Source organism: Gemella sp. 20925_1_85 (assembly GCF_041433735.1).
GTDB lineage: Bacteria > Bacillota > Bacilli > Staphylococcales > Gemellaceae > Gemella.
Genome location: NZ_JAPWCC010000011.1, coordinates 1 through 57091 on the forward strand (window position 1 = coordinate 1; position 57091 = coordinate 57091).

General features: G+C 30.4%; 53 protein-coding genes and 1 other RNA gene. 46 read left to right on the plus strand and 8 right to left on the minus strand.

Annotated features, from left to right (window positions below; all coding sequences use genetic code 11):
• Window positions 1-134: 134 nt before the first annotated feature.
• From O3884_RS04665 to typA, 10 genes are all read left to right on the plus strand, one after another.
• Window positions 135-1400 (plus strand): nucleobase:cation symporter-2 family protein, encoded by a 1266-nt coding sequence (locus tag O3884_RS04665; RefSeq protein WP_371452044.1) that lies wholly within the window; start codon window positions 135-137, stop codon window positions 1398-1400.
• Between the two features lie 211 nt (window positions 1401-1611).
• The gene (locus O3884_RS04670) at window positions 1612-2133 is read left to right on the plus strand and encodes a CtsR family transcriptional regulator (protein ID WP_371452046.1); all 522 of its coding nucleotides are present in this window, start codon (window positions 1612-1614) and stop codon (window positions 2131-2133) included.
• Window positions 2134-2137: 4 nt separating this feature from the next.
• Entirely contained in the window at window positions 2138-4612 is a 2475-nt protein-coding gene (locus O3884_RS04675) for an ATP-dependent Clp protease ATP-binding subunit (protein ID WP_371452048.1), read from the plus strand.
• 2 nt (window positions 4613-4614) lie between these two features.
• Window positions 4615-5997, plus strand: a complete 1383-nt coding sequence (gene radA, locus O3884_RS04680) for a DNA repair protein RadA (protein ID WP_371452050.1) — start codon at window positions 4615-4617, stop codon at window positions 5995-5997.
• Window positions 5998-6242: 245 nt separating this feature from the next.
• On the plus strand, window positions 6243-7322 hold the full coding sequence (locus O3884_RS04685) for a PIN/TRAM domain-containing protein (protein WP_371452051.1): 1080 nt from the start codon (window positions 6243-6245) through the stop codon (window positions 7320-7322).
• A gap of 76 nt (window positions 7323-7398) precedes the next feature.
• Window positions 7399-7629, plus strand: coding sequence for a preprotein translocase subunit SecG (gene secG / locus O3884_RS04690; RefSeq protein ID WP_003144724.1), 231 nt, complete (start codon window positions 7399-7401; stop codon window positions 7627-7629).
• A gap of 93 nt (window positions 7630-7722) precedes the next feature.
• Window positions 7723-9849 (plus strand): ribonuclease R, encoded by a 2127-nt coding sequence (gene rnr, locus O3884_RS04695; protein ID WP_371452054.1) that lies wholly within the window; start codon window positions 7723-7725, stop codon window positions 9847-9849.
• An 11-nt stretch (window positions 9850-9860) separates the two neighbouring features.
• Window positions 9861-10325 (plus strand): SsrA-binding protein SmpB, encoded by a 465-nt coding sequence (gene smpB / locus O3884_RS04700; protein WP_371452055.1) that lies wholly within the window; start codon window positions 9861-9863, stop codon window positions 10323-10325.
• Window positions 10326-10849: 524 nt separating this feature from the next.
• Window positions 10850-12502, plus strand: a complete 1653-nt coding sequence (locus tag O3884_RS04705; RefSeq protein WP_371452057.1) for an L-lactate permease — start codon at window positions 10850-10852, stop codon at window positions 12500-12502.
• Between the two features lie 213 nt (window positions 12503-12715).
• Window positions 12716-14560 (plus strand): translational GTPase TypA, encoded by a 1845-nt coding sequence (gene typA / locus O3884_RS04710; protein WP_271965699.1) that lies wholly within the window; start codon window positions 12716-12718, stop codon window positions 14558-14560.
• Window positions 14561-14808: 248 nt separating this feature from the next.
• Here typA and O3884_RS04715 read toward each other — a convergent pair whose 3' ends face one another.
• The 3 genes from O3884_RS04715 to O3884_RS04725 are packed head-to-tail and all read right to left on the minus strand — an operon-like array spanning window position 14809 to window position 15864.
• Complete coding sequence (locus O3884_RS04715) at window positions 14809-15426, minus strand: DUF7489 domain-containing protein (RefSeq protein ID WP_294681466.1); 618 nt, start codon at window positions 15424-15426, stop codon at window positions 14809-14811.
• A gap of 20 nt (window positions 15427-15446) precedes the next feature.
• Window positions 15447-15659: a hypothetical protein gene (locus O3884_RS04720; protein ID WP_294681464.1), complete on the minus strand. Its 213-nt coding sequence runs from the start codon at window positions 15657-15659 to the stop codon at window positions 15447-15449.
• Between the two features lies 1 nt (window position 15660).
• Window positions 15661-15864, minus strand: coding sequence for a hypothetical protein (locus tag O3884_RS04725; RefSeq protein ID WP_048802686.1), 204 nt, complete (start codon window positions 15862-15864; stop codon window positions 15661-15663).
• Window positions 15865-16051: 187 nt separating this feature from the next.
• On the opposite strand from O3884_RS04725, the gene O3884_RS04730 reads away from it, so the two are divergent.
• The 4 genes from O3884_RS04730 (at window position 16052) to mtrB (ending at window position 18368) form a co-directional block, all read left to right on the plus strand.
• A complete protein-coding gene (locus O3884_RS04730; RefSeq protein ID WP_294681461.1) occupies window positions 16052-17062 on the plus strand; it encodes an NAD(P)H-dependent glycerol-3-phosphate dehydrogenase in 1011 nt (336 codons plus the stop codon).
• Window positions 17063-17241: 179 nt separating this feature from the next.
• Window positions 17242-17514: an HU family DNA-binding protein gene (locus O3884_RS04735; RefSeq protein ID WP_003144688.1), complete on the plus strand. Its 273-nt coding sequence runs from the start codon at window positions 17242-17244 to the stop codon at window positions 17512-17514.
• A gap of 71 nt (window positions 17515-17585) precedes the next feature.
• On the plus strand, window positions 17586-18146 hold the full coding sequence (folE, locus tag O3884_RS04740) for a GTP cyclohydrolase I FolE (protein WP_060914163.1): 561 nt from the start codon (window positions 17586-17588) through the stop codon (window positions 18144-18146).
• Between the two features lie 18 nt (window positions 18147-18164).
• Window positions 18165-18368: a trp RNA-binding attenuation protein MtrB gene (gene mtrB / locus O3884_RS04745; RefSeq protein WP_003146887.1), complete on the plus strand. Its 204-nt coding sequence runs from the start codon at window positions 18165-18167 to the stop codon at window positions 18366-18368.
• Window positions 18369-18410: 42 nt separating this feature from the next.
• On the opposite strand, the gene O3884_RS04750 is transcribed toward mtrB, so the two are convergent.
• Window positions 18411-19772, minus strand: coding sequence for an NAD(P)/FAD-dependent oxidoreductase (locus tag O3884_RS04750; RefSeq protein WP_294681446.1), 1362 nt, complete (start codon window positions 19770-19772; stop codon window positions 18411-18413).
• Window positions 19773-20111: 339 nt separating this feature from the next.
• On the opposite strand from O3884_RS04750, the gene O3884_RS04755 reads away from it, so the two are divergent.
• The 3 genes from O3884_RS04755 to trxA all read left to right on the plus strand — a co-directional run bounded on the left by O3884_RS04755 (window position 20112) and on the right by trxA (window position 22389).
• The gene (locus O3884_RS04755) at window positions 20112-20387 is read left to right on the plus strand and encodes a co-chaperone GroES (RefSeq protein ID WP_294681444.1); all 276 of its coding nucleotides are present in this window, start codon (window positions 20112-20114) and stop codon (window positions 20385-20387) included.
• An 8-nt stretch (window positions 20388-20395) separates the two neighbouring features.
• Window positions 20396-22000, plus strand: coding sequence for a chaperonin GroEL (groL, locus tag O3884_RS04760; protein WP_371452062.1), 1605 nt, complete (start codon window positions 20396-20398; stop codon window positions 21998-22000).
• Window positions 22001-22083: 83 nt separating this feature from the next.
• Window positions 22084-22389, plus strand: a complete 306-nt coding sequence (gene trxA, locus O3884_RS04765; RefSeq protein WP_371452064.1) for a thioredoxin — start codon at window positions 22084-22086, stop codon at window positions 22387-22389.
• A 103-nt stretch (window positions 22390-22492) separates the two neighbouring features.
• On the opposite strand, the gene glnA is transcribed toward trxA, so the two are convergent.
• Both glnA and O3884_RS04775 read right to left on the minus strand, forming a co-directional pair.
• Complete coding sequence (gene glnA / locus O3884_RS04770; RefSeq protein ID WP_371452066.1) at window positions 22493-23830, minus strand: type I glutamate--ammonia ligase; 1338 nt, start codon at window positions 23828-23830, stop codon at window positions 22493-22495.
• A gap of 45 nt (window positions 23831-23875) precedes the next feature.
• Window positions 23876-24259: a MerR family transcriptional regulator gene (locus O3884_RS04775; RefSeq protein WP_060913692.1), complete on the minus strand. Its 384-nt coding sequence runs from the start codon at window positions 24257-24259 to the stop codon at window positions 23876-23878.
• 232 nt (window positions 24260-24491) lie between these two features.
• Here O3884_RS04775 and O3884_RS04780 point away from each other — a divergent pair, with 232 nt between their 5' ends.
• From O3884_RS04780 to O3884_RS04875, 20 genes are all read left to right on the plus strand, one after another.
• Window positions 24492-24674, plus strand: a complete 183-nt coding sequence (locus tag O3884_RS04780; protein WP_371452067.1) for a hypothetical protein — start codon at window positions 24492-24494, stop codon at window positions 24672-24674.
• Window positions 24675-24709: 35 nt separating this feature from the next.
• Window positions 24710-26335, plus strand: a complete 1626-nt coding sequence (locus O3884_RS04785) for a putative polysaccharide biosynthesis protein (protein WP_371452069.1) — start codon at window positions 24710-24712, stop codon at window positions 26333-26335.
• A 5-nt stretch (window positions 26336-26340) separates the two neighbouring features.
• On the plus strand, window positions 26341-27048 hold the full coding sequence (locus O3884_RS04790) for a pseudouridine synthase (RefSeq protein ID WP_371452070.1): 708 nt from the start codon (window positions 26341-26343) through the stop codon (window positions 27046-27048).
• Window positions 27049-27062: 14 nt separating this feature from the next.
• Window positions 27063-28463 (plus strand): dipeptidase PepV, encoded by a 1401-nt coding sequence (gene pepV / locus O3884_RS04795; RefSeq protein ID WP_371452072.1) that lies wholly within the window; start codon window positions 27063-27065, stop codon window positions 28461-28463.
• 226 nt (window positions 28464-28689) lie between these two features.
• A complete protein-coding gene (locus O3884_RS04800; RefSeq protein ID WP_294681428.1) occupies window positions 28690-29466 on the plus strand; it encodes a phosphotransferase family protein in 777 nt (258 codons plus the stop codon).
• A 140-nt stretch (window positions 29467-29606) separates the two neighbouring features.
• Window positions 29607-30374 carry a TIGR01457 family HAD-type hydrolase gene (locus O3884_RS04805; protein WP_371452074.1) on the plus strand — a complete coding sequence of 256 codons (768 nt, stop codon included), beginning with the start codon at window positions 29607-29609 and terminating at the stop codon, window positions 30372-30374.
• An 11-nt stretch (window positions 30375-30385) separates the two neighbouring features.
• Window positions 30386-31147 carry a type I methionyl aminopeptidase gene (gene map / locus O3884_RS04810; RefSeq protein WP_371452075.1) on the plus strand — a complete coding sequence of 254 codons (762 nt, stop codon included), beginning with the start codon at window positions 30386-30388 and terminating at the stop codon, window positions 31145-31147.
• Window positions 31148-31224: 77 nt separating this feature from the next.
• The gene (gene topA, locus O3884_RS04815; RefSeq protein ID WP_371452077.1) at window positions 31225-33276 is read left to right on the plus strand and encodes a type I DNA topoisomerase; all 2052 of its coding nucleotides are present in this window, start codon (window positions 31225-31227) and stop codon (window positions 33274-33276) included.
• A gap of 292 nt (window positions 33277-33568) precedes the next feature.
• The gene (gene brnQ, locus O3884_RS04820; protein WP_371452079.1) at window positions 33569-34903 is read left to right on the plus strand and encodes a branched-chain amino acid transport system II carrier protein; all 1335 of its coding nucleotides are present in this window, start codon (window positions 33569-33571) and stop codon (window positions 34901-34903) included.
• 175 nt (window positions 34904-35078) lie between these two features.
• Entirely contained in the window at window positions 35079-35921 is an 843-nt protein-coding gene (locus tag O3884_RS04825; RefSeq protein ID WP_371452081.1) for an ABC transporter ATP-binding protein, read from the plus strand.
• Window positions 35921-36682: an iron ABC transporter permease gene (locus O3884_RS04830; protein WP_371452082.1), complete on the plus strand. Its 762-nt coding sequence runs from the start codon at window positions 35921-35923 to the stop codon at window positions 36680-36682. The genes O3884_RS04825 and O3884_RS04830 overlap by 1 nt, the downstream gene beginning before the upstream one ends.
• A gap of 12 nt (window positions 36683-36694) precedes the next feature.
• On the plus strand, window positions 36695-37459 hold the full coding sequence (locus O3884_RS04835) for a TerC family protein (RefSeq protein WP_371452084.1): 765 nt from the start codon (window positions 36695-36697) through the stop codon (window positions 37457-37459).
• A gap of 128 nt (window positions 37460-37587) precedes the next feature.
• Window positions 37588-39246 carry an Rqc2 family fibronectin-binding protein gene (locus O3884_RS04840; RefSeq protein ID WP_371452085.1) on the plus strand — a complete coding sequence of 553 codons (1659 nt, stop codon included), beginning with the start codon at window positions 37588-37590 and terminating at the stop codon, window positions 39244-39246.
• Window positions 39247-39276: 30 nt separating this feature from the next.
• Complete coding sequence (locus O3884_RS04845; protein WP_371452087.1) at window positions 39277-39984, plus strand: AzlC family ABC transporter permease; 708 nt, start codon at window positions 39277-39279, stop codon at window positions 39982-39984.
• Window positions 39971-40297: an AzlD domain-containing protein gene (locus tag O3884_RS04850; protein ID WP_371452089.1), complete on the plus strand. Its 327-nt coding sequence runs from the start codon at window positions 39971-39973 to the stop codon at window positions 40295-40297. The genes O3884_RS04845 and O3884_RS04850 overlap by 14 nt, the downstream gene beginning before the upstream one ends.
• Window positions 40298-40431: 134 nt before the next feature.
• A complete protein-coding gene (gene gmk, locus O3884_RS04855; protein ID WP_371452091.1) occupies window positions 40432-41052 on the plus strand; it encodes a guanylate kinase in 621 nt (206 codons plus the stop codon).
• 9 nt (window positions 41053-41061) lie between these two features.
• Entirely contained in the window at window positions 41062-41259 is a 198-nt protein-coding gene (rpoZ, locus tag O3884_RS04860) for a DNA-directed RNA polymerase subunit omega (RefSeq protein ID WP_004264469.1), read from the plus strand.
• 54 nt (window positions 41260-41313) lie between these two features.
• An RNA gene (rnpB, locus tag O3884_RS04865) (RNase P RNA component class B) lies at window positions 41314-41691 on the plus strand.
• A 56-nt stretch (window positions 41692-41747) separates the two neighbouring features.
• Window positions 41748-42875: a THUMP domain-containing class I SAM-dependent RNA methyltransferase gene (locus tag O3884_RS04870; RefSeq protein ID WP_371452092.1), complete on the plus strand. Its 1128-nt coding sequence runs from the start codon at window positions 41748-41750 to the stop codon at window positions 42873-42875.
• 77 nt (window positions 42876-42952) lie between these two features.
• The gene (locus O3884_RS04875; RefSeq protein WP_003144673.1) at window positions 42953-43456 is read left to right on the plus strand and encodes an RrF2 family transcriptional regulator; all 504 of its coding nucleotides are present in this window, start codon (window positions 42953-42955) and stop codon (window positions 43454-43456) included.
• A 39-nt stretch (window positions 43457-43495) separates the two neighbouring features.
• Here the strand turns inward: O3884_RS04875 and O3884_RS04880 are convergent, their stop codons facing one another.
• The gene (locus O3884_RS04880) at window positions 43496-43942 is read right to left on the minus strand and encodes a flavodoxin (protein WP_371452094.1); all 447 of its coding nucleotides are present in this window, start codon (window positions 43940-43942) and stop codon (window positions 43496-43498) included.
• 288 nt (window positions 43943-44230) lie between these two features.
• Here O3884_RS04880 and O3884_RS04885 point away from each other — a divergent pair, with 288 nt between their 5' ends.
• From O3884_RS04885 to O3884_RS04925, 9 genes are all read left to right on the plus strand, one after another.
• Window positions 44231-45631, plus strand: coding sequence for a cation:dicarboxylate symporter family transporter (locus O3884_RS04885; RefSeq protein WP_371452096.1), 1401 nt, complete (start codon window positions 44231-44233; stop codon window positions 45629-45631).
• Between the two features lie 262 nt (window positions 45632-45893).
• Window positions 45894-47777 (plus strand): tRNA uridine-5-carboxymethylaminomethyl(34) synthesis enzyme MnmG, encoded by a 1884-nt coding sequence (mnmG, locus tag O3884_RS04890; RefSeq protein ID WP_371452097.1) that lies wholly within the window; start codon window positions 45894-45896, stop codon window positions 47775-47777.
• The gene (rsmG, locus tag O3884_RS04895) at window positions 47770-48483 is read left to right on the plus strand and encodes a 16S rRNA (guanine(527)-N(7))-methyltransferase RsmG (RefSeq protein WP_371452098.1); all 714 of its coding nucleotides are present in this window, start codon (window positions 47770-47772) and stop codon (window positions 48481-48483) included. The genes mnmG and rsmG overlap by 8 nt, the downstream gene beginning before the upstream one ends.
• A 171-nt stretch (window positions 48484-48654) precedes the next feature.
• Window positions 48655-49701 carry a PTS sugar transporter subunit IIC gene (locus tag O3884_RS04900; protein WP_371452099.1) on the plus strand — a complete coding sequence of 349 codons (1047 nt, stop codon included), beginning with the start codon at window positions 48655-48657 and terminating at the stop codon, window positions 49699-49701.
• 126 nt (window positions 49702-49827) lie between these two features.
• Window positions 49828-50760, plus strand: coding sequence for a ketopantoate reductase family protein (locus O3884_RS04905; protein ID WP_371452101.1), 933 nt, complete (start codon window positions 49828-49830; stop codon window positions 50758-50760).
• A 130-nt stretch (window positions 50761-50890) separates the two neighbouring features.
• On the plus strand, window positions 50891-51250 hold the full coding sequence (locus O3884_RS04910) for an Asp23/Gls24 family envelope stress response protein (protein ID WP_003144659.1): 360 nt from the start codon (window positions 50891-50893) through the stop codon (window positions 51248-51250).
• A gap of 11 nt (window positions 51251-51261) precedes the next feature.
• On the plus strand, window positions 51262-52911 hold the full coding sequence (locus tag O3884_RS04915) for a DAK2 domain-containing protein (RefSeq protein WP_371452104.1): 1650 nt from the start codon (window positions 51262-51264) through the stop codon (window positions 52909-52911).
• Between the two features lie 136 nt (window positions 52912-53047).
• A complete protein-coding gene (locus O3884_RS04920; protein WP_004264291.1) occupies window positions 53048-53581 on the plus strand; it encodes a CvpA family protein in 534 nt (177 codons plus the stop codon).
• A gap of 163 nt (window positions 53582-53744) precedes the next feature.
• Entirely contained in the window at window positions 53745-56084 is a 2340-nt protein-coding gene (locus O3884_RS04925; RefSeq protein ID WP_371452105.1) for an endonuclease MutS2, read from the plus strand.
• A 32-nt stretch (window positions 56085-56116) separates the two neighbouring features.
• Here O3884_RS04925 and O3884_RS04930 read toward each other — a convergent pair whose 3' ends face one another.
• A complete protein-coding gene (locus O3884_RS04930; protein WP_371452106.1) occupies window positions 56117-56626 on the minus strand; it encodes a GNAT family N-acetyltransferase in 510 nt (169 codons plus the stop codon).
• Between the last annotated feature and the right edge of the window lie 465 nt (window positions 56627-57091).

Here is a 57091-nt window from a genome sequence, read left to right on the forward strand (position 1 = left end):
AATCACGATTTTTGAGTCACTCCCAACTATTTGTAGTAGAATTTTTAAATCGCCTATAAGTAATTATAGGTGATTTTTTGTATTTATATAGTTATATTTGTCAAAAATAATATATAACTAAGGAGAAAAGAATCTTGAAAACTTTTATTTTAAGTTTACAGCACGTACTAGCAATGTACGCAGGAGCGGTAATTGTACCGATAATTGTTGCAGGAGGATTAGGTCTTTCTGCAGAGCAAACAACTTATCTAGTGTCGGTTGATATTTTTATGTGTGGGGTAGCAACATTCTTACAAGTGTATAAAGGTAAATTTACAGGAATTGGTTTACCTGTTGTTCTTGGATGTACTTTCACAGCTGTTGCGCCGATGATAGCTATAGGAAATAGCTCAGGTTTACCAACTATGTATGGAGCAATTTTTGTTTCAGGATTAGTGGTAGTTGGAATAGCACCATTTTTTGCTAAGGTGGCTAAGTTATTCCCACCTGTTGTTACTGGTAGTGTTGTTACAATTATAGGTATTACATTAGTACCAGTTGCCATGAACTATATTGCAGGGGGACAAGGATCTAAAGATTTTGGAAATCCAAAAAATATCGTATTGGCATGTATTACGCTTGCAATTATTTTAGTAATATATAAATTTACTACTGGATTTATTCAATCAATAGCAATTTTATTAGGTTTAGTATCAGGAACCGTTATTGCTAGTTTTATGGGGATGGTAAGTTTAACAGAAGTTACTCAAGCAGGTTGGTTCCAACATCCAACACCACTTAAGTTTGCTAGTTTTGAATTTAATATAAGTGCGATTTTAACATTTGTTATAGTTGGAATAGTTAGTATGATTGAATCTACTGGTGTATATTATGCCCTAGGAAATATCTGTAATCAAGAGGTTAAAGAGCCTGATTTAAGAAGAGGATATTTAGCAGAAGGATTAGCGGTTATGATTGGATCATTAGTAAATGCATTTCCATATACTACTTATTCTCAAAACGTAGGTCTTGTACAAATTTCAGGAGTGAAAAGTAAAAAAGTAATGTATGTAATGGTACTGTTACTTCTAGTTTTTGGATCAATTCCAAAAATTGGTGCTTTAGCTACAATCGTACCTCAACCGGTACTGGGTGGTGCAATGATTAGTATGTTTGGTATGGTACTTGCATATGGTGTAAAAATGTTAGGGAATACTGATTTTGCTAAACAAGAAAATCTGATGATAATTGCTTGTTCTGTTGGTTTAGGATTAGGTGTAACAACAGTTCCTACGGCATTTGCTCAATTACCAAGTTTTATCCGTATGTTTACTGATAGTGGAATTGTATTAGGAACAATTGTTGCGATTGTAATGAATCTAATTTTTAATAGAAAATCAAAACTAAAAACAACTAATTAATGGAGATAAATATTTTTAATCTAAATACTTTTATTAGAAAATAGAATTATAATGGACGACTCAAGAATAAAAGATTTTTTTAAAATCATGATTTTTGAGTTGTTTTTTTATTTTTATATCCCCTTAAAATCAATGTTATTTGTGTACAAAATATTGTAGATGTAGTATAATTTAATAAAGGTCAATTTTAGTCAATAAAGGAGGTGCTCTTATGAATAATAGTAATATGACTGATATACTTGAACAATATATTATGGGCTTATTTAACGAGGCTTCAGAAGATCATATAATTATAAAAAGAAGTAACGTTGCACAAAAATTTGACTGTGTACCATCTCAATTAAACTATGTAATAAAGACAAGATTCACACCAGAACACGGATTTATAATTGAGAGTAAACGAGGTGGAGGTGGATTCATCAGAATCACCAAAATAACTCTTCACGCAAATAAAGACTACATTGATTATTTAATTGAGACAATAGAGAATGAGATTGTTGAAGTAGATGAGGCTATTAGATTAGCTAAAATACTACTGGATAAAGAGTATATCGATAAATTTGATTATAATCATTTTATAGACAGTTTAGAAATTGTTACAGCGGTGCATAATCAATATTTAGATTGTATTGATGAAAATAGTGCTGAAGAAATGATTAATCAAACCAAAGCAAATATAAAGGATCTGACAATAAGATTCTTAACAAATATAAAATATAATAAAAGGGGATGATGTTATGTATATAAGATTTAATGAAACAGCCCTTATGGTATTAACAACAGCAAAAGAAGAAGCAAATGATTTTGGAGTTAAAGCTGTAGGAACAGAACATTTATTATTGGCTATGTTGAGTATGCAAAATACTATATCTTGTAAGATGCTTAACAGGCATGGTGTTTACTATGATGATTTTAGAAAAAATGTAGTAGACTTTTATGAAGCAGAATTAGAGGGAACGGATTTTTATCGTAATGTTTTAATGAAAATAGATTATACAAATGGAGCAGTTAGAACGATAGAAAATAGTCAAAGATATGCAGATGATACTTCTAGTTTTGTTGTTACTAGTGAACACTTGTTATTATCTTTACTTGAAGAAGAGACTGGAACAGCAGTGCGTTTATTAACTGATAAATTAGGGATAAATGTCGATGGTTTAGTTGATGAATTATTTGATTTAGTGAAAAAAAATCACGCATTGGTATCTAAATTGTATGAAGGATTTAAAAAGATTGCAGAATCTGAGAATAGTTCCTCAAAAACTAAAACATTAAATTCTTTAGCAAAAGATTTAACTAGAGATGCATTTAATAATAAATTAGATCCTGTATTAGCACGTGATAAAGAAATTACGCGTATGATCGAAATTTTAAATAGACGTACTAAAAATAATCCTGTATTAATTGGAGAGCCTGGAGTAGGGAAAACAGCGATAGTTGAAGGTTTAGCAGAAAGAATCGTCTCGCAAAATGTTCCTAGTAATTTATTAGGAAAGAGAGTAATGGTATTAGATATGGGTACATTACTAGCTGGTACTAAGTATCGTGGTGAATTTGAAGAAAGATTAAAAAATATAATTGCAGAGATTGAAGATGCTGGAGATATTATTTTATTCATAGATGAAATTCATACGATTATTGGAGCTGGTGGTAGTGAAGGTAGTGCTGATGCATCAAATATTCTTAAACCTGCCTTATCTCGTGGTTTAATTCAATGTATCGGAGCTACAACAACAGAAGAATATAGAAAATATTTTGAAAAAGATGCAGCATTAGAACGTCGTTTCCAACCAATTAAGGTTGAAGAACCAAGTACTGAAGACTCTATTAAGATTCTTGAAGGACTACGTCATAAATATGAAGAACATCATGATGTAGAAATATTAGATGAAGCAATTGACTCAGCTGTAAAATTAAGTACAACTTATATTACAGACAGATGTTTACCTGATAAAGCAATAGATTTAATAGATGAGGCATGTTCTAAAGTTAAACTAAGATATTATAAATCTCCTGATAAATTAAAAGAGTATGAAGATGAGCTTACTCGATTAAATAAAGAAAAAGACAGAGCTGTTGTTAATCAAGAATTTGAAATAGCTGCTAAAAAACGTGATGAAGTTAATCAGGTAATTAGTAAAATCGAAGAATTCAAAATTTCTTGGCAAGATAGCCTATCAAAAGATAAAATCAAGATTACTTCTGAACACATAGCTGAAGTTCTTGCTGCTTGGACGGGGGTTCCAGTTACAAAATTAACTGAATCTGAAAGTGAACGTCTGTTAAAACTAGAAGAAATTTTACATAAGAGAGTTATTGGTCAGGATGAGGCTGTAGTTAGTCTAGCCAAGGCTGTTAGAAGAGCGAGAAGCGGATTTAAAGCACCTAACAGACCAATAGGAAGTTTTATTTTCCTAGGACCTACAGGAGTAGGGAAAACAGAACTAGCTAAAAGTTTATCAGAAGCTTTATTTAGCTCAGAAGATAATATGATTCGTATTGATATGAGTGAATATATGGAACCACACTCTATTAGTAGATTGGTAGGAGCCCCTCCAGGATACGTAGGATATGAAGAAGCGGGACAATTATCTGAACAAGTTCGTCAAAAACCATATTCAGTAGTTCTATTCGACGAAATTGAAAAAGCTCACCCATCAATCTTTAATATCCTTCTACAAGTACTAGATGATGGACGTTTAACTGATGCATCTGGGCGTGTGATAGATTTTAAAAATACAATTATCATAATGACTTCAAACGTTGGGGTTAGCGAACTTAATGATCAAAAATTTGTAGGTTTTGGAGGTAGTGATTCTATTAAGAATGATTACAAGAATGTTCAAAACACTATGATGGAAGCATTGAAAAAACAATATCGTCCAGAATTCTTAAATAGAATTGATGATATAATCGTCTTCAAAACTTTAGAAAAAGAAGAGTTGGAAAAAATTTCTGAATTATTAATAGATGGTTTATCTAAGAGATTAGAAGATAGAAATATTACTATTAAACTTACGAAAAAAGCAATGGCTAAAATTGTTGAAGATGGAAGTATAAAAGAATATGGAGCTCGTCCATTAAAACGAAGTATTCAAAAAAATATTGAAGATTTACTGAGTGAAGAATTGTTACAAGATCCTGAATTAACAGGAACAATTAATATTGATTATAAAAAAGATAGTTTTGTTGTAAAGAAGACTAAGAGGTAGTTATGGCTAAGGTAAATGTTAAATACGAATGTAATGCCTGTGGTTACCAGAGTTTAAAATATATGGGAAGATGTCCAAATTGTAAAAAATGGGCATCTATGGAAGAAGTAGTCGAAGCAAAAAAGGCGACAAAACATACAGAATTTGAAGTAAAAACGAACGATACAGAACGTGTAGAAGCTGGGAAACTAAAATCAGTTTCTACACAGGACGTTCCTCGAACACTTACTGATAGTGGCGAATTAAATAGGGTTCTTGGTGGTGGAGTTGTTGGTGGATCCTTGGTACTTTTAGGAGGAGATCCAGGTATTGGGAAATCTACATTACTTCTACAAATCTCAGCATACTTAGCAAAAGAACATGATGTTTTATATGTAACTGGGGAAGAGTCTGTAAGACAGGTTAAAATAAGAGCTGATAGATTGAAAAATAATACAGATGAACTTTTTGTATATGCTCAGACAGATTTAAATTTAATTTATCAAGTGGTAAAAAAAATAAAGCCGCAATTTTTAGTAATTGATTCAATTCAGACAATTTATAATCCTAATATGGAAAATTCTCCAGGTAGTATTACACAGGTTAGAGAATGTACTCAACAATTGATGAAAATTGCCAAGAGTTTAAATATAGCTATCTTTATTGTCGGGCATGTTACTAAAGAGGGTACAATCGCAGGTCCACGTATGTTAGAACATATGGTAGATACAGTTCTGTATTTTGAAGGTGAAGGTCAGCATAGTTATAGAATACTTAGAGCGGTTAAAAACCGTTTTGGTTCAACTAATGAAATTGGAATTTTCGAGATGAAACATAGTGGATTAGAAGATCTAGCTAATCCTTCTCAAATGTTTTTAGAAGAAAGAAGTAAAAATCTTGCTGGAGCGACTATAATTAGCACTATGGAAGGTAGTAGACCACTTCTTGTAGAAATACAATCGCTAACTACACCAACAGCTTTTAATAATCCGCGAAGAATTTCGACAGGATTAGAATATAATAAGTTAATATTGTTAATGGCTGTCTTAGAGAAAAAAGCAGGTTATTTACTACAGCAACAAGATGTGTACGTCAAAGTCTCTGGTGGAGTTAAAATTGATGATCCTGCTGTAGACTTAGGTGTAGTTATGGCAGTGGCTTCTAGTTTTAAGGACATAGCTGTAAATATGAATGATTGTTTCATTGGAGAAGTTGGTTTAACAGGAGAAGTTAGAAGAGTTAGTAGAATTGAGCAAAGAATCAATGAGGCTAAAAAACATGGATTTAAACGAGTAATAGTTCCTATAGGAAATATGAAAAATTCTGATTTTCCGGATGGAATTGAGATAGTTCCTGTGAAGGATATTAGGGAGTGTTTAGATATAGCTTTTAGTAATGTATTTTAATAAAGATAAGAGATGAATAGAGACAAAACTAGATGTTTTTTCTCTATTTATCTCTTAGTATTAAAAATTATAAAAATATTTTAAAAAAACTTTAATTTTTTTGATTTAGTTATGTTAATTTTAAGTAGAATGTAGTAGAATATATAGAAGAGATGTTTTATATCTCTATACTTTCTAATGTATTATTATTAAAGCATTATTAATAATTTTATATTTTAAATTATATAATAAAAGGAGTGATTTTTATGTTGAAAAAAGTTTTAATTATTATTTCCTTTTTTCTAGGAATAACAGTAGGAACACTTTCAACGAGTGCATTGATATACTATAATATTTTTGCATCATTGAGTGAGACGATGTTAAGACTTATTGTTACAATTGGAACTACAGTAGTTTTCGTATTAGTGTCTTTATTATTTTCAGATAGATTCGTAGCAATGTTAAAAAGAATCGAAGATCGTCTTTCAAAAACCCCAATACAAAAAATTGTATTCACTACAATTGGATTAATTCTTGGTCTGCTTTTAGCTAGTTTATTATCATCAGGAGTTGATGTTATAGCTGGTGCAGGAATAATGGGAAGAATTATTTCCGCTGTAATATATATCGTATTTGGGTATTTAGGATTGGTATTAGGATATAGACGTGAAGGAGAATTTTTAAATATCTTTACGGCATTCAAATTTGGGAACAAACCCAAAGAAAAAGAACCAAAAGTTAACACAAAGAAAGTTTTATCAAAGGTTGTAGATACGAGTGCATTAATTGATTCACGTATTCAAGACGTTGCGAAAACTGGTTTTTTAGAAGGTAAGATTATTGTTCCAGAATTTGTTCTAAAAGAATTACAGTTGATTTCGGATTCTGAAGATCCATTAAAACGTGCAAAAGGTCGACTAGGTTTAGATTGTGTTGAGCATCTTCAAAAAATGAGAGAAATTGATCTTGAAATTGATAATAAGTACAAATATAATGAGCATAAGGGTGTTGATAACTTATTAATAGACTATGCTCTAAAATATAAATGTTCTATTATTACAACTGATTATAATCTTAATAAACTTGCGACTTTACAAGCTATCAAAGTGCTTAATGTAAATGATTTAAGTAATGCGGTTAAACCTATGTTAACTACAGGAGAAAGATTAAAAGTTCAAGTATTAAGAGAAGGTAAAGAGAATAATCAAGGTGTAGCTTATACTGAGGATGGAACTATGATTGTTGTTGAAAATGGTAAACGTTCAGTTGGAAAAACTGTTGAAGTGGAAGTACAAAGTGTTTTACAAACATCTTCAGGAAGAATTATCTTCACTAAGATTGTTTAATAAATTTGCTTTTTTTGAAAAAATGTGTTAATATAAGTTGTATTGTATTAACGAATGATTATTTTAGGAGGAGAGTATGCACACTTTTTTAATGACAATGGCAATAGTGAGCAGTATTCTGCTAATTGTAGTAGTTTTATTACAAGAAAGTAAATCTGGAGGTCTATCTGGATTAACTGGTGGAGCAGAAGAACTGTTTGGAAAACAAAAAGTAAGAGGTGCTGAATTAGTTTTACAAAGAATTACAGTAGTACTAGGACTAATATTTTTTATATCACTAGTGTGTCTTACTTGGTTAAAATTATAGACTAAAGATTATAAACCTAAAATGTAATTTCATTTTAGGTTTATTTTTATAGAAATAATTATATGTTGTATAATCTAAATTAAGGAGGATTATATGTTAGAAAAAATTGAAAAAATATTTAAAGAAGAAAAAGTTTTAAGTATAGAAGATTTAAAAGAAAAATTAAATATTGAATCAGCAAAGGATTTTGTTGAATTAGTAAAGCATGTTGGGAAGTTAGAACGAAAACTTGTAATTACTCAGTTACCAAATGAAAAGTTTCTTTACGTAAAAGAAGCATTAGAAATTGAAGGGGTTATTAGGTTACATCAAAAAGGTTTTGCTTTTGTCTATTCTGCAGATCTTGGAATAGAGGTATATGTTCCTAAAGGATTCACACAAAGTGCCATGACAGGTGATGTTGTATTAGTAAAAGTAGATAGTGTGTATAAGGATGATCGTAATCTTGAAGGAATAGTCCAAAAAGTATTAGAAAGAAATACTAAATATACAGTAGGTACATTAACTAATGCTAAGTTTTTCTCTTTTGTAAAAAGTGATGATAAAAATATTGTAAAATATATAAAAATAACAAATGCTAAAAACTTTAATTTAGTTGATGGTAGTAAGGTATTAGTAGAAATTACAGATTATTCAAAGGTTAGTTTTGAGGATCATAAAGGAATTATCATAAAATCAATTGGTCATAAGGATGACCCCGGTGTTGATATTCTTTCAGTGATCTATAAACACAATATTCCAAATGAGTTCCCTCAAGAAGTACTTGAGCAAACTGAGAAAATAAGTGATGAAATAAAACTAGAAGATAAGTATAGAGATTGTACTAATGAAATGGTAGTTACTATTGATGGAGATGATGCTAAGGATTTAGATGATGCTATTTCAGTGGTTAAAACTAAAAAAGGTTATAGATTAAAAGTATTTATAGCGGATGTTAGTAGGTATGTAACTGAAGATAGCCCGTTAGATAAAGAGGCAGCTAATAGAGGATGTAGTGTTTATTTAGCGGACAGGGTAGTACCAATGTTACCTAGAAAATTATCTAATAACATTTGTTCGTTAAATCCGCATGTACTACGCTATACAATTTGTTGTGATATTGATTTTAATACGAAAGGATATCCTGAAAGTTACGATATATATCCGGCTGTAATAAAATCTAAAGGAAGATTGACTTATAAAAAAGTTAATGAAGTCTATGCAGATAATAAAGAAACGATAGAAGAATATAAAGAATACGTACCTATGCTGAAGACAGCATTAGAATTATCAACGAAAATTCGAGCTAATAGAGAAACAAGAGGTGCTATTGATTTTGACAAACCAGAATCAAAAGTAGTGGTTGATGAAAATGGAGAAGTTCTAGATATTGTTCTTCGTGAAAGAGGAATATCAGAACGACTAATTGAGGATTTCATGTTAAGTGCTAACGAGGTAATTGGAGAGCATTTCTATTGGATGCAAGTTCCATTTATTTATCGTATTCACGAAGAACCGAAAATGGAAAAACTTAGACAATTCTTTGACATTGCTGCAAGTCTTGGTTATAGAACAAAAGGTAAAATTGAAGAAATTGAACCTTATATGTTAGCAAATATGCTTAGAAAATTTAAAGGAGAAGTTGTAGAAACTATGCTGTCAACAATTCTTCTTAGAACTATGAACCAAGCTAGATATTCAATAAATAATATAGGTCACTTTGCATTAGCTACGAAGTATTATACACATTTTACATCACCAATCAGACGTTATCCAGACTTATTGGTACATAGAATGATTAGAACTTACTTATTTAATGGTGATGTATCTGATCAAACTATAGATAATTTTATCACTAGATTGCCTGATTTAGCTGAAAGTTCATCTGAGTACGAAAAACGTGCGGTAGATTGCGAACGTGAAGTAGATAGAATGAAAAAATGTGAGTATATGTTAAAATATCAAGAACAAACATTTAGAGGTATTGTCTCAAGTGTTACGAACTTTGGTGTGTTTATTACCCTTGAACGAAGTAATATTGAAGGATTAGTGCACATTAAAGCAATGAATGACGATTACTATACTTATGATCAAAAGAATATGTTGTTAATAGGTCGTAGAAAGAAAAAAGTTTATAGACTTGGAGACGAAGTAATTGTTAAAGTAGCAAATGTTGATTTAGAAAATCAAGAAATAGACTTTAAAATATTGAAACACAAGTCATTAATTAGTAAAAAATAGAGGATTAGATTATGGATAAAGAAATAAAAGTTATTGCCCAAAATAAAAAAGCTAATCATGATTATTTTATAGAAGAAACTTATGAAGCAGGATTAGTTTTAACAGGTACAGAAATTAAATCTATTCGCAGAGGAAGAATCAATTTAAAAGATTCATACTGTCAAACAAGGCGAGGAGAAATGTTTGTTTACAATATGCATATTTCTCATTTTGAAGAGGGAAATAGATTTAATCATGAACCATTAAGAGTGAGAAAATTATTATTAAAGAAAAAACAAATTGCTTCATTAACTAATGTGCAAAACGAAATAGGGATGAGTATTGTTCCTTTGAAGCTTTATATAAAAAATGGCTATGCAAAGCTATTAATCGGTGTTGCTAAAGGTAAGAAAAACTACGATAAACGCCATGTATTGAAGCAAAAAGAAGCAAATAAAGAAATTAATCGTGTTTTAAAAGATAAGCAGAAATATTAAATAACTACATATTATTACATCAGAAACAAGAAAGACATATCGTATTAATATTAACTACGATATGTTTTTTTTATATATAGTGTACAAAAATAGTAGTAACATAAATTGAGTTTTGAAAAAAACAAAGTACATAAAATGATTTATAGAACTGTTATAAAAAAAGTTAAGAAAAATTTTCAAAAAAAAGTATAGTTTTTCCATTGATAAATAAGGATTTTTTAAAAATGTTGTAAAAATAACTAAAAAAACGCTTTACATTTAAATGAAAGCGTGCTACAATATTAAATGTAATCAAGAAAATCATTAAATAAATACTATCAAATATGTGGTATAAGTAATAAAAAATAGAACAGATAAAAAACTGTTATATATCTAATTTAACAAAAAGTAGGTTTTATTCTAAGATAAATTAAAGATGAATTATTACAATATTTGATTTTTAGTTAATATATAACTTTGTTATTTATAATAATAGATTTTCACAAACCTAACAAAATATATTTATACAAAGGAGAAGTGTATTTATGGAAAAATTCACTCAGTTATTACAGCCAGTGGCTGATAATCTATATGTCTCTGCACTTGTTGCATTAATTCCTATTGTGTTTTATTTAGTAACACTTGCAGGATTAAAAGTTAAAGGTTGGTTAACAGGTTTACTAACTTTAATACTAGCGATTATAATTGCATGTATATTCTTTAAAATGCCGTTCCACTTCGCAGCATTCTCAACATTCCAAGGAATGGTTTATGGTGCGATGCCTATCGGTTGGATTATTTTAACATCAGTGTTCTTATACAAAATGACTGTTAAAACAGGTCACTTCGGTATCATTCGAGACAGTATCACGTCATTAACAGATGACCGTCGTCTTCAAGCGTTAATCATTGCTTTCTCATTCGGGGCTTTCTTAGAAGGAGCAGCAGGATTTGGTGCACCGGTTGCTATCACAGCTTCGCTATTAGTAGGTTTAGGATTTAGACCACTTTATGCAGCAGGTGTTTGTTTAATCGCTAACACTGCACCAGTAGCTTTCGGAGCTGTAGGTGCTCCTGTTACTGCAATGGATGGATTAGCTACATACGCTAATGGATCTCCAATCGCAGCTGCAGAAATCGCAGCAATGATCGGACGTCAATTACCTCTAGTGTCTGTCTTTATTCCATTCTACCTAGTATTAATCATGGCTGGATTCAAGAAAACATTAGAAGTATGGCCTGCGCTTTTAGTTTCAGGTGGATCATTCGCACTAGCGCAATTTGTAAGTTCTAACTTTATGGGAGAGCAATTACCTGACATTATTTCATCATTAGTATCATTAATTTCAATGGTTATTTTACTTCAATTCTGGAAACCAAAAACTACTTGGAAATTTGCTGATGAGAAAGAAGTTGATGCAAATACAGTACAACCAAAACACAGTTTAAAAGAAGTACTAGTTGCATGGTCACCATTTGTTGTATTAACATTTGTTATCTTTATTTGGACAATGAAATCATCTAAAGCATTCTTCAAAACAATTGCTTTAAATCCGAAGGTACCATTTATTCACAATAATATTATTAGTTCGGTATCAGGAAAAGAAATTGCAGCAGTATTCAAACTTGACCTAGTAGGATCAATCGGTACAGCGATTTTAGTAGCAGCGTTAATCTCTAAGTTTATTATTAAAATTAGTTGGAAAGATGCAGGTGAAACTTTTATTCAAACATTTAATGAAGTTAAAATTGCATTGTTAACAATCTGTTTCGTAGTAGGATTTGCATACATTATGAATGCATCAGGTATGTCTAATACTCTAGGATATGCGCTAGCAGCAACAGGTGGAGCATTTAAATTCCTATCACCAGCTCTTGGATGGATTGGAGTGTTCATTACTGGTTCTGATACATCAGCTAACTTACTATTTGCTAAATTACAACAAGTTACAGCTAGCCAAGTAGGAATGGATCCATTATTAGCGGTAGCAGCTAACGCATCAGGAGGAGTAGTAGGTAAAATGATTTCTCCACAATCTATCGCAGTAGCAGCTGCAGCGGTTGGTCTAGTAGGTAGAGAGTCAGACTTACTTAAATTTACAGTTAAACACAGTTTCATCCTGTTAATAATTGTGTGTGCTATCGTTGCACTTCAATCAACTAGAGTACTTGGATGGATGATTCCAGTACACCCATAATAAAAGAATAGTATTAAGGAAGATCGAGTTATACTTGATCTTCTTTTTTATTAGTGAAAGTGCTAACGAAAAAAAATATCTTAAATTAAAGTAATTTCGTTAGTATATTTGTTTACAATCAAGAAAAATAGTGGTATTATTGATAAGTTAGATTAAATACTATATAAATTTAAGATTATATATATTTTATAAAGTAAGAACAAGGAGATAAAAATGTCAGTACAATTAAGAGATGATGTTAGAAATATAGCAATTATAGCCCACGTTGACCACGGTAAAACTACATTAGTTGATGAGCTATTAAAACAATCAGGAATTTTCCGCTCAAACGAGCACGTAGAAGAAAGAGCTATGGACTCTAACGATTTAGAAAGAGAACGTGGTATTACAATCCTAGCAAAAAATACAGCTATTGATTATAAAGGAAAAAGAATTAACATTCTTGATACACCAGGACACGCAGACTTCGGTGGTGAAGTAGAGCGTATCATGAAAATGGTAGATGGTGTTCTTTTAGTAGTAGATGCTTACGAAGGAACAATGCCTCAAACTCGTTTCGTTCTTAAAAAAGCTTTAGAACAAAACTTAAAACCAATTGTTGTTGTAAACAAAATTGATAAACCATCAGCTCGTCCAGAGGAAGTAGTAGACGAAGTTATTGATTTATTTATCGAATTAGGTGCAAATGATGAGCAACTTGAATTCCCAGTTGTTTATGCATCAGCTATTAACGGAACAGCTTCTTTAGAAAGTGATCCAAGTGCGCAAGAAGAAAACATGCAATGTTTATATGAAACAGTAATTGATTACGTTCCAGCACCAAAAGATAATAGAGATGAACCACTTCAATTCCAAGTAGCATTATTAGATTATAATGACTATGTTGGACGTATTGGTATTGGACGTGTATTCCGTGGAAGTATGAAAGTAGGAGAATCAGTTTCTCTTATGAAACTTGATGGAACAGTGAAAAACTTCCGTGTAACTAAGATTTTTGGTTACTTTGGATTAAAACGTGAAGAAATTCAAGAAGCGCATGCAGGGGATATCGTTGCAGTAAGTGGTATGGATGATATTAACGTTGGGGAAACAGTTTGTCCAACAGATCACCAAGAAGCATTACCAATACTTCACATTGATGAACCAACACTACAAATGACTTTCTTAGTTAATAACTCACCATTTGCTGGTAAAGAAGGTAAATTTGTTACAGCTCGTAAATTAGAAGATAGATTAATGCAACAATTAGAAACAGACGTTTCATTACGTGTAGAACCTAATACAAGTGATTCTTGGGTAGTAAGTGGACGTGGAGAACTTCACTTATCAATTCTTATCGAAAACTTACGTCGTGAAGGTTACGAGCTTCAAGTATCTAAACCAGAAGTAATTATCCGTAACATAGATGGTGTAGATTGTGAGCCAGTTGAGCGTGTTCAAGTTGATGTACCGGATGAAAGTGTTGGTGCTGTTATCGAATCATTAGGTCAACGTAAAGGTGATATGGTAGATATGCAAGCTGATGGAAATGGACAAACTCGTCTTATCTTTAATGTCCCAGCTCGTGGACTTATCGGATACTCTACAGAATTCATGTCTATGACTAAAGGATATGGTATTATTAACCACACATTCGATTCTTACCAACCAATGCAAAAAGGGCGTGTTGGTGGACGTCGTAATGGTGTATTAGTAGCTCTTGAAAATGGTCAAGCTACAGCGTACTCTATCTCAAGCTTAGAAGATCGTGGTACAGTATTTATTGAGCCAGGTACGGATGTATACGGTGGTATGATTGTTGGAGAAAACAGCCGTGAAAATGACTTAACAGTTAACATCACAAAAGCTAAAGCTCAAACAAACGTACGTTCTTCTACAAAAGACCAAACAGTAACACTTAAAAAAGCTCGTATTATGACTTTAGAAGAAAGTCTTGAGTACCTAAGTGATGATGAATACTTAGAGGTAACTCCAGAGTCAATTCGTCTACGTAAAAAAGAATTAGATAAAGCAGCTCGTGAAAAAGCAGCTCGTAAAGCAAAATATTCAGAAGAATAGAAATAAAGAAACTTTCGAAGTAGGTAACTATTTCGAAAGTTTTTTTGTATGGCATTATTAAAAATGGGACTGATCCAAAAGTCCTAAATTAAAAAAGTGTCTATGATAACTCATAGACGCAGTGGTTTATTGATATCTAAATTCGCTTTATGAAAGCTTTTTAGATATCTAATAAACTGTGCGGGGGTGACTCGACAAAATCGATTTCTCCGAAATCACGATTTTTGAGTCACTCCCAAGATTAACTATTATTGATTTTTAATTTCTAGGTTTCCGTTATCTAAAGAGATATTATCTCCCTCTTTAACTTTTTCATATTGTTCTTTTGTAACGGTAACGTGTTTTGTTTCACCATCTTTAGTTTTAATTTCAAGCATATAAACTGGAACTTTTGAATCTTTTACATTGTCGACTAATTCTTTTTGCTTATCACTTGCTTGAATAGTGTTATGTGATGTAGCTGAATTGAAAAGTGTATACCATAAAAGAGCGTTAGTTATAGTGCTTCCTGAAAAGAAACCACTGTTTCTATAGTTATTATTTATATAGTCTGTGTATTGTTTTTTATATCCTTGATTATTGTAACTATTGTAGTCTTTATTATATGAACCATTTGTACTATTTGAAAAGTTCTTTTTAGTTCCTGTAGTTGGTTTACTGCTAGCAGTTGAAGTAGTAGGTTTAGAACTTGATTTACTACTAGATGGTTTAGAAGAACTAGGCTTAGAACTTGATCTTGATGCACTAGGTCTTGCTGAAGAACCTTTTGCTTCTACAATATTTAGACTTGACGCACTTAATGTAGAAAGAATAAGTGTCGAAGTAAGAAATAAGCTTGTTAGTTTTTTTAAAGTTTTCTTTTTCATAGTAATATCCTTTCGCAAAATTAATTGTTTTCAGTGGAACGTTTAGCTACTACAGTTCCTTCAATTTTTTCTTGAGAAGATGAATCGCTCTTCACTATGTTTTCTATATTAGTTTTATCATCAACTTGATCATCATTTGTCGATGAAAAAGAGCCATTGAAGTAATAATATAATCCTATACCAATTGCAGTAATCGATAATAAAGTTAGAAATATTTTTAAAAATCTAGCCATATTAGAATCCTCCTAATACGTATCCTTTCATATCTAATGCACGTTTTAATCTATCATATTCTGATGCAGGTACTTCAATTTCTTCTCCATTTACTTGAGAAATAGTTGCATATTCATCATTTAGACCTTTCCAAATATCAACAATATTGTTTAGATTTAGTAATCCTCTATTCCCGTCAATTAGAGTAATTTCAAACCAATTCATAAAATTACCTCCTTTATTTATTCTGATTAAATTATAACACAATTTTAAAGAAAAGAATAGTGGAGTAGATATTTTACTAGTTGGATTTTTGGTTAAGATAAAATGATACTTATAAGTAAAATTAATGTATATTTTTAGAAAATTTGATATAATTAAGATAACAATAATTTATAGTGAGGACAGAACAATGAAAATATCTGTGATAGGTTCAGGAAGTTGGGGGACTGCTTTATCTCAAGCAGTTGTAGATAATGGACATGAATTACGCTTATATTCAAGAAGTGAAAAATCAAGAGATGAAATAAATAATAATCATACAAATAGTAGGTATTTAAAAAATGCTATTTTACCAAAAGAAGTTGTTGCTACTAGTAGTTTAAAAGAAGCAGTCGAATTTGCAGATGTAATTGTTATAGCAGTTCCTACAAAAGTAATGAGAGAAGTAGCAAGGGATATTAACGGATATTTAGAACGACCTAAGTTTATCATTCATGTTTCTAAAGGATTAGAGATGGAAACTAATAAGAGAATGTCAGAAGTCATATCTGATGAAATTGATAGTGATAAACTAAAAGGAGTAGGTGTACTAAGTGGTCCTTCTCATGCAGAAGAGTTAATTTTAAGAAATCCCACAGTAGTTGCTATTGCATCTAAAAATGATGAATTGAATAAAATAGCTCAAGAAATATTCCATAATAAATATTTTAGAATATATGTTAATAAAGATATAATCGGTGTTGAAGTTGGTGGTGCACTTAAAAATATTATTGCTCTTGGATGTGGAATGATTGATGGAATGGCCTATGGTGATAATGCCAAAGCAGCACTATTAACACGTGGACTAATTGAGATAACACGATTAGGGAAAAAACTAGGGGCTGATGAAATGACGTTCTTAGGACTTGGTGGAATAGGTGATTTAGTAGTGACATGTACATCTAAGCATTCAAGAAACTATAATTGTGGTTATTTAATCGGGCAAGGATATTCATTAGAAGAAGCTATTGAAAAATTAGACATGGTAGCTGAAGGGGTGCGAACTACAAAAGTTTGCTATTTCTTATCAAAAGAATACGACGTTTATATGCCTATAACTGAAAATATTTATAAGGTTCTTTATGAAGGACTAAGCATTAAGGACTGTGTTAATAACCTTATGAATAAAATGGCAGCAGAAGAATTAAATAAATTTGAGTAAAATCAGTCGATACATTATTGTATAAATAGAAAAAATCAAAAGAATTGTTAAAAATATTGCAAAAATGCTTAAAAAACGCTAAAATTCGGTAATAAAACCTTGATTATTAGCGATTTATATGGTAATATTTAATAAGTGAAACGGGAGAACCGTTACTCAATAATGGAGGTAAAGAATTCATGAACAAATCAGAATTAATTTCAAAAGTTGCTGAGAAATCAGGACTACAAAAAAAACAAGCAACTGCAGCTATCGAAGCATTCGTAGAAACAGTTGAAGAAACTTTAGCTAAAGGTGAAAAAATCCAAATTATCGGATTTGGTAACTTTGAAGTAAGAGAAAGAGCTGCTCGTAAAGGACGCAACCCTCAAACTAACGAAGTTATTGAAATCGCTGCAAGCAAAGTTCCTGCATTCAAAGCTGGTAAAGCTCTTAAAGACGCAGTTAAATAATAACAATTTAATTCAAAAAAGAGGAGTTACTACTTAGTAGCTCTTTTTTTTATAAAAAATGGAGGATAGTTTTGAAAAATAAAGAACAATCACAAGAACTTATAAAAACATTATTAGAAAATATTGGAGAAGATACATCGAGAGCTGGATTATTAGATACACCAAAAAGATGTGTAAAAATGTATGAAGAGTTATTATCTAAAACAAATGTTGATCCGAAAGAGGAAATCAATACATTTTTTGAATCAGATAATGATGAACCTATTTTAGTAAAGGATATTCAGTTCTATTCTCTATGTGAACATCACATGCTACCTTTTTATGGAGTTTGTCACATAGCTTATGTACCAAATAATAAGAAGATTACAGGGCTTAGTAAATTAGCCCGCCTTGTAGAAAGTGCTAGTCGTAGACTTCAAATTCAAGAAGATATGACACTAATGCTTGTTAATGCAATAGAAGAGCAATTACAACCAAAAGGTGTTTATGTAATTATAGAAGCTGAACATATGTGTATGGCAATGCGTGGAATCAAAAAAATTGGTTCTAAAACAGTTACAAGTAAGAAAACTGGTATTTTCTTAGAAGATACAGAATTAGTTAAGGACATTCAATATAAAATTAAGTTATAGTATTAATAGGAGTAGATTATGAAAGAAAGTAGTTATATTATTATTAGAGCTGAAGTTGATAATGTAAAAGTAATTACGAAAAAGACGAATAATGAAGAAGCTTTAGAAATATTAAATAAGGGAGAAGTTATAATTCTAAATATTTTTGATAATATCGTAAACTTTAAAGTACAAGGAAGAGCAAGAATAGTATCAAATTTAGATCAAGTAATTTCAGAATAAAAAAGTTCGCAGTAATTTTTCTGCGAACTTTTTATTGTTTTACTAAAATAGTAATTTGTCTGCTCCACCTAATTTGTAGTCTAGAGCTGCCATAGCTAATACGTTAATGAAGTGCCATGGACGGTCGAATTCTGGTTGGAAGAATATATCAGCAAGCGCTAATTGTTCTAATGTCCATTCAGATGCGATAGCTATAGATAAAGCTGCGATAGCGCTAGATACGTCATGTTTAGACATAAATTGAGCTCCTAGAACTCTGTGCGTATCTTCGTCGAAGTAGATCTTCATGTGAACTAGATTGTTTTCTTTTCTCATGAAATCAGGATAAATTCTTTCCTCTACATATTTAGAAGCTACTTTACCATCATATAGACCTACACCATTTTGAGATAATCCAGTACTTACGAATTTGTAATCAAAGAATGATAATGCTGAAGTACCGTTTACTGCAGGCATTTTAGTTTTAGTACCCATAGCGTTTAATGCAGCAACTACACCTTGACGGCGAGCTAGAGTAGCAAGAGCTATTGGTAATTCTCCACGAGTTGGAGCGTATGGAAGAAGAGTTGAATCTCCTCCAGCGTAAACGTCTTTTGCAGATGTTTCTAAGTATTCGTTAGTAACAACAAAACCACGTTCTGTCATTTCTAATTCTCCATTTAACCAAGATGCATCTGGACGAACACCAACTGAAACGATTACTGTATCTGCTTCGTATTCACCTTTGTCTGTTACTACAGCTGTAACTTTTCCATTTTCACCTTTGAATGAAAGAACTTTTTCTCCACCACGAACTTTAAGGTTGTGTTTAGCACCTTCTTCAGTAAGAATATCAGTAAGTTCTTGGTCTAGGTAAGTGTTTAAGATTCTTGGAGCAAAGTCAACAACAGTTACGTCGATACCGTGTTTAGCATAAGATTCTGCTACTTCAAGACCGATGTATCCACCACCAACTACTACTGCTTTTTTACTGTTTTGCATACAATCGTATACAGCTTGAGTATCTTCAGGGCCACGGAAAGTGTGGATGTTTTCTAATTCGATTCCTTCGAATGGAGGCTTAATTGCTGCTCCACCAGGACTTAGTAATAATTTATCGTAACTTTGTTTTTCTTCGCCGGCTGCTGTTTTAACAACAACGTATTTTTCTTGTGAATTTAATCCTACAACATCGCTGTTACAGTGGATGTTAATACCTTGAGAACGGTAAGACTCCTCTGTTGCAAAGTGTAGTTCAGATAATGCTTTAGATGTCCCATCTAAATAAGATTGGCTACCTCAACCCATAAATGAAGCCCCAGCGCCTCTTTCATATAAATGAATTTCAGCATTAGGCTCGTTTTTTAAAATAGTTTGAACAGCTTCGTATCCGAAGTGTGATGTTCCAACAACTACGTATTTCATACATTTTCCTCCTAATAATATTATTTATAATGTTTGAATTTTTCCCGTATAATTACTATTTTTTGATTATACAAATAGAATTATAACATATATTGCTATAATATAAAAATAATATGAATTAAAAAAATGATAAAAATAGCTTTGTTACCGCTTTATTTTTGTATTATTATACATTTAATTATATTGATTTATGTCATATATTTAACATAGTAAATAATATGGTAAGTTTATATTTTAATTGAATAATTATTATGATTTGACTTTTTTTGACTTTTGTTTTATTATATATTTCAGTAGATAAAGAAAAATACAGAAAAAAATTTTTAAGAGGTTATTAATATGATTAAACCATTATTTGATAATGTATTATTAAAAAAAGTTGAGGAAGAAAAAGCAACTACCAGTGGAATAGTTTTAGCTTCAAAAGAAGAAACTTCAAATATTGCGATTGTAGTTGCTTTAGGAGAAAGCTGTTTATTATCAAAAGATAATGACGGAGAACTTTCTGAGGGAAGTAAAGTAGTATTTTCAGATAATTATAAAAAAGTTAATTTTAAAAATGAAGAGTACTATTTAGTAAATGAAGAAGAAGTTCTAGCTGTTATTGAAGATTAGGAGGAAACATGGTTAAAGAATTAAAATTTTCAGAAGATGCTCGCCAATCGATGAAAGTTGGTGTTGATAAATTGGCAAATGCTGTCAAAATTACATTAGGACCAAAAGGAAGAAATGTAGTTTTAGATAGAAAGTTTGGTTCTCCACTAATTACTAATGATGGGGTATCAATTGCTAAAGAAATAGAATTAGAAGATCCATATGAAAACATGGGAGCGAAATTAGTAGCTGAAGTTGCTAATAAAACAAATGAAATCGCAGGTGATGGAACTACGACTGCAACTATTCTTGCACAGGCTATGATAACTGAAGGTCTAAAAAACGTTACTAGTGGAGCTAATCCTATCGGTATACGAAAAGGTATGGAAAGAGCGGTGAAAGTAGCTGTTGAACGTCTTCGTGAAATTAGCGTGACGGTAGATTCTAAGGATAAAATAGCTCAAGTAGGTGCTATTTCTGCAGCTGACGAAGAAATCGGAAAATTCATTTCAGAAGCTATGGATAAAGTTGGGAATGATGGTGTCATAACTATTGAAGAATCACAAGCGCTTGATACAACTTTAGAAGTAGTAGAAGGGATGCAATTTGATAGAGGATATTTATCTCCGTACATGGTCAGTGATACAGAAAAAATGATTGCTGATTTAGATAATCCTTATGTTCTTGTTACTGATAAAAAAATTAGTGCTGTTCAAGAAATCTTACCAGTATTAGAAGAAGTAGTTGCAGCAGCTAAACCTTTATTAATTATTGCAGATGATGTTGAACAGGAAGCTGTTGCGACACTTGTCGTAAATAAATTACGTGGTACATTTAATGTTGTAGCTGTAAAAGCTCCAGGATTTGGAGAAAGAAGAAAAGCTATATTAGAAGATATTGCTATATTAACTGGTGGAACATTAATTACTGATGATTTAGGTTTAGAATTAAAAGATGCTAACATAACAATGCTTGGAAAAGCTGCTAAAGTAAATGTAACTAAAGATAATACTGTTATTGTTGGTGGTAAAGGTGATAAAGAAAAGATTGAAAGCAGAACACAACAGATTAAAGCATTGTATGCAGAATCGAGTTCAGAATTTGACCGTGAGAAATTACAAGAAAGATTAGCCAAATTATCAGGTGGGGTAGCTGTAATTAAAGTAGGAGCAGCAACAGAGACTGAACTAAAAGAAAGAAAACTTAGAATTGAAGATGCTTTAAATTCAACTAGAGCAGCTGTAGAAGAAGGTATTGTTCCTGGAGGAGGAACAGCGCTGGTTCAAGTAATCTCTGAGGTTGAAAAACTAGAAGCAACAGGTGATGAACAAACTGGAATTAATATTATTAAAAAAGCTCTAGAAGCACCTGTTCGTCAAATTGCAGAAAATGCTGGGTTAGAAAGTAGTGTTATTGTAGCTAAACTTAAAGAGGTTGAAGTTGGGTATGGATTTAATGCTGCTACTGAAGAGTGGGTAGATATGATAAAAGCTGGTATAGTAGATCCAACAAAAGTTACTCGCTCGGCACTACAAAATGCTGCGAGTGTATCAAGTTTATTCTTATCAACAGAAGCTGTTGTAGCTGATGTTTCAAAGGATGAACCGATGCAACCACAAATGCCAATGATGTAAAACTAATAGCTAAAACAAATAATTTGAATAATTGGCTATGATATTATAAAATAAATTCATAAGAATTAAAGGAGACAGAAACAATGAGAGAAATCACAGATAAAGAATTTTTTGAATTATCAAAAACTGATAGTGTAAAAGTATTTGACTTTTGGGCACCATGGTGTGGTCCATGTAAAATGTTAGCGCCAGTATTAGAAGAAGTTGCTAGCGAATTTCCAAACATTGAATTCTACAAAGTTAATGTAGATGAAAATCAAGAAGCTGCTGGTGAATTTGGAATTATGTCAATTCCTACGCTACTAATTATGAAAAATGGAGAAGTACTAGAAGAAAAAACTGGATACCAACCAAAAGAAGCATTAGTAGAATTACTATCTAAATTCTAATAGAAAAAAAGCTACGGAATTAATATTCTGTAGCTTTTTTTAGTAAAAATAAAAGAAGGAATAGCTTGTGATTAAGCTATTCCTTCTTTTTGTTTTCATGTTATTAATAATTTTTTAAATATTGATCAATTTCCCAATCGGTAACTTGAGTTCTAAATGAATCCCATTCGATTGATTTTGCTTCTATAAAGTTATAGAAGATGTGATCTCCTAATGCTTCCTTCATAATAGGAGAAGTTGATAATTCTTTTAGTGCTGTATATAATGTTGAAGGTAATTCATCTATACCATTTGCGATTCTTTCTTCACGAGTCATAACATAAATATTACTTCTAACTTCAGGTGCTGGAACTAGTTTATTTTCAATTCCATCTAAACCTGCTGCTAAGATTGTTGTCATTGCTAAGTATGGATTTGCAGCTGGATCTACTGATCTAACTTCTACACGTGTAGATTTACCACGTGCGGCAGGAATACGAACTAGAGGTGAACGGTTTGAAGTTGACCATGCAACATAGCAAGGGGCTTCATAACCAGGTACTAAACGTTTATATGAGTTTACTGTTGGATTACATACAGCTGTGAAACTACGAGCATGTTTAAGAATTCCTGCGATAAAGTGTGATGCTACTTCACTTAACCCATTTTCACTATTTTCATCATAAAAGCTGTTTTCACCATTACTGAACATAGAAACGTTACAGTGCATACCAGATCCATTAATACCAAAAATTGGTTTCGGCATAAATGTCGCATGTAAACCGTGTTTTCTAGCAATAGTTTTTACAATTAATTTAAATGTTTGAATGTTATCGCAAGCTGAAATTACATCATCGTATTTGAAGTCGATTTCGTGTTGACCTGGAGCAACTTCGTGGTGACTTGCTTCAATATCAAATCCTAGGCGTTCAAGCTCAAGAACGATGTCACGGCGTACGTTTTCTCCTAAATCAACAGGAGCAAGATCGAAATAACCACCATTATCATTTAATTCTAAACTTGGTTCACCATTTTCTTTTAGTCTGAATAAGAAAAATTCTGGTTCTGGTCCAAGATTTAAAGTATCAAAACCTAATTTTTTCATTCTTTCAAGTGTTCTTTTTAAATTACCACGAGGATCACCAGCGAAAGGTTTTCCATCTACAGTATAAACGTCACAGATGAAACGAGCTACTTTACCGTATTCGCTATCCCAAGAAAATACTAAGAATGTATTTAAATCAGGGTAAAGATACATATCACTTTCTTCGATTCGTACAAAACCTTCAATCGATGAACCATCAAACATCATTTTATTATCTAGTACTTTTTCAATTTGACTAACAGGTACTTCTACATTTTTGATTGTACCAGTAATATCAGTAAATTGTAATCGAATATACTTAACGTTTTCATCTTCAATTCTTTTAATTATTTCTTCTCTAGTAATAGTTTTAGCCATGTTGTCTCCTTATTTTGTAGAAAATTATTGTAAAAAAATCTAACACTAAAATTTATTCTTTTTGTTGTTATAAAATCTAGATAAATCACCACGTCCAATTGAGCGTTCTCTAGGTAAACCGTTTGGTCCTGCGAAAATATCGTTATGGATAATCTGTCTGATTTGAGTTGTTTCAGCAGGTACTTCTTTTTCATTAATTATTTCATCGATAGCTTTTAGACTAAAACCTTTTGTCAGTAGGTCTTTAATAGTCAATAATTTATCGATATCATTAAAAGAAAAAAGCCTAGTATTACCTTCAGTACGTTTTGGAGTGAAGAGTTTTTTTTCTTCATAGTATCTTATTTGTCTTGCAGTAAGTTGAGTAATTTTTGTTACTACACTTATGGAAAAAACTGGAAGATTTTTTTGTAATTCTTTAAACCCCATAATAGTACCTCTCTAATAAGATTTTGTGAAATAAATATTTTATATCTATATAGTATGATAACAAAAAAAACAAACAAAATAAAGTGTATGTTAGAAAATCTAACAAAAATTAAAGTATGTAAACATTATAAGAGATTTTGTATGTGTTTTTTATATTTATAGAAGAAAGTATGTTTAAAAATTTTTAAAATCATGATAAAATAAGGTTATATAAAAAAGAAAGGATGATAGTATGGCGATATTTTTATCTGTTATAGTTTTTATTATAACTTTTGTATTATTACTAGGTTCATACATAGTATTAGTATCAAATAATAAAATAAAAAGAAGACGTATGGATAAAGTATTGAAATTGGTGGCTGCATACAGTTTAGTTACTGCATTGGTATATTGCTATCAATATTTATACTTATAAAAAATATATATTACAATTAAATATTAAGTTTGGATGTGAAAATTTTGAAAAAAGATTCCTTGTTTAAAGGGACTGCGATACTTAGTTTAAGTTTGATTTTAACGAAAATTTTAGGAGCGGTATATCTTATTCCTTTTTATCAGATAATTGGTGGAGAGGAGCAAATGGCTTTATTCAATTATGGATATAGTTATTATGCTACAATACTTGAGATATCCGGAGCAGGAATACCTCTTGCAATAGCAAAATTGGTTGCCAAATATAATGCAATAGGAGCATATAGTGTTAGTAGAAGAATTTATAAACTAGGATCTTGGTTACTAGTAGTAATGGGGATAGTTGGTTTTTGTATATTATTTTTTGGTTCGGGATTTATATCGGATCAGATTCTTATAAGTAATCAACAAAAATTTACTCCACAAGATGGTGCCTTGGTGCTTAAAAGTTTAAGTTTTGGTATTCCATTAGTTTTAGTATCTTCAGGTCTTAGAGGATTATTCCAAGGGCATGAGATAATGCTACCTTCAGCGCTGAGTCAATTTATTGAACAGGTAGCTCGAATCGCGTTTATGTTAGGTGCAACATATTTCATTATGAAGGTGCTAGGATATGGAGTAGTTGAAGGGAATGTTAGTGCTACATTTGCAGCTGCAGTTGGAGCCGTTTTTTCTTTAATTACACTTTTCTTTTTTTATTCTAAAAATAGACGAAGTTTAGATTTTAATATAGAAGAAGATGAAGTACAACTTGACATTTCAACATCAGCATTAGTGAAGGAGTTTTTCTCAGTTTCTATACCATTTATATTTATAGTAGGTCTATTTCCAATTCTAAATATTATAGACCAACATAATTTTATTCATGGGATGACAGAAATAGGGAAAGCGGACATTGTAGATGGAAGATTCTCAGCATTACAGCTTGTTAATAAAGTAGTAATGATTGCTGTTGCTATTGCTCCAGCGTTTTCTAGTACATTTTTACCTTCTATAACTAGACTATTTGCACAAGGTGATAGAATTACTGTTAGTACTCAAATAAATAAAGTTATTCTGTCATTAATGATGATTGTACTTCCAGCTCTAGTTGGAATGTATGTTCTTGCTGATCCAATTTATTCTGCTTTTTATAGTAGAAGTTTAGAAAATGCTGATTTACTAAGATTTTATTTACCTTTAGCAGTGCTATATTCTATTTATAGTTTAACAAGTATAATTATGCAAGCTGTAAATAAGCAACTATTAAATCTTGCAGCGATTATAGTGGGATTAGTAGTTAAGTATATAACTATTACTCCATTTGTAATGAAATTTGAGACAAATGGTGTGATTTTATCTTCGATCACAACTTACCTTGTGATGATTAGTATAAACTTAATTATTATAAATACAGCAGTTAGACTTAAAATTTTTGAGTTCTTCACTAGATTTTTAATAATCTTAAGTAGTTGTTTTATCATGTTTATCACTGTTGCAGCTATTTATGAATCGATATTATCTAATTTTGTTATTGAATCAAAAATTTCAAGTATGATACTAATTATGATTTGTGCAATATTTGGTATTGTTATCTATTTCTTCAGTATAACTATGATGAAATTCGATGAATATTTATTTGGAAGAAAGATTAAAATTTCATCTTTAAGAAGATTAAGGAGATAAGAATAGTGAGGCTAGATAAATTTATTAGTACAACTACGACATTAAGTAGAGTAGAAGCGAAAAAAGTTATTAAAAAGGGAATATTAATTAACGACAAATTAATAAAGACTCCTGATTATAAGATTGATGAGATTAATGATCAGGTAATTTTAGATGGAAAAAGGTTAGTTTATCAAAAATATGTCTATATTATGATGAACAAGCCGCAAGACACGATATCTGCAACAGAAGATGCGATTGAAAAAACAGTTGTGGATATTTTAAAAGAAGAAGATCGCATTCACAAAGTATTTCCAGTCGGTAGACTTGATAAGGATACTGAAGGACTTATGTTGCTGACGAATGATGGAGAGTTAGCTCATAGATTGATATCTCCCAAAAAAGATGTAGTAAAAAAATACTATGTTGAGGTAAGTGGAGAATTGAAAGATGAGCATCTTCGAATTATTGAAGCTGGTGTAACATTAGAAGATGGATATAAATGTAAGGCTGCTAAATTAGAAATACTAGAAAGCAGCGAGGATGAGAGTAAAGCAAATATATACATAACTGAAGGAAAATTTCATCAAGTGAAAAGAATGATGAAATCACTAGGGACAACAGTAACATATTTAAAAAGATTATCTATTGGTAGTTTAAAATTAGATGAGAATCTAAAATTAGGTGATTATAGATATTTAACAGAAGAGGAACTAAATAAATTAAATAAATAACGGAGGGATATATAATGAGTATCGATTTTAAAAAAGAGGTTCTTAATCATAAGGAGGACTTACTTAAAGATTTATTTGAGTTATTGAGTGTACGTTCAATTTTAGGAACAGATATAACTGAGGAAACTCCATTTGGAAGCGGACCAAGAGAAGCATTAGATCTAATTTTATCTTTTGGTGAACGTGATGGTTACAAGACTAAATTAGTAGAAAATAAAGCTGGACATATTGAAGTAGGTCAAGGTGATGAATTATTTGGTATTCTTGGTCACGTTGATGTGGTACCTGTAGTAGAAGCAGACTGGACTAGTCATCCATTTAAACCAGAAATAAGAGATGGTAAAATATTTGCTCGTGGGTCATTAGATGACAAAGGGCCTACAATGGCAGCTTATTACGCGGTTAAGTTATTAGATAAACTTGGTGTAAAATGGAATAAACGCGTAAGAGTTATTATTGGAAGTGATGAAGAAACTGGATTTAGATGTGTTGAAGCGTACTTTAAACACGAAGAACAACCAGCATCTGGATTCACACCAGATGCGATGTTCCCACTAGTGTATGCTGAAAAAGCAAGAGCAACTTTCGATCACAAATTGAAATTTGTACTTGAAGATGGAAACTATAATTATAAACTTGTTAGATTTAATGGTGGTCAAGTTTTAAATATGGTTATTGCTAGTGCAAAAGCTGAATTAGTTGGTGAAGTATCAGATATTAAAGAAAAATTTGAAAACTTCTTAGCGCAAGAAAAACTTGATGGTGAAGTTACTGTTGAAGATACAATTAAACTTACACTTAAAGGAAAAGCTGCACACGGTTCAACACCACAATATGGTATTAATGGAGCAACAAAATTAGCAGAATTTTTAAGTACATTAGGATTAGATAATAATGGTAAAAACTTTGTAAATTATATAGTAGAAAAACTTGCTAATGATCCATTCGGTGAAAAATTAGGAATTGATTATTCTGATAATGAAATGGGAGAAGCTACATATAACTATGGTATTCTAGATTATGATTTAGAGAAAAAAGTTGGTATAGTTTCAACGGATTGTCGTCATCCTATGAAGTTTGATTTAGTAGCTAGATTGAATGGAGTTAAGGTAGACAATATTGATATTGAAGTTACAAGTACTAAAGAAGCTCATTATGTACCGAAAGATGATGAATTAGTAACTACACTGATGGATGTTTATAGAAAACATACAGGGGATACTAAAAATGATGCGTTTGTACTAGGTGGAGGAACATATGCACGTTGCCTTAAAAAAGGTGTTGCATTTGGATTACTTTTCCCTGGTAAGGAAGATACTATGCACCAAGCAAATGAATATTTAGAAGTAGAAGATTTATTATTAGCTACTGCAATCTATGCAGAAGGAATTTACAAACTTTGTTGTGAACAATAAATTTTATAAAAATATTTATTTGGTATAATGTTTATTTTGTAAAAAATAAGATAATAAGCTATCTCAAAGATATTAATTCTAATTTTTGTATATATAAATTATAATATCTTTGAGATTTTTAATTTTAGTTGAAAAATAGTATCTTGAAAAAAATGATTAAAGAATGTAAAATATATAGTGCATTATAATTTTTAAAAAGAGATTGAAGAAAGGAGCAGTATAAAATATGTCTAAAGAATATTATCAGATGGGCTGGACTTTAGATGATACATATAACGAAGATTATTTTTGTTCGAGAGATAATCAACGTTACTTTATTAAAAAAAATACTACTCCGATGATAGCAACTCTTTCTGCAGAAGGTATTGTACCTAGATTAAGATGGACTAAGCGTATTAGTAATGGAGATGTATTAATCGCACAAGATTTTGAAAATGGTAGAACATTAAATACGGAAGATATGACGGATAAACGTATACCTGAAATTTTGAAAAAAGTGCACGGATCATCAAAACTAAAAAAAATTATGAAAGCTCAAGGCTATGCTGAAGAAACAGCAGCTAGATCGCTTTGTAATTTGAAATCTATCATTGCCGATGACCTTAGAAAAAATAGTAATATTGTCGATGCATTAAATTATTTAGAGAAGTGTTTGCCAGATGATGATGTAGAATATACTCCTTGTCACACGGATCTACATAAGGATAACTGGTTACTTTCTGATCAAGGTAAGTTATTTTTAGTAGATTGGGAACATTCTATACTTTGTGATCCTGCTATTGATATTTCATTTGTATTATATCGATACATACCACAAAGTGAATGGAATGAATGGCTAAAAATTTATGGACAAGAGCCAACAATAAAATATAGAAATAGGCTAAAATGGTATATAACTTTACAATCTGTCATAATGATAGTTTGGTATCATGAGAAGAAACAATTATCAGAAATGAACTCGTGGCTAGTCTTCTTAAATAGTATTTTTAACGATTTTATATAAGCATTAAGTAGGAAATTCCTAATTAATGCTTTTATTTTTTTTATAATCGGTGTAAAATAGAAATAGTTGCGTAATTTATTCTTATAGAAGAAACTAATATTTGAATATATTATGATAAATGAAATTAATGGAGAGATGGGATGAGTATAAAACAATATAAATTATATCTAATTGACCTAGATGGTACAATTTACAATGGTGAGAAGAAGATAAAATATGCTAAGGAGTTTGTTGATTATTTAAATGAAAATAATATAGACTATTTATTCTTAACTAATAATTCAACAAGGCAACCTAAAGACGTAGCAGAACATTTAAAGAAATTTGATATCGAGACATCAGAAGAACATGTATTTACATCAAGTGATGCTACTAAAATTTATCTTGAAGGTAAGGGATATAAAAATTTATATGTAATCGGTGAAGCAGGGCTTAAGAATACTTTAAGTTCATTTACTCAAAGAGAAAATGAGGAAGGTGTTGACGCAGTTGTAGTTGGTCTTGATAGACAACTTACTTATGATAAACTTGCAATTGCTGCAAAAGCTGTATTGAATGGGGCAGAACTGATTGGTACTAATCCAGACACATTGTTACCAACAGCAAATGGCTTTGTACCAAGTAACGGGGGACAAGTTAAGTATCTAGAGTATGCAACTTCTACACCAGCTACCTTTATAGGTAAGCCTAGCAAAATTATTATGGAATGTGCTATGGATTTATTTGACTATAGCAAGGAAGAGATTGTTATGGTTGGAGACAACTATGATACTGATATTATGTCTGGTATTAATGGTGGAATAGATACAATTCACGTTCAAACAGGTGTTACAAGTGTAGAAGATCTAGAAACTAAAGAGCATAAACCGACTTATTCTATTAAAAATTTATTCGAACTAGTTAAATAAAAGGAGAAATCATGATTATTAAAACAGAAGAACAATTACAAAAAATGAAAGAAATAGGTTTCATCTGCGCTACTATTCGCGATGAAATGGTTAAAAGAGCAGTGCCTGGTGTTTCAACAAAAGAATTAGATAATATCGCTAAAGAATTATTTGAAAAACATGGAGCGAAATCTGCGCCAATTACTGAATACGATTTTCCAGGATATACATGTATTTCATTAAATTATCAAGCAGCGCATGGAATACCTTCTAGTACAAAAATACTAAAAGACGGGGATCTTCTAAATATTGATGTATCAGGTTGTAAGGATGGTTATTATGCTGATACCGGTATTTCTTTTGTTGTTGGTAAGGTAGACGATCCAATGAAAGAAAAAGTATGTGAAGTTGCTAAAGAAGCATTTTACGAAGGAATTAAACATGCTGTGGCAGGAAGAAAAATAAACCAAATCGGTAAGCATGTACATAAAAAAATAAAAGAACATAAACTACAAGTAATCGAAAACTTAACGGGTCATGGAATTGGAACTTCATTACATCAAGAACCACAACATGTGTTCAATTATTTTGATCCATGGGATAATCTAATCTTAAAAGATGGTATGTGTTTAGCTGTTGAACCATTCGTCTCAACAAAAGCTAAAACTGTAGGGAACTCAGATAGAGATGAATGGGAATTAGTAGCGAATGATGGTTCATATATTGCTCAATATGAACATACGATTGTTGTTAGAGAGAATGCTGAACCATTGATATTGACTAAAATTGATTAATTTTTAATGGAAAAAGTTGACAAGTTAATAAAAATGTTTTAAGATACTACTTATTATAAAATTATGGAGAGAAGAAAATGGCAGAAAATTTAGTAATAGTCGAATCTCCTTCTAAGGCAAAAACTATTGAAAAATATCTAGGGAAAAAATATAGAGTAATATCTTCAAAAGGTCATGTAAGAGATCTTCCAAAAAGTAGAATGGGAGTAGAAGTACTAGATAATGGAAATGTAGATGTTGATTACATTTCTATAAGAGGGAAGGGCGATGTAATTAAGTCTTTAAAAAAAGAAGCTAAAGGAAAGAAAGTATTCCTAGCATCCGATCCCGATAGAGAAGGAGAGGCAATAGCTTGGCATATTGCACATATTTTAGGATTAGATAATAATTCTGATAACAGAATTGTTTTTAATGAAATAACAAAAGACGCAGTAAAAGATGCGATAAAGCATCCACGTAAGATAAATACTGATTTAGTTCAGTCACAACAAGCCAGAAGAATATTAGATCGTTTAGTTGGATATAATATTTCTCCTGTCCTTTGGAAAAAAGTAAAACCAAAGCTATCTGCAGGAAGAGTGCAAAACGCGGCTCTAAAGCTAATTGTTGATAGAGAAGAAGAAATTCAAAAATTCGTTCCACAAGAATATTGGTCTATGCCAATCGATTTTATAAAAAATAGAAAAGTCTTAACGGCTAATTTCTATTCTTATAAAGGAGAAAAACTTAAACTTGAAAGTAAAAAAGATGTAGAAAAAATAAGAAAAGCTATAAAAGGTGAGACATTTAAAGTTATCGATGTAACGAAAACTAATAAAAATCGTAATGCACCGAATGTTTATATTACTTCTACAATGCAACAAGATGCTTCTAGAAAGATTAACTTCAAAACACGCAAGACTATGAGTGTTGCTCAAGAATTGTATGAAGGTATTAACCTTAAAAAGTTAGGTGGAGTTACTGGTTTAATTACATATATGAGAACGGACTCTACAAGGGTTTCTGATGAAGCGGTTAAAATGGCTAGTGATTATATACTTAACAATTTTGGTAAAGAATATTTAGCGTCAGCAGTTAAAGCTAGAAAATCAAGCAAGAATGTTCAAGATGCTCATGAAGGAATTAGACCAACAAATGTTAACTTCACACCTGACAGTATTAAAGAATACTTGTCTAATGATCAATATAAACTGTATAAACTTATATGGGAAAGATTCTTAGCTAGTCGTATGAGTGCTGCAGTTTATGAAACAAGCACAACTACATTTGAAAATAATAAGGTTGTATATAGAGGGGCGCATTCTAAGTTACTGTTTAATGGATTCTTAGCAGTATTGAAAGAAAAAGAAAAAGTAAAACTTGCACCAGAATTTGAAGTCGGAGAAGATGCAAAAGTCAAAGAAATTAAAGAAGAACAGCATTTTACTCAACCACCTGCACGCTACTCTGAAGCTAAACTTATAGCTGAACTTGAAGAGTTAGGAGTAGGACGTCCTTCAACTTATGCTACAATTGTTGATACTTTACAAAAGAGATATTATGCAAAATTACAAAATAAAGTATTTACACCAACTGAATTAGGAACATTAGTTAGTAAGATAACAGAACAATATTTCCCTGATATTATAAATACTAAGTTTACAGCTAATCTTGAGAGTCAATTAGACGATATAGCAGAAGGCAAAGTAGGTTGGGAAAAAACTATTTATAATTTCTATAGCAATTTTAGAAAAGATGTTGAAAAAGCAGAAACTGAAATGGAAAAAGTAGAAATTAAACAAGAATTTACAGGAGAAAGCTGTCCAGAATGTTCTTCACCACTTGTATTTAAGTTAGGTAAATTCGGTAAGTTTATTGCTTGTTCTAATTTCCCTGACTGTAGATATACTAATACTATCCAAAAAAAGGTTGGAGTAACATGTCCAAAATGTAAGAAACATGAAATTTTAGAGAAGAAATCTAAAAAAGGAAAATTATTCTATGGTTGTGAAGGATTCCCAGAATGTGATTTTGTTTCATGGGATAAACCTATAAATAGAAGTTGTCCAAAATGTTCAAATATCTTATATGAAGGAAAAAAAGGTGTACAATGTGCACATTGTGACTATAAAGAAGAAATAAAAAAATAGAAAAATGGATAAAAAGGATTTGATAATTGTTCTCAATTATCGAATCCTTTTGTTATTAGTACGATACATATAGATTATAGAAAATTAATTGTTTGAAAATGATTGCATTATTGATATATTAGAATTGCAAACGAAATACTTTATCTACAAATTTAATGAATTATCAGAAAATTTAAAACATTTATCCAACAAAAAAGGTAATATATTTTAAAAATCTATTGACAAATGTTAATAAATATATTATTGTATATAACATATTAAAAATTAATTGAAAATATTTGGAGGAGATGACATGTTGAAATTTTTAAAGAAAAATCCATATGTATCAATTGGACTTATGCTATTTGCACTATTCTTTGGTGCTGGTAACTTAATTTTCCCAGCATTCTTAGGACAAAACGCTGGAACAAACTTATCTACAGCGATGATCGGATTTATTATTATGGGAGTGGGATTACCACTACTAGGAGTTATTGTAATGGGGTATTCAGGGGCTGAAGACCTATTAGATTTATCAAGCAGAGCAGGGAAAGTATTCGGTGTTGCTTTTACGACTTTATTATACTTAACAATTGGACCTTTCTTTGCAATCCCTAGAACAGGGACTACTACTTATGAACTAGGATTATCTAGCTTCGTAGCACCAGAAAATACTACAATTGCCCAAGCTATTTTCTTAGCATTCTTTATGGGATTAACATTATGGTTAGCTATTAGCCCTAATAAATTAGTAGATAGAATCGGAACTGTAATCACACCAGTTTTACTACTTTCAATGGTTGTTTTAATCATTGCATCATTAGTAAAACCTATGGGTGTAGCACAAGAACCTACAAAAACTTATCAAACTACTTCATTAGCATTTACAAATGGATTAATGGAAGGTTATAATACAATGGATGCATTAGCATCATTAGTATTTGGTATTATCGTAATTAACTCTGTTAAACTTTACGGAGCAAAAACTAAAAAAGAAGTATTTAACAATACAGCTAAATCAGCAATTATCGCTGCTTTATTATTAGCTTTAGTATATGTATTTATCTCTAATATCGGAGCAACATCAGTTTCTGTTTTAGGATTACAAAAAACTGGAGCAGGAGTATTAACAGGGGCAACAACATATTACTTTGGTAATGTTGGTAAATTATTACTATTCGTTATCGTATTCTTAGCTTGTTTAACTACAAGTGTTGGATTAGTAACAGCTTGTGCTTCATTCTTCGTAAGACTTTACGACAAAGTTAGTTATAAAACTTACGCTATCGCATTAACATTATTCTCATTTGCAGTAGGTAACTACGGATTAGCAGCAATCATCCAAGGAGCTGTTCCAGTACTTGTTTTATTATATCCATTAACAATGGTATTAATTTTACTAGGATTTTTAAACAACTTCTTTGGTGGTAAAAAAGTAGTTTATGTTTGTACAGTTTTATTCACTGGATTATTTAGTTTATATTCTACTGTAGCTTCAACATTTAAACTTGCAGTACCTGCAGTTGATAATGTTCTAGCTAAAGTAAACTTCCTTCCAGTACCAGCTGATTTTGCTTGGTTAAACTATGCATTAGTAGGATTTGTACTTGGAGTTGTATTAACATTCTTTGTAAAAGAAAATAAATAACTACACGTAAGATGGTAGAAGAGATATCTTCTATCATCTTTTATTTTTCTTTACTATTGTTTTGACATTAGGTTAAAGCAATGGTATTATTATAAGATGTAATCTAATATTTAAAGAGATAAAATGAATATAACAATAAAACATTACACTAATGTTATTTTTTATAGGAGAAATAATGGTTTTAGAATTTAAAGAATATACAAAAAAAATAAAAAGAGATACGATATTAGAACTTGATTTCAGAGTTGAAACAGGAGAAATATTGACTATTGTTAATAATAGTTCTGCAAGTTTAGAATTATTAAAGGATTCTTTTAGACAAAGAACTAAGTTTAAAGGTGAAATTCTTTTCGATGGTGAGAACATAAATAATCAGAGACTTTTATTTGCTAAAGATTTTGGTTTTTATAATGATTTATCATTATTAAAAAATCTGAAAAAAGCATTATCTCTATTTAATATAAAAGCTACTGAAGAAGAATTAGTAGGTGACCTAGAATTTTTAAACTTAGATTCTGGAGGAAAATATAAGGATTTAGAATCAAATGAAGTGACAAAATTTCATATTCTATTTTCAATTTTAGTAGATCAAAATGTATTAATCGTTGATAACACGGAAGAGAGTTTAACTACTGAAGATAAAGAAGAGATTAGTGAATTAATTCTTGATAAATCAAACAATGCAAATGTGATTATTTTAGATACAATGCTTAATAGCTTTAATAGTATTGCTGATAAAGTTTTAGTTATTACTGATGGAATTAAATCATACTTCGGAAATTTAGAAGACTTATTAATATTAAAACAACTTACGGCTATAAATGTTTCTAGTCAAGAAAATCTAGATGAAATTTTAGAAGGGCATCAATTTACTATTTATCACAATAATGAAATAGTAGTAAGAGAAGAAGTTCTTGAAGAAGTAGTTTATGCTTTATTGAAAAATAACATAGAAATATTTCAAATTCGTAATCTAGGTGAAAAAATTAAACTATATGAGGGCGAGGCTGATCTATAATGTTGTTCGCATTAGAATTCGGAAAGTTATTTAGACGTAAATTTAATTATTTATTTATAATTATTTTATCGTTAATTAACTTTGCATTTGTATATAAACTAGACACGTTGGCTACGTTTTATGATAAGTCAATATTAGATATTATATTTTCAATAATTCTTAAAGTGAATATGGTGATAGTAATTTTTATAATGGGATTAAATTACATATATTCATATAGAGAAGATTATATTTCAAAAGTAAATGTTCTTTTGGAAATAAGAAAAAAGAAATCAACAAGAGATATCTTAGCTATTTTAGCAAATTTAATTTATTTTTTAGTTTACTATGTTATAGTAATTGCATGCTTCATAGGAATAATTTTCTTACTAAAAAGAAATATTTTTGAAGAGTTAAAAACATTAATGTTGAATGTTAATACAGCAGGATCATATGCTGCGATGCTAGTTTTATTATTCGTGTTTGCTAACCTTATTTTCTTATTAGCATTAACACTATTTAATAACACAAACTTGGCAATTTCTTTCTCACTTTTATTTTTCATAGGAGGAGAAGTTATAGCAAATATGATAAAATCTAGATTTTCTGTACCAGCAGAAAGAGTAGATAATAGTGTATTAACTATCTTTACTAAATCTTTTAATCTATTAAATCAGAATATTACTTTTAATCTGGGTAACTTTTTACCGCTAGCATTAAACATGTTAGGATTAATCGTAGTTATCGTTATTGTTAGATTAATGAAAAAAATAATAGGATAGAAGGAGATTAGAATGGATACACAGATACTAATTCAATATGTGATAGTATTATTGAGTTTAATACTTTTAGAAGGATTACTTTCAGCAGATAATGCTATTGTTCTTGCAGTTATGGTTAGACATCTGCCACCTAAAGAACAAAAGCATGCATTGATGTACGGTCTTGCAGGAGCATTGATATTTAGAATAATAGCGATTTTCTTAATTACAATATTAGCGCAGTATTGGGAAATTCAAGTTTTAGGTGGTTTGTACTTGTTATATATGGCAGGTGCACATATTAAAGAATTTTTCGATAAAAGAAAACAAGGTGATGAAACTGAAGAGATTGCTGAACCTAAAAAACAAAGTGGTTTCTGGGCGACTGTAATTAAAGTTGAGCTTACTGATATAGCTTTTGCGATTGATTCAATTTTAGCTGCTGTAGCTATTGCGATAACATTACCTCATATTTCTGAGACATCTATTGGAGGAATTAACCTTGGTCAATTTACTGTAATGGTAATTGGAGGTTTTGTTGGTGTAGTTATCATGCGTTATGCAGCTAACATATTTATAAGAGTATTAGAAACTAAACCAGGTTTAGAAATCGCCGCATTTCTTATTGTTGGTTGGGTAGGTATTAAACTATTTGTAATTGCAGCTGCTCATGAGAAATTAGCACTTATCCCTCATGATTTCCCACATTCTACACTTTGGACTGTTATTTTCTGGGTAGTATTACTTGGATTATTAGTGTGGGGAGTATTAGTTTCAAAAAGATTTGAAAATAAATAGTATTTAAAAAGAGATGATATGTATATATCGTCTCTTTTTAGTATTTGTATGTTTCTTATTTTCATATACACAAATTAATATCTATGATATAATTTTAAATTATATATTAAAATACAAGGAGGATAAAAATGGCATTTGATGGTTTTTTCATAAGAAAAATGGTGAAAGAATTAGAAGAAAATATATTAAATGGTCGTATAAATAAAATAAATAATTTATCGACAGATGAATTTGTATTTTCTGTTAGAAAAGGAAAGAATTTAAAATTGTTTTTATCTGCAAGTTCAAGTGCGTCTAGAATACAGTTAACAAATAATAGTTTTGAAAATCCTTCAACACCTTCGAATTTTTGTTCAGTACTTAGAAAGTATTTAACAGGTGGAATAATATTAGAAATAAATCAAGTTAATAATGACCGAATAGTAATTTTTAAAATAAAAAACTTTGATGATTTAGGATACGAAAAGTATTATTATCTAATTTCAGAATTAATGGGTAAACACTCAAATATAATATTAACTAATGAAGATAATATTATATTAGAGTCTTTAAAAAATAGCTACAGTCTTGAGTATAAGAGATCGACTATATCTAATATGGAATACACCCTTCCTCCGACAGTAGAAAAAATTAATCCTTTTGACTTTAGTAGCTATAGTGACATTGAGTTTCCTATTGATGATAAAAAATTCTTAATGAAAAGTTTCTACGGCGTTTCAGCATTACTGAATAATTATTTCCCAAAAAATTCGGAAGAAGATTTGAAAAATTCATTTATTAGTTTTTGTAAGGAGTTTGATAATTACTTTAAACCCGTTTTACTTGAAGAGAACAATAAGAAGGATTTTTATTTCTTTGAAGTTAAAGAGTATAGTAGAGATTTTGAATCATTGTCACAATTATTAGATTACTACTACATGGATATAGCCAGAGAGTCGATAAATAAAAATACTGATAAAAAGCTTTTTAATTTTGTTAATTCTAAAATAAATAGATTAAATAAGAAAATTGATATATTAAAAAATGAACTGGAACAAGCTAATAATAGAGATGATTATAAATTAAAGGGACAACTTCTAATTTCAAATATTTATTTATTTAAAAAAGAAATACCGGAGATTGTAACACTGCAAAATTTTTATAGTGAAGATTTATCGGATATTGAGATCGATTTAGATCCGAATCTAACTATTGAGAAGAATTCAGAGAAGTACTTTGATTTATATAAAAAGAACAAGAGAACAATTGAGAATTTAATTGAACAAATAGAGATTGCGAAACAGGATTTAGGATATTTTGAGACTATAAAATTCCAAATAGAAAATGCAGATAAAACTGATATAGCAGAAATCAAAGAAGAATTGATTGCTAATGGAATATTAAAAGAAAAGATTAAGGTAAATAAGAAAAAAAATAAGAGTAATTATTTTGTAATTAACCATAATGGTACTGCCATTTATGTCGGAAAAAATAATCTTCAAAATGATGCTATTACCAATAAATTAGCAAGACGAGATTACCTATGGTTTCATGCTAAAGATATTCCTGGTAGTCACGTTGTAATTTTCGATAATAATCCTAGCGAAGAGACAATAGAGATTGCATCGATGTTAGCTGCCTATTATTCTAAGTTTAAAAATGAAGAGTATGTTAATGTTGATAGAACGTTAATTAAAAATGTAAAAAAAATATCTGGTGCTAAACCGGGCTTAGTAACTTACACTGGACAAAAAACAGTTAAGCAGAAAATTGATAAAGATTTTATAGGTGAGCTTTTAATAAAATAAATCAATTAAATAGTCAAGGAAGGTGAATATATGAATGATAAATTAGATATAAAGACTGCAATAAAGGATACATTACCTACAGTTTTTGGATATATTGGAATAGGTTTGGCATTTGGTATCATAGCAAGTTCAGCTGGTTTTAATCCTCTCGTTGTCGGAGCGATGTCGTTATTCATATACGCAGGTGGTGCACAATTCATAACTGTAAGTATGCTTTCAAGCGGCTTTCCAATACTTTCAATCGTCCTTGCAACTTTTTTAATTAATTCAAGAATGATATTAATGAGTATGGCAACAGCTCCGTTTTTCAAACGATATAGTGTATTTAAGAATATTATTATTGGTACTTTTTTAACTGATGAGAGTTTTGCTTTAGGAATGAATAAACAGAACTATACTAATGGAAGATTGACTTATGAATGGTTTAATGCTGCAAACCTAGTATCATATTTTACATGGGTTGCGTCATCGGTACTAGGTGCGTTGTTAGGTGGAGTAGTTAAGGATCCCAAGTCCTTAGGTTTAGATTTTGCTCTAGTAGCGATGTTTATAGGATTATTGTATTTACAGGTTATTTCAGATTTTACTATTAAGAAAAAAGTACAATTTCTAGTAATTATTGTTGTATTCTTCTTAGTATATTTTGGAATGATTTTTATCCCAAGCAATGTATTGATTATTGTGGTTACTTTAATAGGATGTGCGATAGGAGTGGTGTTGAAAAATGTTATCTACTAACTATATAATATTAACAATATTAGGATGCACAATTGTGACTTGGTTATCTAGGGTACTTCCATTTGTATTATTAAAGAAATTTGATTTACCTAAGCCAATCATAGAGTATTTAAGTTTTGTGCCGATTGTAATAATGTCAGCTTTATGGTTTGATAGCCTATTTATTCAAAAGATTGGAGAGTTTCCTCAGATTAATTATGAAAATCTACTTGCTTCTCTACCTACTGTATTGAGTGCAATTATTTCAAAGAGTCTTTTGGTGATAGTTGTAGTAGGAATAAGTTCATTAGCAATTATTAGACTTGTATTTTAAAAATAAAAATTGAGAATTTTAAGAAAATATTATCGAATTAATTTACAACTTAAATATACATGTTTATAGTTTAAATTTTTTCCGATTTATGGTATCATAAAAAGATAATAAAACATAACAGAAGGATACGAAAAATGGAGAAAGGATTATTAATAGTTCTTTCAGGACCTTCAGGAGTAGGTAAAGGTACTGTTAGAAAAAGAATTTTTGAAAGTAATAATGTTGACTTCGAATATTCAATTTCAATGACGTCAAGAGGTATGAGACCTGGTGAAGTAGACGGGGTTGATTATTTCTTTAAGACGAAAGAAGAATTTGAATCTTTAATACAGCAAGGTGAGCTATTAGAATATGCTCAGTATGTCGATAATTATTACGGAACTCCCGTTAAATATGTAAGGGAGACGATGGAAAAAGGAAAAGATATATTTTTAGAAATTGAAGTACAAGGTGCAGGACAAGTAAAAAGTAAAATTCCAGATGCTTTATTTATATTTTTAGCACCACCTAGTATTGGTGACCTTAAAGAAAGATTAAAAGGTCGTGGAACTGAGAGTGATGAAGTAATTGAATCACGTATAGCGAAAGCTAAAAAAGAAATTAATATGATGCACTTATACGATTATGTAGTTGAGAATGATGAAGTAGACAAAGCTGTAGAAAGAATTAAAGCAATTATACTTAGTGAGCATTTAAAACGTGAGCGTATAGAGATGAAATATAGAAGAGCATTATTAGAATTAGAAGAAATGTAGGAGAAAAAAATGTTATATCCAAAATTAGACGTATTAAAATCAAAAGTAAACTCAAAATATATGCTAGTGTCATTAGCAAGTAAAAGAGCAAGAGAACTATTTGCAAATCCTGAAACAAGCAAACTAGATAAATACACTTCTCATAAAGAAGTTGGTAAAGCATTAGAGGAAATTGCTGAAGGTAAAATTTCTGTATTAGAAAAATAGTTTAGATTATTGTTTACAAAACGTTATTTTTAGTGTAAAGTAATATAAGTGTTTTTCTTTGAGTGATCGCGGCAGAAATGCTGAGGAAAGTCCATACTCACACAGGCTGAGATGCCTGTAGTGTTCAACGCTAAACGAAAAAATAAGTTTAGGCACCTTATGGTGACGGCAGAAAATATGACCTAAGTAGTTTTCTATATGGTTATATGTCTTGAAAGTGCCACAGTGACGGAGTTCTTATAGAAATATAAGAAGTGGAACGCGGTAAACCCCTTGAGTGAGCAATTCAAATTTTGGTAGAAGCACTTATTCCGCAGAAATGAATGTAGGAATAGGAAATATGTATATATTTAGACAGATGATCACAGCTATTTTTACGAGAGTAGACTAGTCTCGTTTGAGTAAGATAGATACAGAATATGGCTTATGATAAGAAAAACAACTAGTTCTAGGGGCTCTTAGGAGCCCCTTTTTTTAAGGAGGAAGAAATGAATTTTAATTTAGTAGCAACAACCCCTATGGGAATTGAAGCAATAGTAGCTAAAGAAGTGCAAGAATTAGGTTATGAAACAAAAGTAGAAAACGGGAGAGTGTATTATTCAGGAGATAAGAGAGCAATAGTGCGTTCGAACCTATGGTTAAGATGTGCAGATAGGGTTAAAATCGTAGTTGCACAATTTCCTGCGTATACTTTCGAAGAACTTTTTGAAAAAACTAAAGAAATAGAATGGGATAAATATCTTCCAGTAGATGCTAAGTTTCCTGTCGATGGACGAAGTCATAAGTCTACACTATTTAGTGTTTCTGACTGTCAGTCAATCGTAAAAAAAGCAATTGTTGAAAAAATGAAGAAAAGCTATGGAGTTACAGGGTGGTTAACCGAGACAGGAGCTAGATATAGACTAGAGATTATTATGTTAAATGATATTGCAACTATTCTATTAGATACGTCTGGAGATGGATTACATAAGCGTGGATATCGTGCTAAACAAGGGACAGCTCCATTAAAAGAAACATTAGCAGCAGCAATGGTAAAACTAACTAACTGGAAAGGTGAAACACCTTTATATGATTTATTCTGTGGATCAGGAACATTATTAATTGAAGCGGCTATGGCGGCACAAAATATGGCACCTGGAATCAATAGAAACTTTGACTTTGAAAAATGGCCATGGATGCCGAAAAGTCTCGTAGATGAAGAAAGAAATAAGGCTGAGGATCTAATTGATTATGAAAAAGAATTAGAATTATATGGTTCTGATATTGATCCTAAGATGATAGCAACTGCTGAAAATAATGCTGAAGAAATAGGGTTAGCAGGAGTTATTAAGTTTAAACAGATGTCAGTTTTCGACTTTGTAGCGAAGAAGGAAACTGGGTGTGTAATTGCCAACCCACCGTATGGAGAACGTTTAGGAGAGAAAAAAGAAGTAGAGGCGATGTATAAGTTTTTAGGGACTGAACTTAAAAATAAAAAACATTGGTCACTCTACTTATTAACATCTCATAAAATGTTTGAACATTTATACGGGAAAAAGGCAACGAAAAGAAGAAAGTTATTTAACGGTTCCATTGAATGTACCTATTATCAATACTGGGGAGAAAAATTAAGATAACATTTGACAATTATAAAAATATATCATAAAATAAGGATGTAAGTAGAGTTATATTATAAAGAAAAGAGGTTGAGTTTATGCATTTAACAAAAAGTACTGAACAAGCAATCTGTATAATGGTAATGTTATACCTTCAAGATAGGCATGTTTTCTTAAATTCTAAGGAAATAAGTCAGCGTTTAAATATTTCTCCAACGTATCTGAAAAAAATTATGAGAAAATTGGTTGTCAATGATCTAGTAAAAGCTAACACTGGTATTGGCGGGGGATATAAATATAAATCAAATAAAAAAGTTACTTTATATGACGTATATGTAGCGCTAAATGATGAAGTAGAAATATTTGCTTTAAAAACAGATTATGTATCTAAAATTTTTGAAGGTGCGTTAGCGGTTGATAAACGTTATAGCAAGTATTTGAAAAAAGTTAATACAGTAAATAAAGCTATAAAATCTTCATTAGAAGAAATTACGATCGAAAACTTAGTTGAAGATATTCTTGAAGAGAATTCTAAGATAAGATTAGATTGGAATAATTGGGAAGACGAATTTGAAAGGGTAAATGTCTTCTTTAAAGGATAAAAAAAGAACGGTTATGATTTTTCATAACCGTATTTTTTATTATAAAGCACTAGCAAAAGATTCGATAAATTTATCGATATTTTCAAAGTCTTCGTCTGTATCTGCTTCAATTTCAATTTTAAGGTTTTCTGTTGGGTTAGTTGCACCAGTTTTAGCAATTTGCTCGTTGAATTGATCTACAGAAACACAATATTCATCATAAATTGTGTCACCAGTACCTATAACTCCATAGATTTTTCCTTCATAGTTTTTATCAGCAAGTGCTTCGAAAAATTCTTCCATTTCTTCTGGTAGCTCTCCTTCACCATATGTGTATGTAGCTACGATAAATGCATCGGCATCATCAAGAAAATCAAAATCTTCCATATCTTCGATAAATAATTTTTCTATTTCTAATCCTTTTTCTTCTTCGAATTTTTCAATCATTAAATCAGATAACATTTCAGTATTACCTGTTAAACTCGCATAAACTAATTTAATATTCAAAAAGATTCCTCCGTTCTATATTATATATAAATGATAACTATTCCCTATTATAACGTATTAGAAAAGTTAAGTAAACAAAAACATTTCAGAATATTTATTTTGAGCAAAAGTATTGAAAATTTATGAAAATTGTAGTTTAATTTAACTATCATTTACATTTTGGAGGTACATTATGGAAAAAGGTCTTAATCTTTTCCATTCTATCTGTAGTTGGAGAGAAATTTAATATAAAAATTTTACAAAATATAAATAGAAGATGAGTAATATACTCATTTGGAGGATAGATAAATGGAAAACAAATTTACATTCTTTGAGAAATTTATTATGATTTCTACAAAAGAAACTTTATTATTTTTATTAGTGCTTTTTGGACTATTTTACTTTATGTATTATCTAGCGCAAAAAAGAGTTAGTTCTTCAAAGCGAACTTTATTATCAACAGCAATTGGTTTACTTTTAGGTATAGCTATTCAAGCATATTCAGGTTTTAGTGATGAACCGATGAAAATTAAATATGTTGCTGAGATTACAACTTGGTATTCATTATTCGGTAATGGTTTTATTGATTTGATTAAAATGTTAATTGTTCCATTAGTACTTGTTTCTATTATTAATGTTATAGTTAATATTAATGCAAACACTGATGTGAAAAAACTAACACGTTTAACTTTAATTATTACTTTAGGTATGGTAGCTATAAGTTCAATTGTTGGGTTTGTAGTGTCTGCTATCTTTAAACTTGGAAGTAGTTCTATTGTTCTAGGAAATGGAGATAGTAAAATTAAAGAAGTGAAAAACGTTGTTACAATTATTCGTGAATTAATTCCTTCAAATCCTATAAAAGCGATGGTTGATTTTAACGTTATCGGTGTAGTAATTTTTGCAATGTTTATAGGCTTAGCTGCAAGATATATTCAAAATAAAGATGAAAACAAAGTTAAAACTTTTATTGATTATATCGCCAACTTACATGCTATAGTTTCTCGTATGACAGTGTTAGTAATTAGATTATTACCTTATGCAGTAATTCCATTATTAGCGAATACAATTGCTCAAAGAGGATTAAAATCAATTAAAGATGTATTATTATTCATTGCTTTACTATATGTAGCCGTTGTAATTCAATTCATTATTCAAGGATTATTCTTAGTTTTACACGGTGTTTCACCAGTTACATACTTCAAAAAAGCAAGTAAACCTTTAGTTTTAGCATTTACTTCTCGTTCAAGTGCAGGTACTTTACCTCTAACAATTAGTACATTAACTAAAGAAATGGGAGTAAACCAATCAACAGCAAACTTTGTTGCTTCATTCTCATCTACAGCAGGGATGCAAGGATGTGCAGGGATTTACCCGACTATGTTAGTTGTGTTCTTAGCTAATGCAAATGGAATTGCAATTGATGCAACATTATTCATTATGACTGTGATTGTTGTAACTTTAGGTTCAGTAGGTATTGCAGGAGTTCCAGGAACAGCAATTACTGCTGCTTCAGTTTCAGTAAACGGAGTAGGTTTTGGTGCATTATTTAATCAAATTAACCCAATCTTAGCAGTAGATCCAATCTTAGATATGGGACGTACTTGCTTAAACGTTAGTGGTGGTATGACAAACTCAATAATGGTTGATAAACACTTAGGTTTATTCAGTAAAGATAAATTTAATGAGTTTAACAAGCTAACAGAATAGACAGATTAATCGTGGTACGAAAGTGCTACGATTTTTTTGTATTCAAATATTATAGCTAGATAGTAAGAATATAAATACTATCTAACATAGGATGAAAATGTAAAAAGTTTATTTAAAATATGAAATAACAAAACTATTATATGTATATTATTAGTTTTTTTGTTCCCAATATGATAATATAATAAAGGTAAAAATTTAGTAATATATCAAAATTTTGGTCAAAGCATTATTTTGCAATTACGTTAAAATATATGGAGGTACTATGACTGAATTTTTAAAAGAATATGATGTTATTGTAATTGGAGGAGGACATGCCGGAATTGAGGCAGCACACGCCGCTAGTAGAAAAGGTGTTAAAACTTTAATGATTACAATAAACTTAGATACTATTGGTTTTATGCCATGTAACCCAAGTGTGGGTGGACCGGCAAAAGGAATTGTTGTACGTGAAGTAGATGCACTTGGTGGTCTAATGGGACGTGTAGCAGACAAAACTAACATTCAAAGTAAGATGTTAAATACAGCAAAAGGGCCAGCAGTTCGTGCATTAAGAATGCAATCTGATAAGGTAGAATACCAATTAGAGATGAAGAGAATCTTAGAAGATACTCCAAATCTAGATATCGAGCAAGCGATGGTACGTGAGCTTATTATTGAAGATAATAAAGTGGTTGGTTTAAGAACTATGCTTGGTACAGCATATAAAGCTAAGACAATAATTATCACAACGGGTACTTATTTACGTGGTGAAATCGTAATTGGAGATATTAAATATTCTTCAGGACCTAACCATCAGATGCCATCAATCGATCTTGCAAAACAATTAGAAGAATTAGGTTTTGATTTAGTTAGATTTAAAACTGGGACACCACCAAGGGTTAATGCAGATAGTGTAGATTTTTCAAAAACAGCGATTCAACCAGGTGATGATGAGGAGCATGCATTTAGTTATGAAACTACAGAATTCGTAAAAGATCAGGTTCCTTGTTGGTTAACTTATACTAATACAAACACTCATGAAATTATTGATAAAAACTTAGGTCGTTCTGCAATGTACTCTGGAGTTATTAAAGGAACAGGACCAAGATACTGCCCAAGTATTGAAGATAAATACGTTCGTTTTAATGATAAAGAAAGACACCAACTTTTCTTAGAACCAGAAGGAAGAAATACGAAAGAAATCTATGTACAAGGTTTATCAACGTCATTACCTGATGATGTACAAAGAGATATGGTTCGAAGTATTGCAGGACTAGAGAATGCAGTTATTATGCGTAATGGTTATGCAATTGAATATGATGCTGTAAATCCAACAACACTTTGGCCTACACTAGAGACAAAATTAATCGATGGATTATTTACAGCAGGTCAGATTAATGGTACAAGTGGTTATGAAGAAGCTGCAGGTCAAGGAATCATGGCGGGAATAAATGCAGCATGTAAAGTTCTAGATGAAGAGCCGATGATACTTGGTCGAGATGAAGCATACATTGGAGTTCTTATTGACGACTTAGTAACAAAAGGAACAAACGAACCTTATAGACTTCTAACTTCAAGAGCTGAACATAGATTACTTCTACGTCACGATAATGCAGATATGCGTTTAACGGAAAAAGCTTATAACTATGGCCTAGTAACAGAAGAAAGATATAATAAATTCTGTGAAAAACGTAGTATGGTAGCTGATGAAATAGAAAGACTTAAAACTTTCAGAATAACTCCAACAGCTGCGACTTTAGAAAAATTAGCAGAGTTAAACAGTGCTGAAATTCGTGATGGAATCTTAGCTATTGATATGCTAAGACGTCCAGAATTAACTCATGCAAATGTACTTTATTTAGCAAATGACGAAACAGTGTTACCTAGAGACGTAGTAGAACAAGTTGAAATCGAGGTTAAATATGAAGGGTATATTAAAAAATCTATTCAACAAGTTGAAAAACTTAAAAAAATGAATGAGATGAAAATTCCTACAGATTTAAATTATGATGATGTACCAAGTTTAGCTCTAGAAGCAAGGGAAAAGCTAAAAAAAGTTTTACCATTAACTATTGGACAAGCATCTCGTATATCAGGAGTTAACCCAGCAGATATTTCAATTCTATTAGTATACTTAGAACAAAGAAGAGGTATGAATAATGAATAAAGAACAATTCTATAATGCTGTGAAAGAAAAGGTAGGTATAGAATTATCAGAACTTCAGAAAGAGCAGTATAGTAAATACTATGATTTAGTTGTAGAATGGAACCAAAAAATTAATCTTACTGCTATTACTGAAGAAGATGAGTTCTATACAAAACATTTCTTTGATTCGATTTCTTTAGCATTTTATAAAGATTATTCAAATATTGAAAGTATTTGCGATGTGGGAAGTGGAGCAGGATTTCCATCAATTCCATTGAAAATATTATACCCAAATTTAAAAGTTACTATTGTTGATTCTTTAAATAAACGTATTAAGTTTTTAAATCTAGTAAAAGATGAACTTGGACTTACTGATTGTAATTTTGTTCATGCTAGAGCAGAAGAATTTGGTCAAAATAAAGAATACAGAGAAAGTTTTGAAATAGTAACTGCTAGAGCTGTAGCAAGATTAAATGTATTAGCTGAGCTTTGTCTACCATTAGTTAAGAAAGATGGTTACTTCTTAAGTCTAAAAGCTCAAAAAGCTGAAGAAGAAACTAAAGAAGCAATAAATGCAATAAAACTTTTAGGTGGAAAATTAGAGCAAGATCTTGAATTTGATATTGAAGGTGAAGAAAGGCATATACTAGAAATTCGTAAAGCCAAAGAAACACCTAATAAGTATCCAAGAAAAGCTGGTACACCGAATAAAAAACCAATATTATAGATTATTAAAGGAGAATTTTGTAGTTTTATCTATGAATTCTCCTTTTGTATATACTTTAATGAAATAAAAAAAGAAAAAAGAAAGAAATTTTCAAAAAATTCTTTACTTTTTTTTGATTTTATATTATTATATTTATTATATTAAAAACAAACAAGAAAAAGGAGGATATATATGTCAAAAAGAGTAAAGGATTTTCTTAATATTATTTTAAACGGAACTGCCTTAGGAGTTGTTGCAGGATTAATTCCAAATGCTGTTTTAAGTACATTGTTTAAGTACTTAGGAACTCTATTTGCACCGAACGTATTCACTACACTTTCACAAGCGATGTATTTATTACAATTTTCTGTACCAGTTTTAGTTGGTGTAATTGTTGGGCAAAGTTTAAAATTTAAACCTTTAGAGTCATCAGTATTAGGTGCTACGGTCTTAGCAGCAAGTGGTTCATTAACTTTTAATGCTCAAACAAAAGCGTGGACTGGAGTTCCGATGGGAGATTTATTTAACGTAATTTTAATAGCAGCAATTGGAGCATTAGCGATAAGTTATGTTAAAGATAAATTTGGAGCTGTTACAATCATTTTCTTACCGATAACTGGAGGACTAGTAGCAGCATTAGGATTAGTAACATTACCTTATACAAAGAGTTTAACAAAACTATTAGCGTCAGTAATTTTTGAATTTACAACATTACAACCAGTATTAATGTGTATCTTAATAACAATGGCATTCTCATTCTTAATCGTAACACCTGTATCTACAGTAGCGATGGGATTAATCTTATTCACGAATGAGAACTATGTAGGTGCAGGAGCAGCTACATTAGGACTAGTTTCTGCAGCTGCAGTACTAGCAATTGGTACATACAGAGCTAACAGTAAAGGAGCAAGTGTTGCCATCCTATTAGGTGCAATTAAACTTATGATGCCTAACTGTGCACGTAAACCACAATTATTCCTTACTATTTTAACAACAGCAGCAGTTACAGGTTTATCTGGATACTTCCTAAAAATCCTTGGTACTCATGAAAGTGCAGGATTTGGAATTATCGGATTAATCGGACCTACAAAATCATACGCAATGAATGGTGGAAACTTACTTCCAATTCTATTAGCATTCTTTGTAATTCCGTTTGTAGTTGCATTCTTAGCTGATAGACTTTATTCAGATATATTAAAACTATATAAACCTGAAGCATATAAACCAGAAAACTTATAGTAAATTAAAAGATATTCGAATTTGTTTCGAGTATCTTTTTTATATATTAAAAATAAAGAGATAACGTTGACAAAGTAATTCTGTAATTATAAAATTAAAGTAGAAGAAAAATTAAGGAGAATGATTATGAAAATATTATTTGCAGGTGCAGGGGCGTTAGGTTCAAGATTTGGATATATGTTGTTTAAAAATAAAGAGGATGTGACTTTTGTCGACACTTGGGAGGCTCATGTTGAAAATATAAGAAATAAAGGATTAAAGGTCATTATTGATGATGTAGATTTAGGAAACTTCTATATTCCTATTTATAAACCAGAGCAAATTTCAGGGAAGTATGATGTTATATTTGTAGCAACTAAATCGATGCAGTTAAGACCGATGTTAGAAAGTGTAAAGCATCTTTTACACGAAGATACTAAAATTATTTGTATTTTAAATGGTCTTGGTCATGTAGAAACATTAAAAGATTATGTAAAAGAAGAAAATATTTTAATAGGTGTTACTGTATGGACTAGTGGTCTTGGTGGACCAGGAATACTGGAAGCACATGGTATAGGAAAAATAGAATTAAAACAAGTTAATGAGGTTAACCTAGAAAGAACATTAGCTTTAGTGGAAAGATTTAACGGTGCTGGATTAAATATTAAGTATTCAGCTGACACTTATCAATCAATCTGGCATAAAGCTGGATTAAACTGTGTATTAAATTCATATTGTACTTTAATTGATTGCAATATTAATCAATATGGAAGTTATGTTAAAAATTTAGAATTAACGAGAGCAGTTTTGAATGAAGTAACAGCTGTAGGAAGAGCAGAAGGTATTGACGTAAAACAAGAAGTTATTGAAAAAAATATAGAAAGTCTATTCTCACTAGAAACGGGAGGAGCACATTATCCTTCACTATATCAAGATATGAAAAATGGTCGTTTAACTGAGATTGATTATTTAAATGGAGAAGTATCAAGATTAGGGAAAATACATAATATTCCAACTCCTGTTTGTGATGTTATTACATTAATGATTCACTCTAAGGAGTTCATCAATAATAATAAATAATAGTATTATAAAAGGGATGCTAAAAGGCTCTAAGTAGAGAAATATCAATGTTTTACTTGTATTTTTCTGTTAAAAAAGGTATAATAGTTCGTATGTTCAATTTGTCTATTTTTAAATAGGAGGAAAAGATATGTCATTAGAAATTAATAATGAATTTGGTCATGTTTCTATAAGTGATGATGTTATTGCATCAGTAGCTGGTGGAGCAGCTGTAAGTTGCTACGGTATTATAGGAATGGCTAGTAAAAATCAAGTTAAAGATGGAATTACAGAAATTTTACGTAAAGAAAATTACGCAAAAGGAATTAAAGTAAAAAAAGATGAAGATAAACTTGTTATTGATTTATATATCATTGTTATGTATGGAACAAAAATTTCAGAAATAGCTAACAATGTTCAATCTTCAGTTAAATATCAAATAGAAAAAACACTAGGTGTTAAAGTAGATGAAATTAACATTTACATTCAAGGCATCAAGGTAAATAAATAGGAGGAAAGATAGTGGAGAAAATTAACGGACTTGTTTTAGCTGAAATGATCGACTTAGGATCAAAAAATTTAGCTAAAAATGCAGAAAAAATAAACGCATTGAACGTTTTCCCTGTACCAGATGGTGATACAGGAACAAATATGAATCTTTCAATGTCATCAGGTGCAAAAGAAACAGCTGCAAATGTTGTTGAAAACATCGGTGAATTAGGTAAATCTTTTTCTAAAGGTTTATTAATGGGTGCACGTGGAAACTCTGGTGTTATCCTTTCTCAACTATTTAGAGGGATGTCTCAACACATCGCTGATAAAAAGGAAGTTAATGCAAAAGAATTTGCTGAAGCTATTCAAAATGGAGTAAGTATCGCGTATAAAGCGATAATTAAACCTGTGGAAGGAACAATCCTAACAGTTGCACGTGAAGCTGCAGAAGCTGGGGTAAAAGCAGCTGAGAAAACTACTTCTGTGGTAGAAGTAATGGAAGCTATATATGCTGAAGCGCAAGCGTCACTAAAAAGAACACCTGAATTATTACCAATCCTAAAAGAAGTTGGTGTAGTAGACTCAGGTGGTCAAGGTCTTGTTTGTGTATACCAAGGATTTGTTGCTGCACTAAAAGGTGAGAAAATCGAAGGTCTGGAAGCGGTAGAAACTAATGTTGTTGATATGCAATTCGAAGACGATCATGATATGGATTTCATGAGCCCAGAAGATATAGTGTACGGATTCTGTACGGAATTCACTGTACGTCTTGATAAAGAGAAAAAAGAATTTAATGAAGATAAATTCCGTGAAGATATGAGTAAATTTGGTGATTCATTATTAGTTATTTCTGATAGTGAGTATGTAAAAATTCACGTTCATACAGAAACTCCAGGTGACGTGTTCAACTATGGGCAACAATACGGAGAACTTATCAAAATTAAATCTGATAATATGAGAGAACAACACCGTGAGGTTCTTAGAAAACAAGAAGCTAAACAAACAACTGCTCCAAAAGAACTTAAAGAACAAGCGATGATTTCTATTTCTATGGGAGCTGGCTTAAGCAAAGTTCTAACTTCTATGGGAGTTGATTATATCGTAGAAGGTGGGCAAACAATGAATCCATCTACTGAAGATATCATGAAAGCTATTAAAGAAGTTAACGCTAAGAATATCTTTATTTTCCCTAATAACAAAAACATCCAACTTGCAGCAAAACAAGCTGCTGAGTTAGCTGAAGAAAATGTTTTTGTAGTTGAAAGTAAAACAGCACCTCAAGGACTAGCTGCGGTAATGGTATACAATCCACAAGCAGCTGCTGAAGAAAACTTTGCAAATATGCAAGAAGTCTTATCTACAGTAAGTACTTTAGAAGTAACACACGCTGTTCGTGATACTAATATTGAAGGTGTTGAAATTAAGAAAGATGAATTTATGGGAATTAGAAATGGTAAGATTGTAGTTTCTAATCTTTCGCTTAATACAGTATTAGAAGAATTATTAGAAAAATCACTTGATGAAGACTCTGAAATTGTTACACTTTACCTTGGTGAAGAAAGTACAGAAGAATATACTGATTTCTTAGAGCAATTAATCGAAGAAAAATATCCTGATGTAGAAGTAGAACTTATTGAATCAGGACAACCAGTATATCCATATATTATTGGGGTTGAATAATAATTAAATGTTAAATTAAAAAAGTAGCATTAGTCTAAAATAGATTAATGCTACTTTAAAGTTGATAGAGTAAAATATCAATATACTAATCATAAGACATTAAAGCAAAACAGATTATGATTGGAAAGGAGAAAACATGGTTGATATAATTATTGCATTATTATTAGCAGCAGGTGCGTACTTAGGATACAAACGTGGGTTAATCATGCAAATTTTTTATCTGGGAACAATTGTAATAGGTTATGTAGTATCAATGTTATTCAGTTCAAGATTAGCATATTTATTTACAAGTATGATACCAATTCCAACTGATGTTACAGATGGTTTAGAAGGAATATATAAAGGATTAAATATTCCAACTGCATATTACCGAATAGTTTCATTTATTGTATTATTTATTGTAATACGTTTAATAATACAAATTCTAGCACAAACATTAGGTGTTGTTAGAAAATTACCGTTAATAAAAATAACGGATAGATATTTAGGAGCTATTTTAGGATTTGTAGAAATTTATTTAATAGTTTTCGTAGTATTATATCTAGTAACAGTATTGCCTACACCAGATTGGAAGATAGCGATATTTAAAGATTCTGTGCTACCAGACTATATAATACAAAACACGCCAGTGTTATCAAAACAGTTTATTAGTTTATTCTTTAATAAATAATTGAAAAATTCGGAGTACGGAAAGTGCTTCGAATTTTTTGTGTAATTAAACCAGATTATGATTTTAATCGAAAGAAATTGTTTAATGCTTGTATTTAGTGTATAATAGTTTGTGTTATAAAAAGAAAAAGCATGTAAATATAGATAGAAGGAGTGAGATTAGATTGAATAAAATTACTCAAAAGAAACTAAATTTAGACTTAGTTTTAAAAGATGTAGAGAAATATTGTTTCTCAGAGTTATCTTATGAAAAAATAAAAAATTTAGAATATATAACAAATTACGATAAGTTAGTAGAAGTTCATAAAGAAAATGAAGAAGGATATGACTTACTAAGAAAGTATCCAAATGAATTCAAATTAAAAATATTTGACTATAACGCTAGTGTTAAGAAAGCTAAAATTGATAGTGTCCTTTCGGAAAAGGAACTCTTCTATATATTAAGAAATATTATAACTTATGATAGATTTTCTAGAAGGTTTGAGAATATTAAATTACAAGAACATTCTAATTATCCAAGTTTAACAAAATATGTAGTTAAACTAGATGATTTTAGTGATCTTGAAAGATACCTAGATAGAATAATAGATGAGGACGGTTATATAAGACCAGACGCTTCATTAGAATTGAAGAACATCAAAGTAAATATTGCTAAGTTAAAAAATAAAAGTGATCAAATTTTAAAGAATATCTTACGTTCAAATGTTAAAAAATTAACTGAGGCAATTGTTACTAAGAGAAATGATCGTGATGTTATATTAGTAAAACCAGAATATAAAAATGATTTTGGTGGAATTATCCATGATGAGAGTGCATCGGGGAATACTTTTTATGTTGAACCAAAAGAAAATGTAGAAATTAATAATGAAATTGGAATACTAAAACGTAAAGAAAAAGAAGAAATACTTAGAATCTTAAAAGAAGCTTCAGAAGTTATTAAAGAAAAAGCAGATGAGCTTATAAATTCACTTTGGAACTTCTCACAAATAGAGTTTATTTTTTCAAAAATGAACTTTTGTGCTAGAAATGGCTTTAATAAACAAAACATAGTAAATTCACAAGAACTTAATCTAAAGAAAGCATATAATCCTTTAATTGATAAAGATGTAGTTGTGAAAAATGATGTTATTCTAGACAATAAAGGAAATTCACTAATAATAACTGGTCCTAATACTGGTGGTAAGACTGTAATTTTAAAAACAGTTGGATTATGTGTGTATTTATCACATTTAGGATTTTATATTCCTGCACTAGAGGAATCTACGGTTGGATTTTTTGAAGATGTGTTTGTTGATGTAGGAGATGAGCAATCTATAGAGAATAACTTATCTACTTTTTCTTCACATATGACTAATATAATAGATATATTAAATAAAACAAATGATAAGAGTATTATTCTATTAGATGAATTATGTTCAGGTACTGATCCAAGTGAAGGTGCTGTACTGTCAATTGCGTTATTAGAAAAGTTCAAAAATCTAAATGCAACAATGTTATGTACAACTCATTATCCAGAAATTAAAAACTATTGTTTTGAATCAGAGTATTATAAAAACTCATCAATGGAATTTGATTTTGAAAAATTAAAACCGACTTATAGATTTATTATAGGATTACCAGGTAAGTCTAATGCAATAAATATCTCTGCTAAACTAGGTTTAGAGCAATCTATTATAGATGAATCAAGTTCGTTATTAGAAGTTAATACAAAAGAGAATAATCTTTTCATAGATAAACTTTCTGAAAGTATAAGAGAATATGATTATAAATTAGAATATATAAATAAAAGTTTAGATGAAATTGATGAAGTTAAAGAAACTCTTGAATCAAATCTTCAGAAATATGAAGAGTATAAAGAAAGTCTGTATAATGATTTAAGTATAGAGTTAAATAAAGAAATAGAAGAGAAAAAAGAAGAAATGCTTGAGATTTATAAAGAATTTAAAGACAATACTTCTTTAAAACAACATGAACTTAATGAATTACTTCATTCTATGGATAAGAGTAAGAATAATATAAGATTACAAAGAAAATTAGAAAGTGAACCTAAGTTTAATAATAGTGAAATACAGGTTGGTGATGATGTTCTTGTACTAAGTTATAATCAAAGAGCTACTGTATTAGAAATTTCAGGAAATACCCTACAAATCAAAATGGGTGCAATGAAACTAAATATTAAGAAAAAAGAAGTTAGAAAAATCGATAGTGAACCGGAAGTTGCTAAACGTTATGTAAGCACAAGTAATGTAAGTAGTAAAAAAGTCGGTATTGATATCAACGTAATAGGATTAAATACAGAAGAAGCGATAAGAGAGATTGAAAACTATATGGATAAAGTAATACTTCAAGGGTATGATACATTTACTATAATTCATGGGTTAGGTTCAGGAATACTTCGTAAAAATATCGGAGAATATCTTAAAAATAATAGATATGTAGCTAGCTATAGAACCGGAGGTCAAAACGAAGGTGGAATGGGAGCTACAGTAGTCGAAATGAAGTAAAAGGTTAAGTTGGATTAATTTCCAACCTAACCTTATTTTTTATATATCCAATATCTTAGTGTGATTCTAGATTCTTCTATTACCTCGTTTTCTAAAATACCACCACATGATTCAATAGTACGTTTTGAGGCAATGTTATTTTTATCACAAGTAATTAGAATTTTCTCTAGACCAAGTGAAAACAAAAACTTAGAAGTGTAGTTTAACATTTTCTTAGCATAACCTTTTCTTCTTTCAGATTTTCTAACACTGTAACCTATATGACCACCAAAGTTTAAAAGATAGTCATTAAGTTCATGTCTAGCGTTAATAATACCTACAATCTTATTATTATCCAGTGCAAAGAAAGTATGAGCAGTGACAAATCCAGGAGTTACTGTTTCCTTATACTTAGTGTTTTCTGTAAATTGTACCCATTCTTCAATAGAAAGATTGGTCATATTTGCAGCTCCATGAATTGTTTCATTATTTGAAGTAAATTCATTTTTATAGTCTTGTATTTGTTGAAACGAAACATCAATAGGTTCTTTAAAAATAATCATAAATAATCCTCCTTACATTATATATTTCTATAATATATCAATAGAATTTGAATGTAAATAGTAAATAGAAAGAAAAAATGAAATTATAATGAAAAAATATGAAAATATTATTGACAAGAAATAAAGATGATGATAGAATAGTAAAAGTCTTCTCAAGAAGAAGACGAACAATCAAACATTTCGAAAAATTAAATGTTAAGAAATTATAAAAAAGTTCTTGACAAAATATAAAAGAAATGATAAACTTATAAAAGTCTTGAAGAAAGACAAAATCAATTATTTCAACGAAGTAAACGGTTAAAAAGTTTTTAAAAAATATAAAAAACTTCTTGACAAACATTCGAAGAAATGATAGAATAATAGAAGTCTTCTGAAGAAGACGAAAAACATTTTTAAAAAAAGTTTTAAAAAAAGCTTGACAAAGAAATTTAAAAATGTTAAAATATAAAAGTTGTTAATCGCAAC

Coding starts and splice junctions, on each gene's coding strand:
- O3884_RS04805 (WP_371452074.1), top strand. CDS start 29,607: ATGAGTATAAAACAATATAAATTATATCTAATTGACCTAGATGGTACA.
- O3884_RS04900 (WP_371452099.1), top strand. CDS start 48,655: ATGTCAAAAAGAGTAAAGGATTTTCTTAATATTATTTTAAACGGAACT.
- secG (WP_003144724.1), top strand. CDS start 7,399: ATGCACACTTTTTTAATGACAATGGCAATAGTGAGCAGTATTCTGCTA.
- map (WP_371452075.1), top strand. CDS start 30,386: ATGATTATTAAAACAGAAGAACAATTACAAAAAATGAAAGAAATAGGT.
- O3884_RS04725 (WP_048802686.1), bottom strand. CDS start 15,864: ATGAATTGGTTTGAAATTACTCTAATTGACGGGAATAGAGGATTACTA.
- O3884_RS04775 (WP_060913692.1), bottom strand. CDS start 24,259: ATGGGGTTTAAAGAATTACAAAAAAATCTTCCAGTTTTTTCCATAAGT.
- O3884_RS04870 (WP_371452092.1), top strand. CDS start 41,748: ATGAATTTTAATTTAGTAGCAACAACCCCTATGGGAATTGAAGCAATA.
- O3884_RS04705 (WP_371452057.1), top strand. CDS start 10,850: ATGGAAAAATTCACTCAGTTATTACAGCCAGTGGCTGATAATCTATAT.
- pepV (WP_371452072.1), top strand. CDS start 27,063: ATGAGTATCGATTTTAAAAAAGAGGTTCTTAATCATAAGGAGGACTTA.
- O3884_RS04910 (WP_003144659.1), top strand. CDS start 50,891: ATGTCATTAGAAATTAATAATGAATTTGGTCATGTTTCTATAAGTGAT.
- mtrB (WP_003146887.1), top strand. CDS start 18,165: ATGAAAGAAAGTAGTTATATTATTATTAGAGCTGAAGTTGATAATGTA.
- O3884_RS04670 (WP_371452046.1), top strand. CDS start 1,612: ATGAATAATAGTAATATGACTGATATACTTGAACAATATATTATGGGC.
- rsmG (WP_371452098.1), top strand. CDS start 47,770: ATGAATAAAGAACAATTCTATAATGCTGTGAAAGAAAAGGTAGGTATA.
- O3884_RS04930 (WP_371452106.1), bottom strand. CDS start 56,626: ATGATTATTTTTAAAGAACCTATTGATGTTTCGTTTCAACAAATACAA.
- trxA (WP_371452064.1), top strand. CDS start 22,084: ATGAGAGAAATCACAGATAAAGAATTTTTTGAATTATCAAAAACTGAT.
- O3884_RS04875 (WP_003144673.1), top strand. CDS start 42,953: ATGCATTTAACAAAAAGTACTGAACAAGCAATCTGTATAATGGTAATG.
- rpoZ (WP_004264469.1), top strand. CDS start 41,062: ATGTTATATCCAAAATTAGACGTATTAAAATCAAAAGTAAACTCAAAA.
- O3884_RS04840 (WP_371452085.1), top strand. CDS start 37,588: ATGGCATTTGATGGTTTTTTCATAAGAAAAATGGTGAAAGAATTAGAA.
- O3884_RS04685 (WP_371452051.1), top strand. CDS start 6,243: ATGTTGAAAAAAGTTTTAATTATTATTTCCTTTTTTCTAGGAATAACA.
- brnQ (WP_371452079.1), top strand. CDS start 33,569: ATGTTGAAATTTTTAAAGAAAAATCCATATGTATCAATTGGACTTATG.
- O3884_RS04720 (WP_294681464.1), bottom strand. CDS start 15,659: ATGGCTAGATTTTTAAAAATATTTCTAACTTTATTATCGATTACTGCA.
- O3884_RS04830 (WP_371452082.1), top strand. CDS start 35,921: ATGTTGTTCGCATTAGAATTCGGAAAGTTATTTAGACGTAAATTTAAT.
- O3884_RS04800 (WP_294681428.1), top strand. CDS start 28,690: ATGTCTAAAGAATATTATCAGATGGGCTGGACTTTAGATGATACATAT.
- O3884_RS04675 (WP_371452048.1), top strand. CDS start 2,138: ATGTATATAAGATTTAATGAAACAGCCCTTATGGTATTAACAACAGCA.
- glnA (WP_371452066.1), bottom strand. CDS start 23,830: ATGGCTAAAACTATTACTAGAGAAGAAATAATTAAAAGAATTGAAGAT.
- O3884_RS04825 (WP_371452081.1), top strand. CDS start 35,079: ATGGTTTTAGAATTTAAAGAATATACAAAAAAAATAAAAAGAGATACG.
- mnmG (WP_371452097.1), top strand. CDS start 45,894: ATGACTGAATTTTTAAAAGAATATGATGTTATTGTAATTGGAGGAGGA.
- O3884_RS04885 (WP_371452096.1), top strand. CDS start 44,231: ATGGAAAACAAATTTACATTCTTTGAGAAATTTATTATGATTTCTACA.
- O3884_RS04905 (WP_371452101.1), top strand. CDS start 49,828: ATGAAAATATTATTTGCAGGTGCAGGGGCGTTAGGTTCAAGATTTGGA.
- topA (WP_371452077.1), top strand. CDS start 31,225: ATGGCAGAAAATTTAGTAATAGTCGAATCTCCTTCTAAGGCAAAAACT.
- O3884_RS04780 (WP_371452067.1), top strand. CDS start 24,492: ATGGCGATATTTTTATCTGTTATAGTTTTTATTATAACTTTTGTATTA.
- O3884_RS04835 (WP_371452084.1), top strand. CDS start 36,695: ATGGATACACAGATACTAATTCAATATGTGATAGTATTATTGAGTTTA.
- groL (WP_371452062.1), top strand. CDS start 20,396: ATGGTTAAAGAATTAAAATTTTCAGAAGATGCTCGCCAATCGATGAAA.
- O3884_RS04850 (WP_371452089.1), top strand. CDS start 39,971: ATGTTATCTACTAACTATATAATATTAACAATATTAGGATGCACAATT.
- O3884_RS04845 (WP_371452087.1), top strand. CDS start 39,277: ATGAATGATAAATTAGATATAAAGACTGCAATAAAGGATACATTACCT.
- typA (WP_271965699.1), top strand. CDS start 12,716: ATGTCAGTACAATTAAGAGATGATGTTAGAAATATAGCAATTATAGCC.
- O3884_RS04730 (WP_294681461.1), top strand. CDS start 16,052: ATGAAAATATCTGTGATAGGTTCAGGAAGTTGGGGGACTGCTTTATCT.
- O3884_RS04755 (WP_294681444.1), top strand. CDS start 20,112: ATGATTAAACCATTATTTGATAATGTATTATTAAAAAAAGTTGAGGAA.
- smpB (WP_371452055.1), top strand. CDS start 9,861: ATGGATAAAGAAATAAAAGTTATTGCCCAAAATAAAAAAGCTAATCAT.
- O3884_RS04715 (WP_294681466.1), bottom strand. CDS start 15,426: ATGAAAAAGAAAACTTTAAAAAAACTAACAAGCTTATTTCTTACTTCG.
- O3884_RS04735 (WP_003144688.1), top strand. CDS start 17,242: ATGAACAAATCAGAATTAATTTCAAAAGTTGCTGAGAAATCAGGACTA.
- O3884_RS04920 (WP_004264291.1), top strand. CDS start 53,048: ATGGTTGATATAATTATTGCATTATTATTAGCAGCAGGTGCGTACTTA.
- rnr (WP_371452054.1), top strand. CDS start 7,723: ATGTTAGAAAAAATTGAAAAAATATTTAAAGAAGAAAAAGTTTTAAGT.
- radA (WP_371452050.1), top strand. CDS start 4,615: ATGGCTAAGGTAAATGTTAAATACGAATGTAATGCCTGTGGTTACCAG.
- gmk (WP_371452091.1), top strand. CDS start 40,432: ATGGAGAAAGGATTATTAATAGTTCTTTCAGGACCTTCAGGAGTAGGT.